This is a genomic window from Nautilia lithotrophica, assembly GCF_054656815.1.
The window spans coordinates 56359-113854 of record NZ_BAAHXN010000002.1 but is presented as its reverse complement, the minus strand read 5'-3'; the positions used below and the strand labels follow the sequence as shown (position 1 = coordinate 113854).

The window sequence follows — 57496 nt, the reverse complement described above, 5'->3', positions numbered from 1 at the left end:
GTATTTACGGGACTATCAGGAAGCGGCAAATCCACACTTGCATTCGATACTCTTTATGCAGAGGGTCAGAGAAGATATATTGAAAGCCTTTCAAGTTATGCAAGGCAGTTTTTGCAAAAAACAGGAAAACCGGAAGTGGATAAAATAGACGGGCTTACCCCGGCTATTGCAATTGATCAGAAAACCACCTCCAAAAACCCACGCTCAACAGTAGGAACGGTTACAGAAATATACGATTATTTAAGACTATTATATGCAAGAATCGGTATCCAGCACTGCCATCTGTGCGGCAAGCAGATAACCCAGATGACCCCCCAGGATATTATAAATGAAGTGCTAAAACTTCCCGAAGGCGCCAAAATAATCATTTACGCTCCTATTGTAAAAGAGAAAAAAGGCGAATTTCACGATCTGCTTGAGAAACTTCGAAAAGAAGGAATTATAAGAGCATACATAGACGGCGTTATTGTTAGACTTGATGAAGAGATTGAGCTTAAAAAAACAAAAAAACATACCATCAAAGCTATAATAGACAGGGTTATCGTAAAAGAAGAAAACAAATCCAGAATAGCTGAAGCTGTTGAAAAGGCTCTTAATAAAAGCTTTGGTGAGGTTGAAATAGAAATATTAAACGCAAAAGAATTAGGGCTTGATAGGGATTTTATCCATTACAGCGAACATCTTGCGTGTTTTGATTGTAAGATAAGTTTTGAAGAACTTGAACCTGTGAGTTTTTCGTTCAACTCACCAAAAGGCGCCTGTCCGAAATGTGACGGGCTTGGTGTTACTTATACGCTTGACATTGAAAAGGTTATAAAAGACAAGCCTCTGAATAAAGGCGCAATCCCGCTTATTTGGGGATTTAACAAAAAATATTATCAGGAATTTTTTAAAGCTCTGTGTCGTGAACTTGATATAGATATGAATAAAAGCTTTTTCGAACTTGACGACCTTCAAAAAAGAATAATTTTAAACGGAACCGCTTACGATATAGAATTCGAATACGGAAAACACAAAATTTCAAAAAGATGGCCGGGACTAAGACAAATAGCGCTTGATTTATATAAAGACGAAGATATGAGCGAAATTATGAGTGAGAGCATATGTCCTTCATGTAAAGGATTCAGACTCCGTCCGGAAAGCCTGGCGGTTAAAGTAGCGGGAAAAACGATAAGTGAAATTATCTCAATGCCTATAAGCGATGCGTATGAGTTTTTCAAAAACGAAGAAAACTTCTCACATCTAAACGAGCAAGAAAAAAGAATTGCCGAGCCTATTTTAAAAGAGATAAGGGAAAGACTCTTTTTCCTTGTGGACGTGGGACTCGGATACCTCACCCTTCATAGAGACGCAAGAACGATCAGCGGGGGTGAGAGCCAGAGAATAAGAATCGCAAGCCAAATCGGAAGCGGACTGACCGGCGTTATGTATGTATTAGACGAGCCGAGTATCGGACTGCATGAAAGAGATACGCTTAAACTCATAAACACACTTAAAAACTTAAAAAACAAAGGCAACACCGTAATAGTCGTAGAACACGACAGGGAAACCATCCTTAATGCGGATCATATCGTGGATATCGGTCCTGGAGCGGGGAAATTCGGAGGAGAGGTAATATTTAGCGGAAATGTGGATGAACTTCTAAAAAGCGACACCGAAACGGCAAAATACATTAAACGGGAAAAAGACATAAACTATAGAAAAGACAGACCTCAAAGCGAATGGATAGAAATTAAAAACGTAAATATTCACAATATTAAAAATTTAGACGTAAAAATTCCTTTGAGAAACCTCGTATGTGTTACGGGGGTAAGCGGAAGCGGGAAAAGCTCGCTTATTTTGCAGACACTTCTTCCCGTTGCAAGGGAAATACTAAATCACGCACACAAAATCCAAAAGGTAAAAGGCGTGGAAATTAAGGGGCTTAAACAGCTTGATAAAGTAATTTATCTCGACCAGAGCCCTATCGGAAGAACACCGAGAAGCAACCCCGCAACTTACACAGGTGTGTTTGATGATATAAGAAACCTCTTTGCCCAGACTCCCGAAGCGCAGCTTAGAGGCTATACGCCAGGGAGATTCAGCTTTAACGTAAAAGGCGGAAGATGTGAGGTGTGTAAGGGTGAAGGACAGATAAAAATAGAAATGCACTTCCTGCCGGATGTAATGGTAACATGCGAAGCGTGCGGCGGAAAAAGATATAACGAACAGACGCTTGAAATTAAATACAAAGGCAAATCAATTGCGGATGTGCTTGAAATGAGTGTGGATGAAGCGTATGATTTTTTTGAAAAAATACCTAAAATAAAACAGAAACTCAAAACCCTAAAAGACGTGGGGCTCGGATACATTACACTCGGACAAAACGCCACAACCCTAAGCGGAGGGGAAGCACAGAGAATTAAGCTATCTAAAGAGCTCAGCCGCCGCGATACAGGAAATACTCTTTATATTCTTGACGAACCTACAACGGGGCTTCATTTTGCGGATATCGACAGGCTCGTTCAGGTGCTTCAGCATCTTGTTGATCTTGGAAACAGCGTAATTGTAATCGAACACAACCTCGATTTTATTAAAAACGCGGATTATATTATCGATATGGGGCCTGAAGGCGGAAGCGGAGGCGGAAAAGTAATAGCAACAGGAAGTGTTGAGGAAGTAGCAAAAAAATACACAGATATAAGCTATACCGCAAAATTTTTGGCTCAGGAAATTAAAAACACTAAATAAAAATTTAAAAACCCTCAGACTCTCTTCCCTCTTACAACAGATCCTTGCAACATTTTAAACAGATAATTAAACAACATATTCATCAAGTTTTCCATATAAAGTGTTTGGTGCCTGACACTATAATGCAAGACTGATATAAACATCTTAAAATCTGCAAACTGATTATTCATCAGTTATAAAAAAGCAACGAAAAAATTATTTTTCGTCAAAACTTCCGTAATTTAAATATTTTTCAAATCTTTTTTGAAGAAGTTCTTCTTTTGAAAGTTCTTTTAATTCTTTTACTTTTTCCAAAAAGTAATTTTTAATGTTTTTGGCCGTGGTTTCATAATCTCTATGAGCCCCCTCTAACGGCTCGTCTATAATATCATCTATAAGACCCAATTCTTTAAGCTCTTCTGCCGAAATTTTAAGAGCTTTTGTGGCGGTTTCGGCTTTTGAATTATCACCCCATAAAATAGCGGCACAACCTTCCGGTGAAATGACGCTGAATACCGAATATTTTAACATTGCGAATTTATCCGCCACACCTATTGCAAGCGCACCGCCACTTCCGCCTTCACCGATTACAACAGAAACTGTTGGGGTTTTGATTCTGGAAAGTTCAAATAAGTTTCTGGCAATTGCTTCACTTTGACCTCTTTCTTCAGCCCCGATACCCGGAAATGCACCCGGTGTATCTACAAGAAAAAGAATAGGCAAATCAAACTTTTCAGCAAGTTTTGCTACCCTAAGAGCCTTTCTGTATCCTTCCGGATGAGGCATTCCGAAGTTTCTTGCAAGTTTTTCTTTTGTGTTTCTACCTTTTTCTTCACCAATTACAACACATTTAGTATTATCAATCATTCCTATATAACATACAATAGATGCGTCGTCTCTAAATTCTCTATCACCATGTATTTCGATTTTTTCATCCATAATTAAATCAATAAAATCTATTGCATGAGGTCTGTCCGGATGACGTGCTAAAAGAAGTTTCTGATAAGGTGTTAGGTTTTTAAATGTTTTTTCTATTTCTTTTTCAAGTTCTTTTTGTAAAGTAGAAGCGGCATGAGAGTCGCCTTTTATTTTAGCGACGTCAATCTGCTCTTTTAATTCTTCAATTCTTTTTTCAAAATCAAGTACTGCCAAAGTATGCCTTTATTTTACTTTTTTAAAGATTACAACTCCGTTTGTCCCACCAAAACCGAATGAGTTAGACATTGCTACATTTATTTCAGCTTCTCTTGCTTCATTCGGAATATAATCCAAATCACAATCTGGATCAGGTTCTTCATAGTTTATTGTTGGTGGCATTATATTTCTTTCCATCGCCATTAATGTAATAACGGCTTCAATAGTTCCGGCAGCACCGAGGCAATGCCCTGTAGCACCTTTTGTAGAACTAACAGGCGGGCAGTTTTCTTTGCTTCCGAAAAGTGTTTTAAGTGCCATTGTTTCATACATATCATTATATTTTGTAGATGTTCCGTGAGCATTAACATAATCTATTTTAGGTTCACCGGCCATTTCATAAGCCATCTTCATAGCTCTATATGCACCTTCGCCGCCTGGTGCTGGCGTTGTAATATGGTTTGCATCACCGCTTTCACCAATTCCTATTATTTCAGCGTAAATTTTGGCACCTCTTGCCACTGCGTCTTCATATTTTTCAAGTATTAAACACGCTCCGCCCTCACCCATTACAAATCCGTCTCTTTTCGCATCAAAAGGTCTTGAAGCGTGCGCAGGATCGTCATTTCTTGTTGAAAGTGCCTTCATAGCGGCAAATCCACCTACACCTATTTCACAAATCGCAGCCTCACCTGCAACGACCATCATTTTATCCGCAAGTCCAAGTTTAATAGTTTTAAAAGCTTCAGTAATGGCATGTGTTCCAGCCGCACAAGCAGTAACACTTGAAAGGTTAGGGCCTTTTAGTCCGTATTCGATAGAAACAAATCCACCAAGCATATTTACAAGTGCACTTGGAATAAAAAATGGAGATATTCTTCTAGGACCTCTTGTTTCACAAATAACAGAATTCTTTTGAATATTTGGCAGCCCGCCTATTCCACTTGCTGCTGAAATACCAAATCTGTTTCCGTCATAATCGCTAAGTCCGCTATCAGCCATTGCTTCTTTGGCAGCCGCAATTCCTAAATGAATAAATCTATCAGCTTTTTTTACTTCTTTAGGATCCATAACGTTTTTAGGATCAAAACCTTTAACTTCCCCCGCTATTTGAGAACCGAACCCTTCAGGATCAAAATGTGTTATTCTGTCAATTCCGGTCTTTCCGGCAATAATATTTTCAAATGCCTCTTCTTTATTGAGACCAACTGCATTTATCATACCTATTCCGGTTACAACAACTCTCATATATTTCCTTTTTTTGAGGTTAATATTAATAGATATTATAAAAATATCCGTTAATATTATCCCCGGAAGGGAAAAAAATTAAGATTTTGCTTTTTCGATGTAATCGATTACATCCTGAACAGTTTGGATTTTTTCAGCTTCACTATCAGGAATTTCGATTTCAAATTTTTCTTCAAGAGCCATAATCATTTCAACAACGTCAAGGCTGTCAGCTCCAAGATCTTCTACGAATTTAGCTTCCGGTTTAACTTCTTCAGGAGCAACGTTTAATTGCTCAACGATAACTTCTTTTACTTCATCAAATAATGCCATTATTTCTCCTTTTGTTTTTTATTTTTGCCATTTTAGCATAAAATTGTTTAATTCTCAATTTTTACATATACATTCCACCATTTACTTTTAAAGTCTCACCAGTAATGTAACTAGCAGCATCACTTAAAAGAAAAGCAACCGCGTTTGCAACTTCACTAGGTGCTGCGAATCTTTTTAGAGGAATTCTATTTAGCATCTCTTCTTTTACCTTTTCAGGCAAATCTTTTGTCATATCGGTATCAATAAATCCAGGCGTTACGCTGTTAAATCTAATTCCCCTAGCCGCACCTTCGAGTGCGAATGTTTTTGTCATTGCGATTACGCCGCCTTTGCTTGCCACATAGTTTGCCTGTCCCAAATTGCCAGCTTCCGCTACAACACTTGCTACATTTACAACGCTTCCAAATCTTTTTTTACTCATAACCTTAAGAGCTTCCCTGCAACCTACAAATGTAGAAGTAAGGTTTGCGTCAATTACTTTTTTGAAATCTTCAACACTCATTCTCATTGCAAGTTTGTCGTTTGTAATACCTGCGTTGTTTACAAGGTAACTAAGTTCCCCGTCGCTGTCGATTATAGTTTTTATAGCTTCTACAAAAGCTTTTTCATCGCTAACGTCAAAACCTATTACAGCCGCCTGACCTCCGGCTGCTTCAATCTCTTCTTTAACCCTATCTGCAGCTTCTGCACCGCTTCTGTAGTTTATCCATACTTTAAGTCCGTATCCAGCTAAAACTTTTGCGATTTCAGCACCTATTCCCCTGCTTGCACCCGTAACTAAAACATTCTTTCCACTGAATTTCATAAAATCTCCTTCATTAACATTTCGTTCACTTTTATTATGATAAAATTTTATCTAAAAAAGGCAAATAATGTTATATTACCTTTATGAACAATTTCATATAAACATATTCCATTATATTACTTTTAGAGCAATTTTGGCATTCTTTTTATCATTTTTCATTACAATAACAATTATGCCCAAATTTATAAAATGGGCCAAATCAAAAGCCACTCAACCGATTTTTGAACTTGCACCTGACAATCACAAAACAAAAAATTCTACCCCGACAATGGGTGGGCTTATTTTTATTTCAAGCGCAATTATTTCCATACTGATTACAACAGAATTAAATAAATACGTATTATTAACTCTTCTGTTACTTGTTTATTTTACATACCTCGGTTTTATAGATGACTTTGGAAAAATTAAAGGCTCTTCAAATCAGGCAGGACTTAGTGCCAAAAAAAAATTCGCTCTTCAATGGATAGGTGCACTGGTTATTTCTTATCTGCTTATTAAAATAGGATTTGACACAAAACTTTATGTGCCTTTTTACAAATACCCTGTTTTTGATATGGGTTATTTTGCAATTGTTTTCTGGGCGTTTATTATTGTTGCCATGAGCAATGCGGTAAATCTTACAGACGGACTTGACGGACTTGCCACGGTTCCGTCTATATTTTCCCTGTTTACACTAGGAATACTTTTATATATAGTCGGAAACTATAAATTTAGCTCATATCTTTTTTATCCTTTTGAGCTTGGTGTCGGTGAACTTACCATAATCGTATTTGCACTAATCGGTGCACTTTTAGGCTTTTTATGGTATAACGCGAATCCTGCAGAAGTGTTTATGGGTGATAGTGGAAGTCTGCCTCTTGGAGCGTTGCTTGGATTTTTGGCAATAGTCGCTAAGAGTGAGCTTCTTTTAATATTTATAGCGTTTGTATTTATAATGGAAACCGTATCTGTTATATTGCAGGTGGGAAGTTACAAGACAAGAGGCAAAAGAGTTTTCAAAATGGCACCTATACATCATCATTTCGAAATGCTGGGATGGAAAGAAAATAAAATTACGATAAGATTCTGGATAATGGCATTAATTACAAATTTAATAGCAATTTTATCCATAAAAATTAGATAAGGAAAAACATGTTTGAAGAAAATGAAAAATTAAAAGCCGAACTTAAAATATTTAAAATAAAAGCCGTTAAAGAAAAAGTGATACTTTTTGGCGTTATTCTTTTAATTTTGGCTGAACTCGTGGCACTGGGCGTTTTTTTAAAAAACACATTAAGTCCAAGCGTTCCCGTAACCAAACCTTACGTAGCCGTAATTAATATTAATAAAACAATTACTATAGATTACATAAATAAATTAATCAGCAAAATGGATAAATTAAAAAAAGACAAAAACTGCAAAGAGTTTTTACTTATATTTAATACGCCTGGTGGCAGTCCCAGTGCAAGTGACGAATTTAACTCTTATCTTAAATTTTTAAATAAAAGTAAAAAAGTAAACGTTTACGTAGAAAGTATGGCGGCCAGCGGAGGATACTACATTATAAGCGCAATCAAACCGATAGTGGCAAACAAAAACGCTGTAGTCGGAAGCATAGGCGTGATTATGCCTCATTTCGTAATAGGGAAACTTGCAAAAAAAATCGGCGTGGAAGAAGACGACATTGCGGTAGGAAAATATAAAAAGCCTGTTTCGTTATTTAAAAAAACCTCACCAGAGCAAAAAGAATATATTTTAAAAAACCTGTTACTTCCTACTTATGAAAATTTTTTGCAAACCGTAGCAAACGACAGAAATATATCAGTTGATAAATTAAAACAATATGCCGATGGTAAAATTTTTATCGCTACAAAAGTTAAAGGAATTCTTGTAGATAAAATATCATCTCTTATCGAATATAAAAACGAAATTAAAAAAAGACTAGGGGATATCGAATTTGTAAATATAAACCTTGATAAGAAAAAATTCCCATATTTAAACATTAAATTAGATTCAGACATTGGGGAAATGTTAAAAGGATATCTGCATCAATGAAATCTCTGTTTGGGTATGGAATTACGACAAAGGCAATAGCAAAAACCGGCGGGTGGCACATATTTGACGATAAATTTGAAAAAAGCTCATTTGACAGATACGGAAACAAACTTTTACCTTCAAACGAATTTAATCCCGACAAATCAAAACTTGAAATAACATCACCGGGAATTCCTCCAACCCATCCTCTAATAAAAAAAGCAAAAAACCTCATAAGTGAATTTGATTATTTTTACGAAAAGTCGCCCTTTCAAATATGGGTCACCGGAACAAACGGCAAAACCACAACTACACAAATGATATATAACTTATTAAAAGAACACAATGCAAATATAGGCGGAAACATAGGAATTCCTCTGGCAGATCTGAAAAAAGATGCAAACTTCTGGGTTATTGAAGCGAGCAGTTTTCAGCTTCATTATACCAAATACGCAAAACCCAATATTTTTATCATACTTCCTTTAAAAGAAGACCATACATCATGGCACGGCGATTTCGAAGAATACGTAAAAGCAAAAATCTCCCCTTTAAAAAGAATGACGGAAAGAGACGTGGTAATAATGCCAAAAAACCTTGATACCGATACCAAAGCATTTAAAATTTTATACGAAAACGAAAAAGATTTAATAAAATATTTTGATTTTAAAAACACTTATTTTGAAACTCCTTTTTTACTTGACGAACTTCTTGCAAAAGCGGTTTATAAAATCCTTTTTTTAAAAGAAAAAAATTTAGAAAACTTTAAAATAGATCCCCATAAACTTGAAGAGTTTAAAGATTCAAAAGGAAGGCTTTGGGTGGATGATTCAAAAGCCACCAATATCGATGCCACAATTAATGCTTTAAAAAGATATAAAAATCAAAAAATCTACCTTATTTTGGGCGGGGATGACAAAGGACAGGATTTTACATCTTTATTTGAATATATGAGGAGTTTGGATATTAAATTATTTATAATAGGTGCAAAAACGGATATTTTGAAAAAAATGGCTTTGAGTTACAATTTGGATTTTGAAATTTCTAAAACTTTAGAGCAAGCCATAAGAGCAATAAAAAAAATACACACTATCAATTCAGTTGCTTTATTAAGCCCGGCATGTGCCAGTTTTGATCAGTTCAAAGGTTATAAAGAAAGAGGGGAAATTTTTAAAAAACTTGTTTTATTATAATTTAAGCATATTTTAAGATTCGTTTAGTATAATTTCAGTCCTTGCCCAGGTAGCTCAGTCGGTAGAGCAAGGGACTGAAAATCCCTGTGTCGGCGGTTCGATTCCGTCCCTGGGCACCATTTAAACATTTTTTGTTTAGTGCCAGACACTAAATATTTATTTCCAATATATTAAAATATTTATACTTTAAATTTCTTCAACAATTTTATTTTTTAAAAATCAGACAAGGGGAAAACCTTATCTGAATACTGGAGTAAATACTGGAACTTTTGGTGTATTTTTTGGCTGCTGTTGAGTTTTTGCTGGTGTCATTTTAACATTCAATTTAATAAATTTAAATTGACTTGCTGGAATTTTATATTTATTTTTAGGCGTTTCTTTTCTTCCATTATAATTTAATGGTTTTCCATTTAAAAAGTTGATTAATATTCTTGGTTCATATGCTAATCTTGGATCTCTCCATCTATCAGCAGCTAAATCTTGTTTTGATACCAAGTTAAGAGTAATATCTTTTACACCTACTTCACTACAACCACATCTTTCATCATGTTTTCCTTTTCTATCAAGTTCGCATTTTATATATTCAAGCACACCTTTTCCGTTTCTTATTGTTACCTGTCCTCTTGAATTTTTATGTGTAACCCTATAATCAATTAAACCTTGAACCGGTTCTCCCCTAAATCCGATTCTGTCAAAACCGCTGGCAGGTTTTGGTTCTCTATACATTGGAGATTTGATAGGATTTATAGGATTAAATGCACACGTATTAAGAGGTCTTGATTCATCCATATATTTTTGAGGATGAGTTAAATCAAAAAGTGTTAAATCCAAACTTAAACCAAATCCTGATTCACCTTTTTTAGTTCTTACAACTAAAGGCATTCCTTTATACTGACTTCTTTTCCATTCAATTTTCGCAACTTTTAATATTGCTTTTAACCTGTTTCTATCAGCTTTAAATTTTAAAGCCGCAACAACTCTCATAGGATTACCACCTGTTTCCGTATCACCAGCTACAACTTCAAATCCTGAAGCACTAGCCGTTTTTAATGCTGTGCTTATTTTTCCGTCAAATCCACCCAAGTTATCCAATACAATCGGTGTATAACAATCCTGCACATATCTCTCAGGCATTACTTTATCTTCAATATTCAAAATATTTCTTCTATCTCTATAATAGATTGCAAGCTGTTCACATCTATTAGTAAAGTTTTCATTACATTGTTTTGCAGCTTTTAATAAATCATTGAATTCTTTAAGCCATGCATTTTTATATCTTTTAATTGCATTTACTCTGTATTGTTTTTTTCTATTAGTTGTTCCCAATGCAAAAAATTTCTGGGTTTTTGGATTAATAACAAAATCAGCATCCTTCATTGCAGCTTTTAAATCCCATAAAGTATTTACGAAATAAGTCATATAAGTTTCTTTCGTATCACCTTGTAATATGTCGTTAAACGGATAATCGGCAAGCATTGAATAAGGTGCAATTATGTATTTCACTCTTTTTTTATATTTTTCACTTGCTGCATTATAAAAACGTTTTGCAAATTTTTCAAATTCATCAACGGTTGATGGTAATTCAGCTGTAGTTCCTGTGCTATATGTGTGAACTTTAAAATTACTAACACCAAATGTGCTCATTGCCGCTTTTTTAATATCAACATTCGCATTTACATCATAACTTACGCTTTTAATTCCAAGACCTGTTTTTGATGCAAATTCCATTGATTGTTTTAATGTTTGATTTTGAACACTAGCTGTTCCGATAAATTCTCTACCTTCTTGTATTCCTATTACAAATCCATCCCCACATCTTTGCCTAAATTCCGATACTTTATTTTGTTTAAGAAGTTGTTTTGCTTGCGGTGTTAATTTTACATATTCTATTCTTACGAATTTAGGTGCATCATAAAAATATGAATAAGCATATAACGTTACACTATAACTGCTGCTTTCGGTTTTTTGAAGCAAACTTGTTTTATTATTCGCTTTATAAGTTGTAGCACCGCTTAATGCCTTTAATGATATATCGGCACTTATATTTGTATTTTTGGTAATTTCTGAAGTCGTTTTAGTCCACCCAAAATTCCAATCCTGCTGAGGGCCTATTCCACCTTCATATAAATCCATCTTCACTATTTCAACACATTTACCCGTATACATCTTTCTATGAGTGTCGTAACCCGTTCCGTAATCTACCGCTCCTTCAGTTGCATCAAGTGTCAAAAAATCTACAGCCATATCTGCATGTGCCATTCCAACCATGGATACCAGTGCAGCCAAAACCATTGATAATTTAAATTTCATAGCCGCTCCTTTTTATTAATCTTGTATTAATTATACATTATTTTATAATTATTTGCAAATTAATCAAATTTTAAATTATGATTGTGTTAAAATTTCACTAAAAAAGGCTTGTTTTGAGAAAAATAGTAGTGTTTTTTGGAAAAGGCGGAAGTAATTTTTTAAATATTCTCAATCATCAAACCAATTATAAAGTAATTATGGGAATAACAAATAAAGAAAATTCATCTGTATTAAAAGAAAAAAATCTGCCACCAATTCTTATCAGCAAAGACCATATAGAAATATTTGAAAAACTCAAAGAATTAAATCCCGATTTAATAGTTTTAGCAGGTTATATGAGAATTATTCCTAATTATATAATTAATGAATTTAAAGGAAGAATTATTAATTTACATCCAAGTATTTTACCGGAATTTAAAGGATTAAACGCAGATAAATTATCTTTTGAATCAAAAAAAGCATGCGGAATTACAATCCATTATGCAGATGTTGAACTTGACAGCGGTGATATTATTTTACAATATCATATAAATCCATATAAATACAATAACTTTGAAAATTATTATAAAGAATTAAAAAAAGCCGAACATAAATTCCTGCCGGCCGTGATAGAAATGCTTTGTGATTAAATTATTTTAACTTAATTATTGTCCCCATTCCGTAATAATCCATAACAGCCTCACCTTTTTCATTTGTAGCAGGTGTAATAGTAACGGTTATGTTTTTTACACCATCCGCTTCCATTTCCGCAGCTTGTTCTTGAAGCATAATAATAACCTGTTTTACAGCATCAGTCGGAAGGACATCTTTATATAATCTATTTTGCTCAACTCTTACACTTCCATATGCAATTGTAAAACTTTCATGCGGTTCTTGAATTTCACCAAAACTTAAAATCTGTTCATTTATTTCTCTAGCCATAGTCATCCTTTTTTTTGGTTTATTATATTAAAGCCTAAGATGAATGTAAAGCATTAAAGTGTCAAATAAGTGTTTTTAAATTTTTAAAAAACATTTCTAAAGATTCTCTTATATCTCGGCGGTTAAATGCCAGAGGTGAAGGATGGAAACACACCCCTATTTTATATCCGTTTATATCATAAACCCCACATTTATTTAAATTTCTCACTTCCTTAGCCCATGGAATATATGAAAATGCTTTAATAGCTGAATTACCAAGTAATAAAATTAGTTTTGGCTTTACGATTTCTATTTCATTTTCTAATAATTTTGCACCTATTTTTAACTCAGAGGCTTTGGGAGTTCTATTTTTATTGTTTTCATAAGTCCTGAAAGGAAAAGCGTTGGTAATTAAAAAATCACTTTTTCTGTTTAAACCGCTTTGTTTGATTAAATATGCAAGATTCTCTCCGGCTTTTCCGACAAATGGCTGCTTAAATTTAACTTCATTTGCACCCGGTGCTTCACCAATTATCATAATCGGATTGTCTTTTTTTTCTGCAATATAAGGGTCATATACATCTGTAAAGTCAATTTTTTCGTTTAAATGGGCTTTTATATATTTACTTCTACTTTTATAAAAATCCAATAATTTTTCTTTCCAGCTCATTGCATCTCCATCAAATTTTTATAATTATACCAAACATAAATAAAAGTGTCTGGCACTATCATATAAAATAAAGTCAACTTTATTGTTTTTATTTAAATAAGAACAAAAAAATTAAGCTTTAATGTTTAGATTCATCCCTTTCCCTGTTGATGAAGCTGCCATTTCCTCTATTTTTTTGGTATTTTCAAAAGTTTTTTCCAAGATACTGCCTAATACATTTTTAACAACATCTTGGGCTTTTTTTTGAACATCAACCTGAATAGCAGTATGAAGATTTGTATTATTTACCTGCACAATATTCCTTTATCGTTTTTATCGTTTTTTGTAAATCATCATTGATTATTGTAATATCGGCTAAATCTGAATATATTTTATCCCTTTTTTCAAAAAGTTCTTTTGCCTTTTTTATATCTTGAAAAAGAGGCCTTTTTTTAATCTCTTCATCAGTCATTCTTTTTAAAATATCTTCAAAAGAAACCTTTAAATATATTACTTTTCCCGCCTCTTTAATTTCGGGAATATAAACCGGAAACCCACCGCCGACAGAAACTATTGTATTTATTACATTTTTTTTAATCCATTCAAAACATTTTTTTTCCATTTTTCTAAAAGACTCTTCACCCTCTTTTTCAAATATTTCATTTATCGTTTTGTTTTCGAAACTTTCAATTAAAATGTCAGTATCCAAAAAATAGGTATTTAATTCTTTTGCAAGCATTCTTCCGATTGTGGATTTGCCGCTTCCCATAAATCCTGTGAGGATTATGTTACTGGATTTCAATTTTTATACCTTCGTTGGTTTTAGTAAGCTTATACATATATTTTGCATCGAAATAAATAACAACTCTGTAATAGCCGTTGTGATTTCCTACTATTACTTTTTTTATAAACGATTTTTTCAAAAATTTTTTAATCGTTAAAAAATCCGCATCTTTTTTGAAGTCTAAAACTATCCTAAAAGGTTTCACAAGAAAAAAATGCCTGAGTAATTTATCTTTTGTTTGAATAAAAATTTTTTTATTTTTTATATACATAGTAAACAGATTTAAAAAATTCAATTCTTCCATTGGAAAATTTTGCGGTTTATGGGAAATATAAATCGGTTTATGAAAATCTATATGTTTATTTATTTGCACTTCTTTTTGTTTAACATCACCGCTTACGCTTTGATAAACAAACACAATTTTTTTAAGAATTCTTGCATCACTCGGAAGCGTTACTTTTGTTTCTTTAAAATATTGAGGGTTAATAACAATTGTATTTTGTGGTTTTATTACAGGTTCAAAAGGATTGATTCTGGCAAATAAAAAAGTGCAAATAAATAAAAATAGTAATTTTTTCACTCTCCACCTTGTAATTCTTTTAATTCAAAATACTCTTTTTGAAGCTTTTCGTTTTTTTTCTTTAAATTTCCAACATGAGTTTGTAAAGATTTATATTCGTTTTGTAAATCCAAAAGTCTCATATACGATCTGCTTCCAAAAAGAAGATCATATATATAAAATGCAAATAAAAAAGCAGCTATTATTACAATAATAATTTTATAGTCTATTTTTCTTTGTTGATGTAAATCGTCAAAATCAATCATCAATTAACTCCGATGAAAAGGAAAGACCTCTCATCGATTAAAATAGATCTTTTCCGATGTATTCTGCACCGGCGATACTTCTTGCAATTTCAAGAAGCCTATTATATTTTGCGTTTCTTTCACCTCTTGCAGGTGCACCCGTTTTGATTTCCCCACAATTTAACGCAACCGCAAAATCTGCAATAAACGCATCTTCACTCTCACCGCTTCTGTGGCTCATTACGGTTTTGTAATTGTTTCTTTGAGCAAGTCTAACCGTCTGCATAGTCTCACTAACGGTTCCGATTTGGTTAGGTTTAATTAAAATTGCGTTCGCAACGCCAAGTTCGATACCTTTTTGAAGAATTTTTTTGTTTGTAACAAACAAATCGTCACCTACAAGCTGAATTTTATTACCAAGTTTATCAGTAAGAATTTTCCATCCTTCCCAGTCTTCTTCAGCAACACCATCTTCAATTGAAACAATCGGATACTTATCGCAAAGATAAGCATAATAATCAACTAATTCTTCTGCACTTAATGTTTTATTTTCACCGGCCAAAACATATTTTCCGTCTTTATAAAACTCACTGCTTGCTGCATCAAGCGCTATTGTAATTTGTTCACCAGGCTTATATCCGGCTTTTTCAATAGCTTTAATAATATACTCAATTGGCTCTTCGTTGTTTTTGAAATTTGGCGCAAATCCACCCTCATCACCAAGTGCAGTATTATGCCCGTCCTCTACAAGAAGTTTTTTTAATGTATGATATATTTCGCTGCTGGCTCTAAGAGCTTCTGCAAAATCCTCAAAACCTGTTGGCATAATCATATATTCCTGTAAGTCCACATCATTATCCGCATGTGCTCCGCCGTTTATAATGTTTAACATAGGGGTCGGAAGAACAAGTGCATTCGCACCACCCAAATATCTAAAAAGCGGCATATTAAGTGAATTTGCCGCAGCTCTTGCCACTGCCATAGAAACACCTAAAATAGCATTAGCCCCAAGTTTTGATTTATTATCAGTCCCGTCTAATTCCAACATTACATTATCAATTTCAGCCTGATCATAAGGACTCATTCCGATTAATTCGTTAGCAATTAACGTATTTACATTTTCGCATGCTTTAAGAACGCCTTTGCCAAGAAATCTATCACCTCCATCTCTAAGTTCAAGAGCTTCGTTTACACCTGTGCTAGCACCGCTTGGAACAATTGCACTTGCTCTGCTTCCATCACTTAAAGTTACAGTGGCTCTAACCGTAGGATTTCCCCTTGAATCCAAAACCTCATCAGCAAATATGTCTTCAATAAATACCATTTACTCTCCTTTTAAATTTAATTCGTCTTCATTTTTTTCTATTGCTTCAATCATATGTGAAAGTTCTACGCCTAAAGCGTCTTTGATTTTTTCTTCAATTTCCTGGGCAAGTTCCGGATGTGTTTTTAAATATTCTTTTGCGTTTTCTTTTCCTTGGCCAAGTCTTGTAGCGCCGTAACTAAACCACGCCCCACTTTTATCAATTATGTCAAGTTTTACACCATAATCCAAAAGCTCACCTTCTCTACTTATACCTTTTCCAAACATAATGTCAAATTCGGCAATTCTAAATGGAGGCGCTACTTTATTTTTAACGACTTTTACTTTTACTCTGTTTCCGACTTCTTTATCCGCCTGTTTAAGAGTCGCTATTCTTCTAACATCAAGTCTTACAGACGAATAGAATTTCAGTGCATTACCGCCTGTAGTCGTTTCCGGGCTTCCGTATCCCATCATTCCTATTTTCATTCTTATCTGGTTGATAAATACAACGGTAGTGTTCATTTTATGAATAGCGGCAGTCAGTTTTCTTAAAGCCTGAGACATAAGTCTAGCCTGAACACCAACCTGAGCATCCCCCATGTTTCCTTCAATTTCTGCTTTTGGTGTAAGTGCGGCTACTGAGTCTATAACTATAATATCAACAGCACCACTTCTTGCAAGCGTTTCAACTATTTCAAGAGCCTGCTCACCATAATCAGGTTGTGAAACTAAAAGGTTATCAACATCTACACCAATATGTTTTGCATAAATAACGTCAAGTGCGTGCTCCGCATCTATAAATGCGGCAATACCGCCCTGTTTTTGAGCCTGAGCTATAATTGAAAGAGCCAAAGTAGTTTTACCACTACTTTCCGGTCCATAAATTTCAGTAATTCTACCTTTTGGAATACCACCGATTCCAAGCGCCAGATCAAGCCCAAAACTTCCTGTAGGAATTGCTGCGATCGGTTCTATTTCCTTATCACTAAGCTTAACCAAAGAGCCTTTTCCGAACTGCTTGTCAATCTGTTTCATTGCAAGTTCGAGTGCTTTTTGCTTATTCGCATCCATATAAATCCTTTTTATAAATATTATGCAATTATATCAAATGTTGATATATTATTTTTTAATAAATTATTTAGATTTCGTCAATATTTTTGGGTTTACTAAAATAATACCCTTGAAGATAATCAACCCCCAATTCTTTAAGAATTTCAGCAATTTTTTCGTTTTCAACAAATTCCGCCACCACTGACAATTTAAATATTTTAGCCATATTTGTTAATGCTTTTACAAGTTTATAATTATTTATATTGTATTCAATATTTTTTATTAAACTACCATCGATTTTTAGTATCGAAACAGGAAGCTTAGTTATTAAATATGCTAAATTACTATGTCCGCTTCCAAAATCATCTATTGCAAATTCAATATCAATATTATGTAAAAATATTAAATAACCCATCAACTCTTCATTATGTAACTCTTCATCTTCCAAAATTTCAATTATTAATTTTTCCGCAACATTATATTCGTCAATTTTTTCAATCAAAAATTTTCTAAATTGTTCATTTGAAAGTTCAAACGCTGATAAATTTATTGAAAATTTATAATTTAATTTACTAAATTTTTGAAAACATTTTTCAATCATTATCTTTTGAAGATCGAAATATTGTCCTGTTTTTTTAGAAATTTCCAAAAAATAATATGGGGTATAAATTGTTCCATCATATTCTATTCTCATTAAACACTCATACTTTTCTGTTTTAAAAGTTTTACTATTCACTATTGGCTGCACAAAAGGAATTATTTTATCTTCTTTAATTGCTTTTTTTAAAATATTTTTCCATTTTATATTGTTTTCAAATTCCTTAACAATTGGCAAACTATCATTATAAATCACTATTTTTTTAGTTTTATCACTTTTTGCATATTTTAAAGCCATTTCCGCTTCTATTAAACTTTCACCCATTCCAGCACTCATTGTTATTTCTATTTCAGTTCCATCATCAACTACAAATTTATATGTTTCTATTTTTTTTATAGCTGTTTGCACTCTTTTTTCAAGTTTATTCAAATCTTTATCAACAAAAGCAAACTCATCCGCAGGCAATTTATACACCTTGCCGAAATTATTTAACATTTCACCAACTTTACATAAAACTTCATCACCTATTTCTAAGCCGTAAAAATCATTAATTTCTTTAAAGTAATCTATATTCAATATTGCAACATATTTATATTTTTTAAGATCGGAAATAAGTTTTTCCCTGTTCGGAAGCCCTGTTAGAGAATCAATTAAAAAGTTTTCTAAAAGTTCTTGCGTTTTTTTGTCAACTTCTTTTTGCAGATTACTATTTAATGTTTTTAATTTCTCGTTTTTCGTTTGAATTTTATTCTCATAATTATCTATTATGGATGATAGCAATTTATTTTCGTATTTTGTAAATAAAAAAACTACAATTAAAAATAATATTGAAATTATTATATAAAAAATAAAAATATTTTGTAATTCTTGTTTTATTTGTTTCTTTTTGTTCAAAATTAATGTATTTATTTCATTGATATAAACCTCACCAATTATCATCCAGTTAAATGGCTTATAATATTTTAAAAAAGAAACTTTCGCACTATATTTATTGTTTAATTTATTATTAAATTCAAAGCAGTTTAAAAATCCTTCTCTTTTTTTAATTATAGATTTAAAACATAATTTAATTTTTTGAAGACGATCTTTTGACTTTATCACCTCAGTTATATATTTACCTTCCAATTCCGGTTTTATAGGAACTGCAACAAATTTACCGATTTTATCTTTTATATTTAAAATTTCTATTATTGTTATATAACCATTATTAAATACGAACTTAACTTTATCTACCATTTCAATTACGGAATGTTTAATGTTTTTGTCAATTGATGCTTTTAAAACAGCAATAGTCATAAAATACTCTTTTGTATCTAATTCATTAACAAATGTTGTCCCTTTTATATACAAAACTCCTTTTGAAGTTTTCAAAATAAAAAAATTACCTCTTTTAATTAATTTATCTTTCAGTTCTTTAAAAAACAGATTCTTTTTTAATTTTTCGTATTTATTAAACTTTGCAAATATTTTATCACCTTTAATATCACCCATTACTATTATAAATTCAGGATGTTTTTTGGCAAATTGAGTTAATATATAATCAAAATTTTGAGGAGACTCTTTTTTTAAAATTGACACAAGAAAAGACAAACTTTCTTGAAGTTTGTTTAAATATTTTCTATTTTCTTTTATATTTATTTGGTTTATGTAATTAATCAAATTATCAACTTGGTTTTTTATAATGGTTTTTTTAGTGTTTATGAATTCTTTTTTAGTATATTCGATCTCTGAATTTAAAGAGGTTTGTATAATAAAATATACAACGGCGAAACTAATAATTGCAAAAAATATTATAATTGAAAATATAGATAGAAAATTAATTTTAATAATTTTATTTTTAAAAAGTTCCGCCCCTCTCACTTTTCATCCTTTTTAACAGATAATATCAATTATACTATTATTTATTGTTTAGTAAAAGTTTTTATAATCAAAAAACAGCATTATGATATAATTTTCAAAAAAAGGTGTAATATTTATGAAAAATCTAACAATTGCCCACTCACCAGATGCAGATGATATTTTTATGTATTATGCTATTAAATTTGGTTGGATAAGCAATAACAAATATAATTTTAAAAACATTGCGGAAGATATTGAAACACTAAATCAAAAAGCCCTAAAAAACATATATGATATAACTGCTATAAGTTTTGGTGTATATCCTTTCATAAAAAATGAATATGCCCTGCTAAAAACAGCTGTAAGTTTTGGGTATGGCTATGGTCCTAAAATTGTCAAATTAAATGGTAAAAAATTAAAGCCCAATTTTAAAGTAGCCCTAAGCGGTGAATATACAACAAATGCACTTATTTTTAAAATTGCTTACCCAAAAGCTAAAATTATTTACAAAAATTTCCTTGAAATTGAAAATGCCGTTTTAAACGGCGAAGTTGATGCCGGGGTATTAATACATGAAAGTATATTAACATTTGATGAAAGACTGGAAGTTGAAAAAGAACTTTGGGACATATGGCGTGAACTTGCCGGTGAAATTCCCCTACCTCTTGGAGGAATGGCTATAAGAAGGTCAATACCTCTGCTCGATGCAATAGAACTTGAGGATATTTTGACAAAAGCCGTTGATGTTGCAAACAGACACAAACATATTTTAGCCAATATGCTTCTTGAAAGGAATCTGGTAAGGGTAGATAGCAAAACACTTGACAAATACTTATCTCTTTACGCAAACGACAAATCCATATCCCTTGATGATGAACAGATAAATGCAATTAATAAACTGTATGAAATAGGCTATAAAGCCGGTTTGATTCCACAAATAAAAGACATAAGGGAATATATGATTCCAAAAGAGTATAAAAATCTTAGATTTAATGAAAAATGAAAAACGTTAAATATCAAGAGTGGCTTAAAAGAAACGAACTGGCACTAAAATGCAAGCCAAGAACGCAAAGGGCAAGTTATATTGATTTTTTTGAGGGTGAATTTAAAGGGGAAAAAGTTCCGGAATTCAAAAGAGGTGACATTTATTTTGCAAAACTGACCCAAAGCGCCAAAATAAGACCATTCCTAATTTATCAAAACGATTATTTGAATAAAGCATGTTTTGAGGGCTTGTATCACACTGTCGTGGTATTACCGCTTTCTGGACAGATATTGGGCGGTGATTACAGGATTTTGATTAAAAAAAGGGATTTAATGAGTAAAGACAGCGAAATAGTAGCCACCGCAATTGGTATAATATCAACAGGGAAAATCATTTTTTCAAAAGGGCTTGTTACAAAACTTACAGATGAAGAAATGAAACAAGTAGATGAAGCTGTTATGAAAGTATTAGGAGTAAACATTGCAATCTGAAATCATAGCTCTTGCGGTTCAGACACTTAAACTTGCGCTTTTATTGGCCTTACCTGCATTACTAGTGGGAATGATTATAGGTTTATTGATTTCGATTTTTCAGGCAACGACTCAAATAAATGAAATGACTTTAAGTTTCGTTCCGAAAATTCTGGCAATAGCCGTGGTTCTTATTTTTACGATGCCGTGGATGCTAAATGAAATGATTGACTTTACAACGTATGTGTTTAAACTTATTCCTACTTTTCTTAGGTAGAGGTAAAATTTGAATACAAAAAGTTATAAAATCATTGATTTTTCAAAATATTCAAGTATCAAAATAGGACCCAAAACAAAAGTAAAATTAATCAGCGATCAAAACTATAACAATGAAATTTTAATAGGTAAAGCTACAAACACCCTTATTTCTCCAAATGCTAACAATTTAGCCGTTTTAGACGACAGATACAAATATATAAAAATCAAAAACGGATATCTTTATGTCGGAGCAAAAACCAACAATCAAGTATTTTACAATTTTTGCAAAAAGCACAATATCGGAGGATTTGAATTCTTAAGCAAGCTTCCCGGAAGCATAGGCGGAAGCATAAAAATGAACGCCGGCGTTAAAAAGTATGAAATTTCAAACAATCTGTTGGCGCTAAAAACATTAAGCGGCATAAAAGAAAAAAAAGAATTTGAGTTTAATTACAGATATTCAGACATAAATGAGCCTGTTTTTGAAGCCGTTTTTGAAATTAAAGAAGGATTTGATTTAATTCTTGACGAAGAACTTAAAAAAATGCGCTCAAACCAGCCTAAAGAACCAAGCTTAGGGAGTGTTTTCAAAAACCCCAAAAACGATTATGCCGGAAGATTAATCGAAGCAGTCGGAATGAAAGGGATGCAAATAGGCGGTGTGAAAGTAAGCGAAATTCATGCCAATTTTTTCGTAAATACAGGAGACGGAACTTTTGAAGATATGGTTAATCTAATCAAAGAAGCCAAAAAAAGGGTTTTTGAACATTTTGGAATTAAACTTCAAGAAGAAATTAAAATAATCTACTGATTTTCGTATTTGGAATGTAAAAATGCAACTATAAGAAGCCCAAGCCCGATTGTCCCGGTAAGCACTTCACCAATATGCATAAAAATTTTTAAAAGCATAATAACCGCGAGCACCCCTATTGCGTAATGAGCCCCGTGCTCTAAGTATTTGTATTCACTTAAAACGCCTTTTTCAACCATCCATATCGTAAGGCTTCTTACAAACATTGCCCCGATTCCAAGCCCTATCATAATTATAAATATATTTCCGGTAATTGCAAAAGCACCTATCACACCATCAAAACTAAAACTTGCATCAAGTATTTCAAGATACAAAAATCCCATAAGCCCGTTTTTGGCACCTTCTACGGCAAATGCCTCGTTAATTCCATTAAGCAGGGAATATGTAAGCATTCCAAGAAGATATGCAATCCCTATTTCATACGATCTAGAATCATAAATTACAATAATTCCGATTATCGTGGCTACGATTAACGAAATATTATTTACCCGACCCAGTTTTTCGGCATATCTTTCTACAGGTTTTATCCATCTAACCTCTTTTTGCTCAAATAAAAAATCTGTAAATACAAGCCACAAAAACGCACCACCGAATGCATAAATCAGATTTTCACTTTTAAGTAAAACTTCATGATACTGCTCTGGATGGTTTATTGCTATGTTTAATGTCTCTATAATTCCAATATTTGCAGCAATTGCAACTATTAATATGGGGAAAATAAACCGCATTCCAAAAACGGCAATTACCATTCCCCATGTTAAAAATCTTCTCTCCCACACTTTATCCATATCTTTTAAAATTTTTGCATTAACAACAGCGTTATCAAAAGAAAGGCTAACTTCCAAAATAGCTAAAATCGCCGTCAGATAAACGGCACTCCAGCCATCAATAAAAAAAGAAAGCCCAAGTCCTATCGCTGCTATTATGAAAGAAACATAAAAATAACGCATTAATTTCCTTATATTTTAAACAAGTTTTCAAGTTTACTTGTGTCTTTTGATTTTTCTTCCGCGTCTTTAAGTTCGATTTTGTATTTTGTAAGCATTCCGGCAAGCGTAATGTTTATTCCGTTTTTACCTATTGCTTTTGCTTTCTGGTCAGGGTCAACTTCTACAACAGCAAGCGCTTTATCCTCATCTACATGAACATTTTTAACTATTGCCGGTGAAAGGGCACGGGCAATGAAAATTTCAGGTTTTGGAGAATACTCTATTACGTCAATGTTTTCCCCGTTTAATTCATTTGAAACGGCATTGATTCTAACCCCGTTTTTACCGATTATCGTTCCGATTGGTTCAACTTTAGGATTGAGCGAACTTACCGCCACTTTACTTCTAACACCAGGAATTCTCGCACTTGTGTGTATTTTAATAATTCCGTCCCTTACTTCCGGAACCGCAGATTCTATGAGTTTTTCCAAAAATTTAGGGTTCGTTCTGCTAAGCTCAATCGTAATACCCCTGTTTGTATCGAAATGCACATATTTTAAAAGGGCCTTTAAAACATCGCCTACTTCAAATCTTTCACCTTTTATTCTGTTTCTCATAGGCAATACGCCTTTAACGCCGTCAAGTTCCACCCACGTGTTTTCTTCCGAATCCACTTTTATAACTTCACCGCTTACTATAGTATTGAGTTTTGAGATAAGTTTTCTGTAAATTTCATTTTCAAGAAGTCTTGTAATCTCTCTTTCAAACTCCCTTTGAAGGGCCATTGCACCGCTTCTTCCGAGTTTACCAAGGTCGAGTTCAACTTTCAGCTTATCCCCTATTTGCGCATTAGGGTCAAACTCTCTTGCTTCGTCAAGATAAAAATACTTCTCAGGTTCTTCCAAAGCCACATCGTCGTTTCTAACCTCAAAAATCTGATAAATTTTAAGCTCTCCGTTTTCAATATCAACCTCAACGTCAATATCGCCTAAAACTTTTTTGGCGGTTTTAATGATAGAGCGTTTGAACGCCTCTTTTACTTCATCAAAATCAAGCCCTTTTTCATTAGCTACAAGTGATAATAAATCTAATACTTTTTCCACGTTTTTCCTTTTTTAGTTAGTAGTGGGCAGTGATAGTAGGCGGTTATAAAATAACATATTGAAAAACCACATACCACTCACTACATACTACCCACTTTTTTAGTTATAATTTTACAAAAATTTTTGCTAAAATAATAATAAAAGGATTACAATGACTTTAAAACTTATCAGCACTGATAATAACATCATAGAAAAAAGTTATGAAGAGTTTTTAAAAGAGATAAAGCCGAATTCATTCTTTTATTTTCACAAAGACACTTCATACAAAGATCTTAAAGATTTAATAGACAAACTTGAAAATGATGGATATTCCGTTTATTTCAGAGAAGTAAAATACGGCCTTGACGAAGGCGCGTATATGTATGAACTTCACATAATTTAAGGTCAAACTTGAAAAAACTCTACATAGAAACGTTCGGATGTCAGATGAACGTTAAAGACTCCGAACACATCATAGCAGAACTATCAGACGAATACAAAACTACCCAAAATCCGCAAGAGGCGGATTTAATCCTTCTTAACACCTGCTCGGTGAGGGAAAAACCGGTTGCTAAACTTTTTTCGGAACTCGGTGCTCTTAAAAAGAAAAACCCAGATGCAAAATTCGGTGTTTGCGGATGCACGGCTTCTCATATGGGTGAGGAAATTATAAAAAGAGCCCCTTATGTTAGTTTCGTTTTGGGTGCCAGGAATGTCAGCCGCATAAAAGAAGCCCTGAACACACCAAAAGCGGTAATTACGGATATAGATTATGATGACACCACATATATTTTTAAAAACACAAGAAAAAACCCTTATAAAGATTTCGTAAACATAATGGTCGGATGCGATAAAAAATGTTCATTCTGCATAGTTCCAAAAACAAGAGGGAAAGAACTCTCAATTCCGATGGATTTAATAATTAAACAAATCCAAAATTTAGCCCAAGAAGGCGTAAAAGAGATAACTCTTCTTGGACAAAACGTAAATAACTACGGAAAAAGATTCAGTGTAGAGCATCCTAAAGTAGATTTTACGGATCTTTTGAGGGAAGTAAGTAAAATTGAAGGAATAGAAAGAATAAGATTCACATCCCCTCATCCCCTGCATGCCGACGATAGGTTTTTAGACGAATTCGCAAACAATCCCAAAATCTGCAAACATATTCATTTTCCTCTTCAAAGCGGCAGCAGCAAAATACTTAAAGCTATGAGAAGAGGATATACAAAAGAGTGGTTTTTAAACAGGTGTGAAATAATAAGACAAATTCCTGATGTCAGCATTACTACTGACATTATTGTAGGATTCCCTGGTGAGAGTGAAAAAGATTTTGAAGAGACAATGGAAGTATTGGAAAAAGTAAGGTTTGAGCAGATTTTCAGTTTTGTTTATTCGCCAAGACCCCTAACCGAAGCTGCCCAAATGCCTAATCAGGTAGATAAACAAATTGCAAAAGAAAGACTTTTAAGACTGCAAAAAAGACACGGCGAAATACTTGATGAAATTGCAAAAAATCAAATAGGCAAAATTTATAAAGTTTTAATTGAAGAGCCCGGAATGGGCAAAAGTGATAACTTTTTTACGGTTAAAATACCTGAAAATGATAAATACTTGGGCGAAATTGTCGATGTTAAAATAACAGAGGCTAACAAACACACACTAAAAGGGGAGGTAATATAAAAAAGTTACTCTTTTTTCTTGGTATAATTATTATCGGATTTGTGCTATATTTTATGCTTAACGATTCATACCGCCTTTCATTGGAGGCGAGGTATTATTTTGAAAACGGAGAATACAACAAAGCATATGAAAAAGCTAAAGAAGCTTATATATTAGATCCGTATAATAGAATGGCTTTTACCGTTTATACTCAATCACAAATTGCAAAAGAGTGGGAAAATTTTTTAAATGACGCAAACAGATATTTTAAAGAAATAGAAAATATAGCAAATAAAGAAAACTTAACCGATAAAGAGCGGCAAAAAGTTAAAATAATGCTTGAAATTCTGTTGGACGAATACAGAAATTTAAAGCCGTCTCTTTTGATAAGTGACGAACTTAAATCAAAAGCAAAACAACAATACGAAAAGGCAAAAAAAATTTATGAAAAAGTTTTTGCAAAAAGAGATTAAAAAATTCCTTGGCTTTGTTAAAAAAACTAAATCCCCAAACACTTATAAAACATATGAAATAGTCCTAAATGAAGCAATTAACTTTATAGAAATAGAACACAACATTATAGACATCACCCCTTACAGACTTCATATAGCAAACCTCAACAAAAAAACAATAGCCAAAAAAGTTTCAGCCCTTAGAAGTTTTTTTGAATTTTTGGAAACTGAAGGTCATAAATTTAAAATTGTAGGAGATGAACACATAAAAGTTCCAAAAACCCTGCCTAAACCCGTAAGTATGGAACATATCAAAAAAGCCCTCCAGTCAGCCACAATGGATGAATATCTGGCTATTATAGTTATTTTTTCACTGGGACTTCGTATCAGTGAGGCGGCGGGAATAAAACTTAGTGACATTAAAGGCGAATGGATAGAGATAAGGGGGAAAGGCGCAAAAACAAGGATACTTCCTTTACATCCTAAATTAAAAGAATTTATTGACAAATACCTTGAAACACATCCAAAAAAAGATTTTCTTTTTGAAAAAGAAGGCATTCCTTTAGGTGCAGACAAAATAAGGTATTTAATTCAAAAAGCGTTCAAAAAGCATGGAATCCACGTAACTCCACACCAGTTGAGACACTCGTTTGCAACTTATATGCTCCAAAACGGGGCGAGGATAAACGATGTAAGTGAACTTCTAGGACATGAATTTATATCAACCACACAAATATATACAAAACTCAGTAATTCATTAAAACTTCAAAATTACCTGAAGGCACATCCGCTATGTTCTTGAAAAATTTAATATTTAAGCCAAACCTTATAGCGTTTTATAAAACTGAAGGAAAATATAAACTCTTAAACGAACAATATAAAAAAAATAAAATAATTTTCAGCGAAACAAAAGAGTTTGAGAATAAAAAAGATTTAAAACAATACATAGATGCAGTAATAGAAGACAACCCTCAAACTTATGTGTCTTCATTCATAGCTTCACAAAATCAGGGTATAGTTCCTTCTTGTGACAAACACAAATATAAAGAAGTCGGAATAGATATTGAAAACATAAAAATTGTCTGTATTAATAATAAATACTCATTTTACACAACATTATACGAACTTATGGAAATAAAAAAAGAGTATCCTTTTATTGATTTTCTATATTCCGTTTTTGCAATAATAGATCAAAACTCAACTCTCAGACACAACTCTTTATATATTTTATCCACAGAAGAATTTTCTTATATTCTCATATACCAAGATCACATTCCGGTTTTCGGTGATATTTTCGATACGAAAGAAGAACAGACAAACGAAGAAGAAGATATTGAAGATATAAGTGATATGGATATTGTGGAAGATTTTGATGAAACCCTCGATGAAGATATCGAAAACATTGAAGAACCGGAAATAGAAGAAAATGAAAACATCGAACATTTAAATATTGAATCCAAAATAATTGATCATGTAAAAACTGCTTTAAAAGAATATTATGAAAACGGCGGTGACTTTATTGAAAAAATTTTTATTTTTGATACCATAGGTATAGAAGAAAATATAACCGAAATGATTAATGATGAAATATTTATTGAAAGTTCTTTAAATAAAATTAACATTTTAAAAACATTAAATGAAATAAGCAGGAAAAATGTATAGTTTCACAACGCCAAAACCAAAGCCATTATTAAAAGAAGATACAAAACTATGGCTTGTCTTTATAACAATTTCAGTTGTTTTGTATATTTCTTTTGCTTTGTTTCTTGAAATTAAAACAATTCTTTACAACAAAGACATTGAATCTTTTAACAAAGAAATAATTGCGTTAAAACAAAAAATTGCAAAAATAGATTCTCAAAAGCAGTTTATTTACAAACAAAAAACTCTTTATGAAGATATAATGGTTAAAAACTCTCTTATGAAAGACAGCATTAAAAACCTGCTTGATTTAATTCCAGACCCAATTACATTAAGCAGTATTTCATTTGATAAAAATAAGCTTATAATTTATGGTGTAACACCAACACAGGATATATACAATATGCTTATGTTACCTCCTCTTGAATCCATATTTACAGAAACAAAAACTTATTTTTATCAAATGAGCAACGGATGGTATAAATTCAAATCAGAAAATTATCTGAAAGAAAAACAATGAAAAAACCAAAAATTTCTTTAAAAATACCTAAAGTAAAAATTTATGGAATCGATGTTATTAAAAATTTCCTTTTTTTTACATTTTTTATAATATTGACACTTGTTTTTATAGCTTTTATAATCTCACCTGCCATTAACTCTTTTAAAAAATCAAAAAAAGAGTATTATCAAACTAAATATACTTTAGAAATCACAACAAACCAATACAAAGAAAAACTAACAGAACTGAAAAAACTGCAAAATTCTAACAGAAAAATAATAAACGCTTTAAAAAGAGATTTTGATGAAAATAATTTTAAATTGTTTGCTTCAAAATATATGAGTGTATCATCGATAAAAGAGGTTAACTCAACCGAATATAAAAGAGATTTTATAAAAACAACATATATAATGACTTCAAAAATAAAATCACCTAAAAATTTCTACGATTTTATCGACGCTCTTAAAAACTACAAATCCGTATTAAGGGTTTATTTTCCTATAGATTTCATCAAAAACAAAGAAAACATCGATCTTACATTAAAACTCGAACATTATAAACTCAAACCCAAAAAAGCAGAATAAGCACTGCTGAACGCCCACTGAAAATTATATCCTCCAAGTTCACCCGTAACATCCAAAACCTCTCCTATAAAATAAAGTCCTTTTACTTTTCTGGATTCCATAAATTCGTTTATTTCTTCCGTATCTACACCTCCTTTGGTTACTTCCGCCCTTTCAAATCCGAATGTTCCGGCAGGTGCAAACTCATAATTTTCCAAAAGTTTAAGATTTTCAATCTCTTTTTTGCTTAAAAACATAACTTTTTTGTCCTTGACGGAAATATGATTTAAAAACTCTTTTATAAAAGCTTTCGGAAGCGGCAATTGAGAGATTATTTGCTTATGTCTGTTTTTTAAAAAATCTTCAACCTTCTTTCCGGCTAAAAAATCGATCTTTATCTTACCCCTCTCCCAGTATAAAGAAGCATTTAAAATAGCGGGTCCCGTAATCCCTCTGTGGGAAAACAGAATGTTTTGAACAAATGTTTTATCATTAACCGACACCGACGCTTTAAAAGATATGCCGCTTAGTTTTTTAAACCAAGCTTCGCTTGGCTGAACACTCAACCCTACCAATGCCGGTTTTAAAGGTTTGATTTTATGACCGAATTTTTCCGCTATTTCATACCCCTTCTCACTTGCCCCGAGCTTTTTAAAACTTTTACCGCCGAGCGCCACTACAACATTTTTGGCTTTAAACACACCCTTATCGGTAATTACATTGAAGCCTTCTTTCACGTCTATTATTTCCGTATTTAACAAAACATCGCATTTTGGCTTTAAAGCGTTTAATATATCTTCGGAACTTTTAAAAAAATACTGCCCCTTTTTTAGCTCATAAACTTTCAATCCTTTGTTTTTGATCCATTTTAAGAGCATTTTATTATCTGCCTTTTGAAGGGCTTTTTTTACAAACTCGCTTTTTGGGTAGTAATTTTCAAAACCAACTCTTTTATTGGTGATATTACATTTACCGCCGCCGCTAATTTTGATTTTTTCACCGGTTTTTGAATTATGTTCTACTATTAAAACTTTTTTACCCCTTAAAAAATCCGCTAAAAAAAGACCACCGGCTCCGCCGCCCAGAATTATTACATCATACAATTAAGACCTTTTTGATAGAATTATATCATTGAAAGGATTAAGAATGAAAAAAAGAATTTATTATGATTCTACAGACGCCGGGGGAATTGTATATCATACTGAATATATAAAATTCTGTGAACAGGCAAGAAGCGAAATATTTTTTAAACACAACATATTTTTTGAAAATGAAGGATATGTTGTAACGGATTTAAAAGCAAAATATATCTCATCCGCAAAGCTTGGAGATATTATCGAAATAAAAACCAAAATCTTAAACTACACAAAAATTAGGGTTAACATATATCAGGAAATTTTTAAAGACGAAAAAAAGATATTTGAACTGGAAGTAAACGTAGCGTTCATTAAAAATGGAAAAATAACAAAAATCCCTCAAAAACACATAAAGATTTTCAATGAATACACGTAAAATAGGCAGTATAGCAGAAAAAAAAGCTTGCGAATATCTTAAAAATAAAGGTTATAAAATTATTGAAAGAAATTTTTATACAAAATTTGGGGAAATTGACATTATCGCATTTAAAGACGATGTTTTTCATTTTATTGAAGTCAAAAGTGGTAAAACATTTGAACCCATTTTTAATATAACGCCTTCAAAATTAAAAAGAATAATTCGTTCAGCAGAAGTTTACATAAAACAAAATAGAATCGATTCCGCCTTCTGTATCGATGCTATCATCGTCAAAGACGGAATCGATCATTTCGTCAATATCTCTTTTTAGAAAATCTAAAAAGGAGAAAGGATGAAAAAGGGGGGGGATTAGAATTATAAATCATAAACATTAAATTATTGTTAAATTTGTCAGATTTATGTAATATTTTGTATAAAAATGTAAAAATTATGTCAGACAAGTAGGCCTTGGTTCATAAAAATAAAAGCCCTGTGAGTAATCAATACCCAATTTTTTTACCATTTCGTATATTTTTTCATCTGCTACAAATTCCGCTACGGTTTTAATATTAATCTCTTTTGCAAAATCATTTATCACTTTTACTATTTTATATGCATCAGGATTTGTTGGCAGCTGTTTTATTAATGAGCCGTCTATTTTTATAAAATCAACATTTAAATTTATTAAATGTTCAAAATTCGAATAACCGCTTCCAAAATCATCAATTGCAATACTAGCACCATAATATTTTACTCTTTCTAAAAATTTACTAATCTCATTATAATCATCAACTGCTTCACTTTCAAGTATTTCAAATGTAGTTCTTTTAGCTAGGGATTTGTTTTTTAAGTATAAATGATACATTTCTTTTATAATACTTGAATCTAAAATATCTTCAATTGATATATTTATATTAAAGTCTATTTCTTTTTTAATGACTCTATTGTATGTTTTCTTTAAAATGATTTTTGTTATTTCACCATAAAGTTTATTGTCTTTTGCAATCTGAAGATAAGGAAAAATCGATTCTACTACTCCATTTGGATGAATTAGTCTTGCCAATACTTCATATTTTATAATTTTTGTAGTATATGTATTAACAATTGGCTGAAAATACGGCTCTATTCTATTTTCCTGTATAGCATGATATAAAATCTTGCTTTTTTCAATATTTTGTTTAATTTCATCTCTTACGTTCATATTTTCTTCATATAACATTATTTTTTTTCTGAAAGATTTTTTTATGTGTTTTAATGCAATATCCGCATTTTCTAGTAAAGGTTCCTTTGTGCTTATTCCGATACTTACGGATATATTAAGCTTAATATTGTCAATTTCTAATTCATTTTTTTCAAAATATTCAACTATTTTTCTCGCTAATATTTGTATGTTTGGATAATTGTCCAATTCATATAAAATTCCAAAATCATCAGCTCCAAGTCTATATAGATTAGCATTAAGCTTATCAGGAATAATAGATAATAAAATTTTTGCAACATTTTTTAATACTTTATCACCTGTTTTAGATCCGTAATAATCATTAATATGTTTAAACCTATCAATATTTATTAAAAATAATACGGGTTTTTTAAATAATTTAACATCATCATCAAATTTATTTCTGTTATAAAGTCCAGTAAGTTTATCTGTAATATAAGAAAGTCTTAATTCATTATTAACTCTTTGAAGTGAAATATACTCTTTTTCAAGTCTATTAAGTAAGAAAAATATTATTATTTCAACAATTATAATAAATCCTATTAATGCATAAGACACCCATTTAATAATGACTAATTTACTATTCATAATATTAAAATAATTTAAATATATTTCATCGAGTAATTTTAAGGTTTTCGTATCTGTAATGTTTTTTAATGTAAAAATAAATTTTGGAAAAAAGTTTTTATAAATCCTTAAATGAGCTAAAAAAACCTCATTAAATTTTTTTAATTCACTATCTTGCGGATGATAATTCTTAAAAAAGTCAATATCCAAATTTTTTATAAAATCTTCATCAAAACTATTTTTAGCCAAAAAAATATTAGAAACAACTTCTATGATTTTTTGCGAATATTTAATATTGCTTTCAAAATATTTGGCATTTATTCCTTGCTTTATTTTATAAATATTTAATTTTGGCAAATCATTTAAAAGAGAAGCCAAATACATTGTTGAATTTTTAAGAGCAGAATTTAATGTTTGAAATTCATAAATAAGATCAACTTTATTATCAATAAGTTTTTTATAATCTAGAAGTTCTTTATATACGTATTGATAATTGATTCTAAAATATTTATTTTGTAGTAAAGTATCTATACTTCTATTTAATCTATCAATAGATTCTATTACCAAATCATTATTTTTATACATATATAAACTTGTTACTAACACATTATAGTTAAGTATAAGTTCGTTGTTTTTTATATTATTAAATGATTTTTGTATTTTATTATTTCTAATATAATACGATCTCGTATAATCATTAAATTCAAAAATAAATACAATTAACACAACACCTATAATAAATATCCATGCGGATTTCATTTTTAAAACACTTTTTGTATTCATTTTCCTCTCATTATTTCAGGAGTTTTTCCGGTTAATGTTTTCAAAAAAGCCACTATTGCTTTTACATCTTTTTTATCAATTTTAAATCCGAGGTTATTATAAGCCATTTTTTCTACCGCTTCTTCAAGCGTTTTGGCACTGCCATCATGAAAATATGGTGCAGTTAATGCTATATTTCTTAATGTAGGCACTTTATATATACATTTATCAAATTTGGCATGTGAAATTTCATATCTATCACCTATGCACTCTTTAATTGGGAAAATTGTTCCCATTTTTTGAAAAGAGTTTCCACCTATATTTATACCATTATGACATGTAACACATCCATATTTTTTAAATAAAATATATCCTTTTTCTTCTAAAGGTGTAAGCTTTGTTTTTCCTTTTAAATATAAATCAAATTTACTATCTGGAGTAATTAAAGCTTTTTCAAACTCAGCTATTGCATCTACGACCATGTCATATGTTATTTTATCCGTATGGTAAACTTTTTTGAAAAGTTTTTTATAAAAAGGATTTTTATTTAATCTTTCTTCAACAATTTTTTCGTTCATGTCCATTTCAACGCTATTATGAACCGGTCCACTAATCTGTTCTTTTAAATCTTTTGCCCTTCCGTTCCAAAATTGCCTAAAATTAAACACTGCATTTAATACTGTAGGGGATTGTATTCTTCCTTTCTTCCCATAAACCCCTATAGAAACTTTTCTTCTATCTGCCCAACCCTGAGTAGGGTTATGACAACTTGCACAGCTTATGGTTTTGTCCTTTGAAAGAATTGGATCAAAAAAAAGAAGTTTTCCAAGTTCTGCTTTTTGTTTATTATATTCGATTTTTTCGGGAATAGGTTCTATTAATTTTTCACCATACAAAAAAACAAAACTTAAAATCATAAATAATTTTATTAAATTCATTTTCCCCTATCCCTTTAATAAGTTTTACATTCCACCCGTTTTAATTTTTCTTCAAAATCAACTTTTGGAAAAGGCAAATCTGCATATGATGCAATTGTTCCTTTCCTTATATTGTCATATGGATGTGTATATATTTTCATACCCAATTTATAAAATGCACATCTTACCGGCGTCGCAACGCTATATGTGGTTATTATACCATTTTCATTTAAAATATTTGATATATCAGTAAAATACTCAAACGTCCAAAGTTCCTGATTTACTTTAGGTGAAAATGCATCTTGGTATATTATATGTATATTGGAAAGCTTTTTAATATACTCCCTTGCATCCCCAGGATGGATTTCTATTTCTACATCATTGGATTTATAATATAAATTTTTACTAATGTCATTGATCACGTTCAATAAATTTTTATATTTATCCGGATAATTAAAATTTTTTAATGATCTTACAAGCTCCAAATCAAGTTCTGGTGAAAAAATTTTAAGTTTTACGTTTTTAGGTTTATGCAGTATTGCAGTTAAAGTATTGTATCCAAGCCCAAAACATATATCTAAAATCCTTATTTCACCGCCGTAATAACCAAACTTTTCTGCAGCAGTGTATCCAGGATGAACATGTTTATATAAACTTTCCGTATATGCTCCCTCGCTTGAATGGTAGCATTCGTTGTATTTTTCACTTTTTAACGTAAAAGTTCCATCTTTTGTTTCAACAAAATTCATCAGACCATTCATCTATTTTCCTCATCTCTTTTTTCTCAGTCGTTTTCCACAACTTCCACAAACGCATTAAAAAGTGTTATTACATCCCTGTCCGCTTTTCTTAAATGTTTAGAAATATCATAAGCTACAACCCATAAAAGTTTAATTGCAATTGTAGGCTTTTCGTCCATCATATTTATAAAATCGTTATGAGTAATTTGAAGTATTTCACAATCTGTTTTTGCCTTTATAGTTGAAGTTACCAAACCTCTATCAATAAGATTCACTTCACCAAAAAACTCATCTCCTCCTGCTTTTATATCCGTAATAATATAATCATCCTTATAAATCGTTTCTTTAATAACAGATACTTCCCCACTAGTTAATAAAAAAGCGCTATCGGAATATTCACCCTCTTTTACAATAAACTCATCTTTTTTTATAAATCTTTCTTCAAAATATGGCAGTATTTCTTCTATTTCTTTATCATTGAGAGCTTTAAATATTGAATGTTTCATAAAATCTCCTCAATTATTAATTGCACGCTTCTGCCGTAATAACTATTTTCATTAATACTAAACTTAAAATATAAACTATTCCTAAACTCTCCATCAAACCTGAAAATAACCGCAGGCAAAATAATATCGTCTTGTGAGAGGATTAATTTATAATGATTGTCTTTTAAATTTTGCACATGTTCAATTTTCGCATTAGCTAAAAATTTAGGCTTAGGGTTACCTTCCCCGTATGGTTCAAATGCTTCCAAAATATCTAAAAGTTCTACATCAATTTCTCTAAAAGGAAGCTCTCCCAATACATAATCTTCAATAAAAAAGTCTTTTTTTGAATAAGATAATATTTTTTCATTTAGGGCTATTTTAAGTTTCTCAAAATTTTCGGATTTCAAAGATAATCCGCAAGCCATCTTATGACCACCAAACCCATCAAGCAAATCCTTGCATTCGTTTATAAGAGAAAATATATCTATATTGCCAAGACTTCTTCCGCTGCCTTTAAGAACATCCCCGTTTTCGCAAAAAACAATTGCTGGTTTTTTATATTTATGCACCAACCTGCTGGCAATTATTCCTACAACACCCTCGTGAAAATCACCTTTTACCAAAATAAAATCATCATTAATTTCCTCAATGGATTCAACCGCTTCTTTTTCCGTCTCTTTTCTTAAATTATTAAGTCCATCAAGCTGCATTAAAAGCTCAAACGCCTCTTCCTCGGTTTTGCTTATTAAAAATTCATAAGCCGTAATTGCATGCGCCATTCTTCCAGCCGCATTTAACCTTGGTGCAATTTGAAAGGCGATATCTTCACTTTTAAAATCTTTGTTAAAAAATCTTTTAAGAGCTTTTGCAAAAGGTTTCGTTGCATAATTCAATCTCTTAAGCCCCATATTTACAAGGGTTCTGTTCATATGTGTAAGAGGCATTACATCGGCTATAATTGCTATTGAGAGTATGTCACAAAATTCCCTCAGATCAATTTTAAACTTCATTTCTTTTTTAATTGCGGCACACAAATACCATGCAACCTCCGCTCCGCAAATTTCTTTAAAAGGAAAATCGGGGGATGTTTTAGGATTAACCACTGCTAAAGCTTCCGGCAGCTTGAACCTTTTTTCATTTTCCATTTTACATTCTTGCTTGGAACTTGAAACTTGGAACTTAGAACTCATTAAAGGCGTATGGTGATCGGTAATAATTAAATCAATTCCTCTTTCCTTGCATTTTTGGGCAGCTTCAAAACTTGTAATTCCGTTATCAACGGTAATTATTAAATCGGCTTCAATTCTTTCAAGTAAATTTAAACTAAGTCCGTATCCGTCTTTGAACCTGTCAGGAATTATTATTTCAATATCGTATCCTATCTTTTCAAAAAAAAGTTTCATAATTGCCGAACTGCTAACCCCGTCAACGTCATAATCACCCACAACAACTATTTTTTCATTATTTTTAATTGCTTTTACAATTCTTTTTGAAGCTGTTTCAATATCGTTTAAAAGTAAAAAATGAGGAAGATTTGAAGAGCTGAGCTCTTCTATTCTGTTTGAGAGAATTTCTTGTATTTTAGCTTTTGTAAGCATTAATTAGCAGCTTTTTTGGCATTTATACGCGTTTTCCACAAAAGACATTATTACTTTGTTAGGCGATTTTAACTTATTTGTAAATTCAGGATGGAACTGAACAGCCACAAACCACGGATGGTCTTTGATTTCCACGGCTTCCACAAGACCCTCTACACTTTTACCGCTGACAATCATACCTTTTTCTTTAAGTGCTTCTTCATAAGCTCCATTTACTTCATATCTGTGTCTGTGTCTTTCTATTACGCTTTTTGCTTTATATGCATCATAAAGTTTTGTTCCCTCTTTTATAAAACACTCATATCCTCCAAGTCTCATTGTCCCACCAAGAGGTGATTTATGAGTCCTTAGCTGTTTTTGTCCACTTGCGTCTATAAATTCGTCAATTAAATAGACTACAGGTTCTGGTGTATCCGGGTCAAATTCCTGAGAGTTTGCGTATTCTAATCCTAATACATTTCTCGCAAATTCAATTACGGCCAGCTGCATTCCAAGACATATTCCAAGGTATGGAATTTTATTTTCCCTTGCATATTTAATAGCTTTAAGTTTACCTTCAACACCTCTTTCACCAAATCCGCCTGCAACTAAAATACCGCTTACCTCATTAAACACTTCATTTAGTTTTTCATCTTCCAGTTTTTCCAAATCTTCGCTGTCAACCCACTCAATGTCCACTTTCATATCAAGATGCGCACCGCTGTGAATCAAAGCTTCGATTAATGATTTATATGATTCTTTAAGCTGCAGATATTTTCCTACAAACGCTATTTTTACGTTTTTTTGAGGTGAAATAATTTTTTTAACTATAAAATTCCACTCGGTCATATCAGGATGAAGCTCACCCAAATCAAGTTGTTTTGCAATCGGTTTTAAAATATCCTGATTTAAAAAGTTTAAAGGCACCTGATAAACGGTCGGAGCATCAACCGCCTCAATTACCGCGTCTCTTTCAATGTCACAGCTGTCAGCCAATTTTTCTTTTAACGATTTCGGAAGCGGCTTTTCCGTTCTACATACAAGCATATGAGGAGTTATACCTATACGCCTTAGTTCCTGAACGCTGTGTTGTGTAGGTTTTGTTTTAAGCTCGCCGGCAGCTTTAATATAAGGAATAAGAGTCACATGAACAAACATCGCGTTTGTTTTTCCGACTTCATGTTTAAGCTGTCTTACCGCTTCTAAAAACGGAAGACCTTCAATATCACCTACGGTTCCTCCAAGTTCAACTACTACAATATCTACATCTTTTGCGACATCTTTTATTCTTCTTTTAATTTCATCCGTAATATGAGGAATAATTTGAACGGTTTTACCTAAATAATCCCCTCTTCTTTCTTTTTCTATTACGCTTAAATATATCTGTCCTGTTGTAAAATTATTTTTTTTGCTTAAATTTTTATTTAAAAATCTTTCATAATTTCCAATATCAAGGTCGGTTTCGGCCCCGTCTTCGGTTACGAACACCTCACCATGCTCAAATGGTGACATTGTCCCAGGATCAACGTTAATATAGGGGTCAATTTTTACCATTGAAACTTTAAATCCGCTGTGCTGCAAAAGCGTCGCAATAGAGGCTGAAGTAATACCTTTACCAAGAGAGCTTAAAACTCCTCCAGTTACAAAAATATATTTGCTCATATGGCACCTTTTTAATTGAAATTATAACATTTTAAAACTTTTAAACCGACTAATTTTTTATTAAAATGTAATTTTCCGTTTAAAAAGGAATTATCATTTTTAAAATTTTTGTTTTTTACAATTTTATGCTAAAATTCCATTTACAAAAAAAACGAAAGGTGGTGAGAGCAGTGCCAGGAATCGTAGTTCATCAAGGCGAAGATTTCGAATCTGCTTACAGAAAGTTCAAAAGACAGGTTGATAGAAACCTGATCGTAGTAGAACTTAGAAAAAGAAGATTCTACGAGCCGCCGAGCGAAAGACGCAAAAAAGAAAAAATCGCGACTCGTAAAAAAATCCTTAGAAAACTTTGGATGCTTAGAAGATACGAAAGCAGATTATAATTTCTGCTTTCTTTTTATCTACTAAGCAAAGTGTCTGTCACTATTATAATCAATTTTTATTTTTTACTTTATCCTATATTAATTGAAACCTTCTTATTCCGGTTTTTTACCATTAACACTTTTTAAAATCCACTCTCGGAATGATTTTTATATCTTTATAATTCGTAAACATTTTTTTATTATACATTTCAACGGCAGCCCTTGCAATCATTGCCGCATTGTCAGAAGTATATTTCATTTCAGGATAAATAAGTTTAAAATTAAATTGTTTAGAGAGTTTTTCAAACTCTTCCCTTAAAGAGAGATTAGCGCTTGCCCCGCCTACGATTGCAAAATTTTCAGGTTTGTATTTTTTAATGGCCCTTTTACACATAAAGGTTAAATGCTCTATGGCTTTTGCCTGAAAGGACGCTGCAATGTCTTCTGGCTTGTATTTTCCGCTTTCAATCGCAAGCCTTACGGCGTTTTTTATTCCGGAATAACTAAATGCGATATCCGGTGAATTTCTAAGCGGTAAAGGAAGATTTACTATTTTTTCACCTTTTGCAGCAAGTTTTTCCACCACCGGACCGCCTGGATACCCAAGCCCGAGCATTTTGGCCACTTTGTCAAAACTTTCCCCGAAACTATCATCCATTGTTGTGGCTATTTCGCAGATTCGTTCAATCCCGTTGAAATTCAAAATTTTAGTGTGTCCGCCGCTTACGAGTAAAACCATCAAAGGCTTTATTTCTTCTTTTTCTATAAACAATGAATAAATATGTCCAACCAGATGATTAACGGCAATTAAAGGAATATTTAAAGAAATACTAAGAGCTTTTGCCATCATAACGCCTTCTTGCAGGGTTACTGAAAGCCCAGGCGCATTGGTTACGGCAACAGCTTTTAATTTTGGGAAAAATTCTTTTGTTTGTTCAAGAATTTGAGGCAGTGCTTTGGCATGAAGCCTGCTCGCAAGTTCGGGCACCACCCCTCCGTAAACGGAATGTTCAAGCTCTTGAGATATTTTTTTATGGAAAAGTAATTTTTTACTCTCAATTTCCATAACAGCAATGGAAGTGTCGTCACAACTGCTTTCAATCGCTAAAATCATATATGTCCTTTTCTTACTTCATCTTATTTACTCTTACTTCTTCTTACTTTCTTCTTACTTTTTCTCACTCACTCTTACTTTCTTCCACTTTCCAACTTTTCTTTAACCGAATTTTAACATTTTTGTAATAAACTATGTATAATTTAATATTAGTATGCCAACAAAGGAGTTAACAATGAAAATCTTATTAATCGAGGATGATGAAAAAATCTCAAAACTTATCCAAAACGGATTTAGAAAAGTTGGATATAGACTTGACATAGCTACAGATGGTGAAGAAGGGCTTTATATGGCTCAAAACAACAATTACGATGTTTTAATTGTTGATTGGATGCTTCCGAAAATGAGTGGTATCGAACTTTTAAAAGAACTCAAAAAAGAAAAAAATGTCCCAGCATTGATGCTTACCGCAAAAAGAGACATTGAAGATAAAGTGGAAGGATTGAGTGTAGCGGATGACTATTTAACCAAACCTTTTGAATTTGAAGAACTGATCGCAAGAGTAAAAGCTCTTTATAGAAGAAGCCATAATTTAAATGACAATGTCATAAGAGTAGCTGATTTGGAATTAAATCCTGATACGAAAGAAGTAAGAAGAGCAGGCAAACTTATAGAACTTACAGCAAAACAATTTGAGCTTTTAAAATATTTAATGATAAATAAAAACAAAATCGTAAATACGGATATGATTCATTCGAATCTATGGGAAATGGATGATGAAATAAATTCAAACGTTATTAACGTATATATTTCGCATTTAAGAAAAAAAATAGACAAAGATTTCGATAAAAAACTTATTAAAACATATAGAGGAATGGGATTTAAACTGAGTGATGAATAACCTTAGAAACACCCTTTTTATTCAGTTTGCGATAGTAGTTTTTTTTATTATTGCAATTTTTGAAGGAGCTTTGCTTTTCTTTTTAATAAGCTCTTTCAATATGCATTTAAAAGACAAATTGGTAATAATTGCAACAGAAATTTCAAATGAAAAACTAAACAAAAACACCCTTTTAAAACTTCAGCACAAATATAAAGTTTATCCGCTTTTTATTCGTATTATTGATAGAAAAAATCCGTTTATTACACAAAAAAACAAAAAATCATTAGAAGGATTCATAACTAAAAAAATAGATTTGCCTACAGGCAAAGAAACGCTACTTGTTTACAATTACGTAAAAAACGGGAAAATTATTCAGGTATCAACCATAATATCCGGAAACGACGACAAAATCCAAATCGTCAAAACAATTTCCCTTGCCGTATCGCTTTTTATCTATTTAATCGTCCTGTTGATTGGTTATAAATTTATCGATAAAGTTGCGAAAAATATTGAAGAATCGTTTAGAAGACTTAAAATATTCAATTCAAACGTTTCTCACGAACTTAAAACTCCTCTTACAATTATGAAAGGTGAAATAGAAGTAGCTTTAATGAATAACGAATGCAACGAAGAACTTTTAAAATCCCTTTTAAATGAAATCAATTATATTAACGAAATTACAGATAAACTGCTGTTTTTAACCAAAAAAGACTCTTTAAACACTCAAAACTTTGAAGAAATAGACTTAGAAGATATCATACTTGAGCTTTTTGAAAAATATTCCAGAAAAATATCAATAAATCTGGATATTGAGGATGAAGAGTATTATATCAGGGGCGATAAAACACTTTTAATGATTGCGATATCAAATCTTATAGAAAATTCTATTAAATACGGCGCTACAAAACTTGATATTGCTCTTAAAAAAGAGAAAAATAAAATCGTTTTAATTATAAAAGACAACGGCATAGGAATTCCAAAAGAAAAACTGCCTTACATTTTTGATGAATTTTACAGGGTTGACGAGAGCAGAAACAAAAAAGTAAAAGGTTTCGGTCTTGGACTTTCAATAGTTAAATCTATAATAACTCTTCATAAAGGTAAAATCAAATTAATAAGTGATGGAAAAAGCGGGGTGGAAGCCGTTATAGAATTTTTTTACCAAAAATAAACAATTACACTAACCCAAACGGCTCCGCTAAATATCAAAGAAAGCATAACGGCGGCGGCCGCCGCGTCTTTTGCATACTTGGCAAGCTCGTGATATTCGCTTGTAACCATATCTACCACTCTTTCAATTGCCGAATTTAACAATTCTACAACCAGTGGCACTACCATTGATGTTATTAATACAATCTTAGCCCATAACGGATATGGAAGCATAAATGCAACTATTGAAAGTAAAACGAAAAAAAACACCTCTATTTTAAAAGACTTCTCTTTTTGAAACACTTCCTTAAATCCTGCTCTTGCATATGCAAAATTTTTAAAAAAGCTGTATTTGGGTTTCATTTTTTAATCCTGCATTTGTAAAATATGTCCATATTAGGATTATACACTTTTGTTTTCACACCCACAAGCCCCAAAAGGGTGCTAAAAAGATTGTCCTGCGTATATGGTTTATTTGCGAGTTTTTTAACACAGCTTATATTAATATCAAAATTTTTACCAAACCACGCAACGCTTGCGGGGTGTTTTTGAACGTCAGGCGCTATAAAATAAGGAAGTCCGTGCAGATATATACCATTTTCTCCTAAACTTTCACCATGGTCGGCCATATAAAACATTGCGACTTTATAATTTTTTTCATTTTTTTTCAGAAAATCAATAACTTCACTTAAAAATTTATCTGTATACGCAATTGTATTATCATACGCATTTACAACTTCTTCTCTTTTACACTCTTGAAGCTGATTACTTTTGCATACGGGTTTATATTTTTCAAACTCTTTAGGATAGCGTTTGTAATATGCGGGTCCGTGAGATCCTTTTTGATGCAAAACAATAAAAATAGGTTTTGAGTTATTATGTTCGTCAATCCATTTTTGAAGATTATATAATAGCACCTCATCATAACATTCAAAATCGTTACAATAAGGCTTAATATGCGCATGAGTAAAATCTTCATAATTTTTTATTCTACTTGCAACACCTTTCGAATCGGAATTATTCTCTCTCCATAAAACATTTGCACCAGATCTGTCAATTACATCTATTACCGAATCGGTATTTTTAGCTTTTTTATCGGAATAGTTACTTTTATTATAAGGTGAAAACATACAAGGCACGCTTACGGCCGTTTCAGTCCCGCAAGAATGAACATCAGGAAAATTAATCAAATCTTTTATTTTTTCAAGATTTTGATTTGTATCCCTTTTATACCCGTTAAGTGAAAAATGATCATACCTTGCGGCTTCACCCAATACAAATATCACAAGGACCGGTTTATCACTTTTTTCCACTCTGGCATCAAGCCCAATATGTTTAAACTTCATAGGTTTTGTAAAATATTTTTTATTTACGTATTTGCCTAAAGAATAGATATAAAAAGTGGGATTTGTATACATTCTCAGAGTTTTATGCATTCTAAAAAAACTAACCCAGTATTTTGAAAACATCATATATAGTAGCGGCACAAGTAAAATATTAAAAATTAAAAGTTTAAGTCTAGAAAAAAGTTCTTTTTTTAAAGGATTTTTAACCAATTCAACCTTATAAACAAAAAAAGAAGGTAAAATACCTAAAAAAAACAGATACAAAAACAACTTCAAACTTAAAAGGTCATATACTTCTTTTGTATCGGTTTCAAAAATATTTTGAATCATATTATCACTTATAATCGTCCCGTATACCGACATATAATAAGCTGCGGCAGATGAAGTCAAAAACAGCACAATAAGTAAAGGTTTAATAATAAAGCGATTTGAAATCAATAAAAGAAGCGTCGAAATAACAATAAATAAAAGCACACCCAGCCCAAACATAAAAAAAATATTATTAAACGCTTCATATGATTTTTTAAAAAAAACAAAATTATAAAAAAGCACAAAAAAAAGAGAGCTTATTATAACAAGCTGGGTTTGTGTAAGTTTTACATTGAAATTAAGTTTCATTCAAAACCTTTAATTTTTTCAAAATTTGTTCATCTTTAGGATATTTATTTAATAATTTGACTAATATTTCTTTTGCTTTGTTTTTATCTTTTTTCATATATGAATTTGCTAAATAAACGTTTCCAAGATAATTTTTAGGTGAAAGTTTAACAATTTTTTCGGCAATTAAACGTAATTTTTCATAATCTTTTTTAAAATTATAAATTCTTGCCATTATTAATAAAGCTTCTTTACTTTTTGGATTATAATTTAAAGCTTTTTTAGCAGTTTGTAAACTTTCATCAATTTTATTTTCAAGTGCATATTTGTTTGCTAAATTTATAAGTTTTTTGTATTCGCGTTTTTTATTGTATTCGATAACTTCCGGTTGTTTAATTTCATATGCGTTTATATATGAAATAGTCAAAATCGTATAGATTAAAATATACCTGATTTTCATTTTTTTCCTTTTTTAAGATTATAAGTAAGTGTCGTTAAAAATAAGTTAACTTTTTTTTGTATAATTACAAAGAAATAAGGTTGTAGAGGCGATATAAGAATAAATTATATCTCCTCTGCAACCTCCTAAGAGGAGGTGGAATATGTTTATTTTTACAGACAAACTCCAACAAATAGAAAAAATACATATTAATGAAGAAAAACAGATTATTTTTTCCACCGTTAATAATAAAGACATTATCAATTGGCTTAAAAAGCATAATTTTCCGGAAAGCTTTATTGAAGACATTCAAAGTGAAGATCAGTCAATTACATACGAAGAAGCTGAAGAATTTAAATTTTTGGTTTTAAAATACATTAAATTCGACGAAGAAGAAAACCTCTTATATGACGATTCAAATGTAGTATTTATTATTACCGAAAATAAGCTTTTTATTTTGGCGGAAGAAAGAGATATTATAGTCGAACTTGCCAAAAAATTCGCAAAAAGACGCCATAAATATAAAAACTTCGAATATCTTCTATATCAGATTGCGGATATTCTTATTGATAATACTATTTTGATAATCGATGTAATTGATGAAGCTTTGGAAAATTTGGAAGATTCTATCTTTCACGAAGACATAGAAGAAGACGAACTTCAAAAAGATATCTACTACGCCAGACGAACACTTAACAGAATCACAAAAGTTTCTATTCATGAAAAAGATGTATTGAACAGAATGTATCACAGATTTAGCAATGATATTCAGGAACAATTAAAATACGAATTTATTGACCTTAATGAACATTTAAAATACTTAATCAACGAATCTAAAACATTACTTGACAGAACAGGTTATTTGCTAAACCTTCATATGGGTATATTATCTACAAAGATGAACAAAGCTATGCAACGCCTAGCAGCAATTTCACTTATATTCTTACCTCTTACGTTCGTGGTTGGAAATTATGGAATGAATTTTGAATATATGCCAGAACTTCACTGGAAATACGGATATTTAATGACATGGATTATAAATCTGGGGATTGCCGGAAGTATATATTGGTGGCTTAAAAAGAAAAAGTGGATTTAACTTTTACCAAATTTTATTATCTCTTTTACTATATCGGGAAAATCCAATACTTTACATGCACCGCCTCTTTCTTTTGCGGCTTTAGGCATACCATAAACGGCTGCGGTTTTTTCTGATTCTGCAAGAGTGTATGCACCCGCATTTTTTAAAGCAACCAGCCCATCGGCACCATCATCCCCGATACCTGTTAAAACAACCGCCAATATATTTTTGGGATTCATAACTTCAAGAGCTGAAAAAAACATCTCATCTACACTTGGCACAAAAAACCTATTTTTTGAGTTTGGTGCGTGTTTACAATAAATAACACCATCTTTATTTCTAAAATGTAAATGCCAACCGCCTTTTGCTATTATAAAAAAACCTTTTATTACCGGTTGTGTATTATCTGATTCTACCACATGAAGCTTTGATAACCCATTTAATCTTGAAGCAAATTTAGCCGTAAAATTCGCAGGCATATGCTGAACTACACAAACCGGATATGGATAATCTTCTGGTAAAGATTTGGCAATAGTTTCTATTAATCCGGGACCACCTGTTGAAGAACCTATAAGAACATACTTTTCTGCATTTTTGATAATTGTTTTTTTCGGTTTTTCTATTCTTTTTATACCTAATTTTTTTTCTATTAAATCTAAAAGTTCTTTTTTAAAATTTTCAGAAATAAATTCTGGTTTTTTCAAACAAAATTCGCATTTATCATCTGATATTAATATAACTTTATTTAAAAACTTCCTATACTCTTCTCCAAATTCTTTATCAAAAATTATTAAATCATAATTTTTGAAATCAACATTTTTATTTTTATTAGTATCAACTTTAAACTTTTCTTCCAAAAACTTCTTTAATGTTAGCCTAAAGACTGCTGATGGACTAACTATCAGAACTTTTTTTGTAAACAAAGCTCTCTCCAATTTTTATACTTTTAAATAAAGTAATATCATTGGGAACTCTTTCGGCATGCCCTAAAAACAGATATCCTTCATCTTTTAAAATCGAATAGAATGTAGCCAAAACCTCTCTTTTTGATTTTTCATCAAAATATATAAGCATATTTCTGCTAAATATCACATCAAACATTCCAAGCTTTTTCATCTGATATTTATCCATAATATTTACAATTTTAAAATTAACCGCTTTTTTTAAAATGTCTTTAATTTTATATACATTGCCGGTTTTTATAAAATACTTGTCAATTAACTCCTGTGGAAGTTTATGAACGCTTCTTGAAGAATAAATTCCTTCTTTTGCTTTGTTTATCGCATCCGAATCTATATCTATACCCAAAAGCATAAAGTCTCTTTTTTTAATCATTTCCCCTTCTTCCAAAAGCATAATCGCTATGGAATATAACTCTTCCCCACTTGAGACAGGTGCACATAAAATATTAATTATCTCATTTTTTGCTCTTTTTTTATCAAGTTCTGGTAAAACATAATTTATTAAAGTATCAAACTGATATTTCTCTCTAAAAAAATATGTTTCATTAACCATAAAAACATTTATTAACTCCTGTTTTAATGCAGAACTTTTTTTTAAAACTAAATCTTTAAAAAACTCTTCAAAATCATCATAAGATTTTTCTTGCAATAATTTTGCAACTTTTCTTTTATAAATACTCTGCATTTTAGAATCTTCTACATAAATTCCAATTTCGTTATTCAAATAATTTCTTAATTTTTTTAATTGATGTTCACTTATTTGCAATCTTTTCCTTTAATTTTTCAATATATTTTTCATCATATATTTCAAAAAACTCTATTGCTTTTTTTAATACTTTTATATCCTTTTCATTTAATAATTTCTTTTTCAGATACTTTTCTAAATTTGGAAATTTTTTAAAAATTTCTATTGCTTCTTCTTTTAATCCGCTTTCAAATATTATTTTCGCAAATTCCTCATTATTACAACTCTTAACATAATCAATAACTATTTTTTTTAATATATTGTCGGCTTTTTTTAAAATTTGAATAATCAATTCAAGATCTTCTTCTCTTTTTAAACACGGCAAATTAAAAAAAAGATACGCTAATATACTCTTTTTAGTATTTAATTGATTTATTATATTTTTCAATAAAAAATAATATTCTTTATGATTTATCATATAATCAATAGCTTCAAATGTATCTTTGTTATCTCTAAAATTTTCTATAAATTCCCTTGCCTCATCAAATTCTTTAAATCTAAATATTTTTTCCTCTTCAAAACTTTTAAACATTATAAATCCTTAGGCCAATCAATATTAATAAGAGGAATCATTTCATCATTGTTTATAACCATCCCTCCAATAATATTATCACTTTTATTAGTAATTAAAATATGATCGCTTTTAACATAAATAATATCATCAATACCATCTACTAATATTGCTTTTAAATGTTTTTCGTTTTTTATTATTATTATTTTTGAGTCTTCCGAAATTTTAGATTCTTTTTTCAAAATATTTTCAAAACTTAATATATATGTAGCACCTTCTCTGGTAGTAACGATACCTTTTACATGAGGATTATCGTTTGCAAAATTTAAACTGACTTCGTTATATTCGTTTATATCTACAACATTACTCATTCTTATTGCAAATTTTTCTCCACAAATATTCAAAAGTAATATTTCAATTTTTTCATCAAATTTTCTGATTTTATCTTTTTTAATTATTGATCCGTATTTATTAATTAATTTTTTTAGATAGTTTGATGAAAAAACTTTAACTTCTTTTGATTTAAAAAGGAAATATTTATTAAACATTCCATCATTTGATAAAGTAATATCGTTTTTGTCAATTAAATAAATATCAATTATATTACCGATTGCAAAAGCGATAACTTTTTCATCTTCTAATATTAAAATATTTTTTTTATCACATTTTTTATATATTTTTTCTTGGTCAGTTAAATTTATAACCATTTCATTTATTATTAAAATGTCTTTTTCATAATCTTCTATTTTTTTTACAAGAGATGTTTCAACTGCTAATATTTCGTCATTACACTCAAATAATAAAAAACTCTCTTTATCGATATTCTTTTTTTCTTCTTTCTTTTCAATATTTTTATTTAAAAATGTAGGAATTTTAAAATCATCTAAAAAGTCCAAATTTAAGTTACCTATTAGTTTCCCGTTTTCTTCAAAAACCTCGATTAAAAAATTTTCTTTTTTTTCAAGTTCGTCAATTTTAATAATTTCATCTATTAATACCGCATATTCCTTTTCTTTAAAAACTATTGCAACAGCAATATCTTCTTTTTTACCATCATCAATATTCCATGCTTTCTTTAAAGATATCAAAGGATAAACATTATTGTTATATCTAACTATTCCTTCAACAAAATCTGGCAAAAAATCCAGATGCATTAAATTTTCAACTTCAAAAAAATGTTTTACCTTACTCATTTCAATTGCAAAAAATTTATCGGCAACCCTAAATTCAAGAGCGGCGACTTTCATAGCTCACTCTTTACCAAATTTAAAGAAAGATTTTTTAATTTTTGTATTATTGCACTCATCTCTTTTGAAATATTTAAAATAATATTAGCCGCTTCTTTTGATTCACTTGCATTGTTTTTAGATATTTCTGCAGCTTCTACCGTTTGTTTGGCTGCCAATTGAATCTGTTCTAAAGCGATATTCATTTCATCTATGGATTGTTTAAGTTTCTCGGTTTTTTCCATTACATTATCAAGCGTTTTTAAGCTATTATCAAATTCGTTTGTCGTTTCTTTTAGTTTATTACTTTCATTTTCCAAAATTAGGACAATATTATTTATTTCTACCAAAATTTTATCGTTTTCTTCATTAACCTCATCTATTATATCAATAACTTTATCAAGGTTTTCTTCCGAAGAATCCGCAAGGTTTCTAATGTCATGGCTAACTTCACTAAATCCTTCGCCACCTTCGCCAATTCTAACAGCCTCTACGGCACCATTTATTGAAAGTGCTCCTATTTGAACGATTGATAGTTCTATTTTTCTTATTGCATTATTAAGTTTTCTTATTTTAGATTTTATTTCGTTTATTTTTTCTTTTTGTATATTACTTAAATGTATATTTTCGGCAGATTCGTCTTTTTGTTTAATCAAACTTTCCGATATTTTTGAAAATTTATTTTTTATATTATTAAAACCTTCATATATTTCATTCATACTATTCATTGAATTTTGAATAAATTTCACACAATTATCCGCAATATGTTGAGCTTTAGAGGCATCGTTTTTTGCTATTTCGGCTGCTTCTTCTATTTGGGTTAATGCTTCTACGACTTCTCTCATAGAATCCTCAAGTTGAGCAACGCTATAACTTAGTTCTTCACTTGCCGTAGCAAGTTCATTTTCAAAATTCTCTTTTTTTAATATTTCTCTTAATATTTCAGCAGCTTTTTGAGATTCATTAAAGGCATTTACCTGTGAAGCGATTGTGTTGGTTACTTCGCTTACCGCACTCGCACTCTCTTCTGCCGCAGCCGCAATTGTTTCACTAGCCTGATGTAAATCTTCGATTTCTTCAACCGTCAATTTAATATCATTTATCATTTTTTCTGAAAGTTTTACGATATTTTCTATTATTTCACCAATACTTCTCATCTCATTAGCTAGTTTTAATGATTCTTCTGCAAATTTTTCAATTTCGTCTTTTATTTTTTCCATATCATTATTTGCATTATGAATTTTTTCTTGAATATCATTTACAAGAGCACTTATTTTTTCTGCGTAAATATTGGATTTTTTTGCCATTGCCCTAATTTCACTTGCCATAACGGTAAAACTTCTACCGCTCTGTCCAGCCCTTGCTGCTTCTATTGCCGCATTTAAAGCAAGAAGCCCCGTTTTTTTGGAAAGTTTTGTAATAAGCTCTACCGCATCATTAATCTGTTTACTCGCATCAAGTAAATTTTGTGCTTTCTCAGAAATATCTCCGGCTTTTTTTGATGTATTTTTTAAACTATCACTTGCTTCTTCAAAAGAATCTATTGAATTATTAAGCATTTCTTTAAAATTTAAAATTATTTCTACAGTTTCCTTCACTTCCGATTCGAGGTATTTTGAATTTTGTTTTATTTCTGTTATAGCACTAAGAGTTTCTTCACTTGCACCTGCACTCTCTTCCGCGGCTGCGGCAATCTGCTCCATTGTGCCTTTGAGTTCTTCAATTGCGGCAAGGCCTTCAGCGGTTTTTGCATGTAATTTTTCAGAAAGCGTGGTTAGGTCATTTTCTATAATCTCTATATTTTGATAACTTTCGTTATTAGAAGTAACTTCTGTTTCATTATTTACAACATGATCTTCATTTATTGATACAAACCCCATAACAGCTCCTTTTAAATATTTAAGAAGCTGAATTTGTAATTTTAATTAAAAAATTCGAAAATACCTTAATAAAAACTACTTACAAAAACAACTTCTTAAAAAAATATTAACATATAAATGTTTTTTTACACTAAAAAATAATATTTTTTAATAAAATTTATTACTAAAATAAACAAAATTTATTTTTAGCCAATTTTTTCTTCTTGTATTCTTAATTTTGCAAACGTTTTTGATACGGGGACAAATTCGTTTTTAATTATATCAATCACTTCTTTTTTAGCTATAAGTAATACCTCATCACCTTTTTTAATAGAATTGATTACTGAATTGTGAAGCCAGTTTCCATTTCGGAAAATATATAAAATTTCGGCACCTTTGTATTTTTTAAACATTTCACCTTCGTTTAGTTTCACTTCTTTTGTAAATGTTCCAAAAAATACATATTTGTTTTCACCTATTTCTACCGCCTCACCCTCTTCAAGCAATGCTATAATGTCATCTCTTTGAATCACCGCTTTTTTTAAATTCAGTATTTTTGAATGACATATAAGTATATCCCTTACCCTCTCCATCTGATAAGAAATGGAATACTCTTTGTTTAAAAGCTGTGCTTCATATAGCGAAATATATTTTGGTTTTATTATTTTCACCAAAATATTATGAACTATATAAGCACTCAATACACCAAGAGTAGTAGGTGCCAATAAAGAATATCCCCCTGTCATTTCCACAACCATTACGATAGTCGCAAGAGGCGTTCTTGCCGCGGCCCCGAAAACTGCCGCCATCGCAATCACAACAAACGCACCTATAGGTGCATGTAAAGACGAGCCTAAAAACGCTCCAAGCATTGCACCTATAAAAAGTGAAGGCGCAAAAACACCGCCGCTTCCACCGCTTCCCACGGTAAAAGAAAAAGCAAAAATTTTAGCTATCATTAATACTATGACAAACAAACCAATCATATTACCATTTATACTCTCTTGTATAAATCCATAACCACCACCTAAAACTTCCGGAAAATAGATGGCGATTATTCCCACAAACAACGCACCAATTGCGGGTTTAAAATGAGGCTTAACTTGTAAATTCCTAAAAATATCCCTTATCCCATAAAAAATATTCGGTAAAAGAAGAGCTATCATCCCACTCATTATGCCCAAAAAAACAATCTCAAGATATGTTTTTACATCCGTAATATTTATATCTGGCACGTGAAAAATAGGTTCCCACCCAAACAAAAATCCCGTAATCATATATGCTATTAAAGGCCCGAAAAGCAGATATATAAGTTCTCTTGTCTCAAATTCGTTATCGGCATACAGCACTTCAATTGCAAATATAGATGTCCCAAGCGGTGCTTTAAACACCGCGCTAAGCCCGCTTGCCATTCCTATTAAAACATATATTTGTCTTCTTTTCCATCCAACTTTTCTAAAATCAGCATACCATGACCCGACACCTGCGCTAAAAAGTGCCGTTGGCCCCTCTCTTCCTGCACTTCCCCCAGTTCCTATTGTTATTGCTGAAGCTAAAATTTTAATTGGAACGACTATCCATCTTATATATCCACCCTGCCTGTGAAACGCTCTAATAACAGTATCGGTCCCATGTCCTTCGGCTTCCGGGGCAAATGTATATACCAAAAAGCCACTAATAAGCCCGCCTGTTACTATCACAGCTAAAAGCATTATCGTATTAAATTCACCACTATGTTGATAACTCGATAGAAGTTTTAATGTATCCTGAGGAAGGTAACCTACCAAATAATCAAGTGAAAATTTACTTATAAAATGAAGTAATACAATAAAAATCTGAGCACATACAGACCCTATTATTCCAATAATAAATGTATCAATTATTAGTGCATAATCTTTTTTTATTGTTTAACCTTTGTGTAGATTTTTTATATTATAAAATTAAATATAAAAAAAGTAAATAAATATTAACTTATTTATTAGTTTTTTAAATTAAATTTAAATTAGTGACAGACACTTTTATTTTTTATAAATAAAAAAAGAAGGGATTAAACCCCAGCTTCTTCTCTTCTTTGTAGATATTCCCAATAAGCATCCACGTTTTTTTGCCATTCTTCAATAATCCATTTATTTTCAGGTTTAAATAGGTGACTAAATCTTCCTTGTCTTCCTAAATATTCTTCAATAGGAATTTTGTTTTTAGGTCTGTATGTAATTGTTAATTTATGTCCATCTTCAATTTCATATAGAGGGAATGCACAAGTTTCAACTGCTAAATCTGCAATTTCAACTGTTTCTTCAGGTTTAAATTTCCACTCAGTTGTGCAAGGACTTAAAGCATTTATAAATGTTGGACCTACAGTTGATAAAGCTTTAGCAGCTTTTTGAGCTAAATCTTTCCAATGTTTTGTTCCAGGAATTGCGGTAGCTACATAAGGACATCCATGAGCAGCCATAATCATAGTTAAATCTTTTTTCTTCTGTTTTTCACCATAACTTACTCTACCTCTTGGTGTAGTTGAAGTATGTGCACCTATTGGTGTAGCAGAACTTCTCTGTCCCCCTGTATTTGCATAGTTTTCATTGTCAAGACAAACATAAAGAAAATCATGCCCTCTTTCAACTGCACCTGAAAGTGATTGGAAACCGATATCATAAGTTCCACCATCACCACCAAATGCAACAAATTTTACTTTTCTGTCATCATTATAAAGTTTTTCTTTTCTACTAAGTGCGCTATACATTGCTTCTGCACCTGCAATTGCAGCAGCTGCGTTTTCAAATCCAATATGAATCCACGAAACATCCCATGATGTATATGGATAAATAGAAGTACAAACTTCAAGACATCCTGTTGCCGTTGAAATCACCAAATCATCATCAGTAGCATTAACTACTTCTCTAACAATCATACTATGAGCACATCCCGGACATAATCTATGACCACCTTGAAATCTATCAGGAGTACATGCAAATTCTTTTAATGTTCCAATATTTTTCATAAAAACTCCTTAATTAAATGATAACTTAGGACCTCTAAGGTTTATGAAACCTTGTAAGTCAGTTACTCTTTTTCCAGCTTTTGCATTTTCATTTGTTTCATTAATAACTTCTAATATATGTTCAACAGTTGTATCTCTTCCACCAAGTCCATAAATATAATTCGTCATAATTGCACTCTGTCCATTTGCAGCAAGTGCACCAGCTACTTCATTATAAAGAGCACCTGTTGTTCCCATAGGTGCACTTCTATCAAGTGCTGCAATAGCTTTAACATTTGCAAGTTTTTTAGCTACTTCATTATAAGGGAAAGGTCTGAAAACTCTTGGCATAACAAGTCCTACTTTGATTCCATTTTCTCTTGCTTTATCAACAGCAAGCATTGCAGTTTCAAATGCACTTCCCATTATAACCAACGCAATATCAGCATCTTCGATTTTATAACTTTCTACAAGATTATATTTTCTTCCGCTTACTTTTTCAAATTCACCGAACACTTCTTCAATAACAGGGAAACTTTCCATCAATGCCTTATGTTGAGCCGCTTTATGCTCAAAATGCCACTCCTCTTCAGTTTGTGCACCATATGTTACAGGGTTTTTAGTATCAAGCATTGGATTTAGTGCTTTATAACTTCCTACAAATTTTTGAGCTACTTCATCTTGGAGAGGTTCTACTACTTGTGCAGTATGTGATACTAAAAATCCATCTTGGTTAGTTGTAACAGGTAACCTTACTCTACTATCCTCACCTATTTTAAATGCACATAATGTTAAATCATATGCTTCTTGAGGATTATTAGCTATTAAATGAATCCATCCCGCATCTCTGCCTAAATATAAATCACTATGATCTCCGTGAATATTAAGTGGTGACGCCAAAGCTCTGTTAACCACGGTCATAACAATAGGAAGCCTCATACCACTTGCTTGATATAAAACCTCAACCATTAAAGCATAACCCTGAGAAGAAGTCGCAGTTGCAACTCTACCACCAGCTGCAGCTGCACCAACACATGCTGACATAGCTGAATGTTCAGATTCAACCATTACAAATTCACCATCAACATATCCATCAGCCAAAAACTGAGAATAATTTTGAACAATAGGTGTAGATGGTGTAATAGGATAAGCAGCAACGACATCAACTTCTGCCTGTCTTAAGGCATGAGCTGCCGCCATATTTCCGTCCCAAACTTCCTTTGATTTTAGTTCATATTTTTGTGCCATTATTAATCCTTTATTTGTCTTTTTTCGGCCATTGTTTTAAAGCCTCTTCATTATCTACATGTTCAGGGAACATTAAAAGTGATTTAATCGGTGTAGGACAAACTTCAACACAAACACCGCATCCTTTACATAAATTATAATTAATACCTTTTATTTTCGCCTGTTTTTTACCTCTTTTATTTACTACTTCTTCAACTTCGAAACAGCTATCCGGACAAAATACCCAACAAAAATCACAATCTATACATAAATCTCTATTAAATACAGGCTTTTCAACTCTCCAATCAGCCACTTTATAGTTATATGAATGGAATTTACTTCTTATTTTTTTTTCTGGATCTTCAAATGAAGGTAAAACCGCACCAAATTGAATCTGATCCCATGTTGTTAACATTTCTTTAGGTGTTGCCATAATATCTCCTTAATTTACTTCTTCGTATGCTCTTTTAATTGCTCTTAGGTTTCCGTCAATAATTTTTTGAGGGAATTTTGAAAGAATATCTTCAATAGAAACCAAGAAATCCTCAAATGGTAAAATTTGTGAAACTTTAATAAAAGCACCAAGCATTGGCGTGTTTGGAATAGCTCTTCCGATTTCTTCTTGAGAAATTTTAATTGCATCAATAACATATAACTTTTTACCATCAAGATGTTTTGCAATTTTTACAAGTTCATCTTTTGGTAAATGAGATGTAACTATGAATATAGTATTATCAGTAGTATTATCAACAATTTCTTCCTGATAAACTAAAGAAGGGTCGATTACTAAAACATAATCTGGTGCCATCCATTTTGAATGATCTAAAATAGGTTGATCATCAATTTTATCATAAGCTGTCATAGGCGCACCTCTTTTCTCTGCACCATAAACCGAATAAGCTTGAACAAATTTACCAGTTCTTGCCATAACGTCTGCAAGTGCTTTAGCACCTGTTACTGCCCCTTGTCCTGCGCGAGAGTGCCATCTAATTTGTAACATATTTATCCTTTTTTTGTCATATTTTATCGAAATTTTACTTAAAGTAATATTAATATAGCATAAATTTCGTCCGAAATTATTTCAAATTATTTTATTCGTAACTTTTTCTTATAAATGTTACTTTTAGTAATAAAAAGATGTATAATAATGATTTGGATGCAAAAACATTAAAGGTTGCATATGAATATATTAATCGGTGGAGCCGGAAAAGTCGGCTACAATGTCGCAAAAGCTTTATCAAATAAACACAATGTCGTAATAATAGATAAAAACGAAAAAGCCCTTGAAATGTTAAAAGAAACACTGGATGTTTTAACAATATGTGCGGATCTTAGAGATTCAAGGGCATATATGGGGCTTGAAGAAAAATTTGATTTTTTTATTGCAGTTACAAATAACGACGAAATAAATTTAATTTCAACTATAGTCACAGAAAATATCCTTGATATAGAAAACACTATTGTAAGATTAACAAACACATCTTATATTTCTACGAATTTTCAAAAACTAAATATAAATAGGCTTATTTTTCCTTATAAATTATCAGCTACAGCAGTAGCAAAATTAATAGAATTTCCAAAAGCAAATAATATAAAAGAGTTTCCATTTAACGATTTCATACTTGTATCACTAAACGTAAAAACTCCTGTAATTGACAAAGTTTCAGCTATTAACAGCGACAACATAATTGTCATAGGTGCACAAAGAGGTGAAGAATTTATTTTTCTTAGTGAAGACGATTATGTTGAAGAAGAAGATTTGTTATATATTTTTGGAGAAAAAGAAAAACTAAAGGATATAATTAACAAACTAGACACCATTTCACCCGAATATATTCAAAATGTATTAATTTACGGAGCAAATCCACTAGGTATTGAAATAGCTAAAATACTCGTATCTTTCAATTTAAATGTAAAAATTCTCGAAAAAGATGAAGAGCAAGCCACCAAAGCAGCGGAACTTTTAGGTGAAGACGCAATGGTAATAAACTCATCATATGAAGATGAAGAAATGATTATAAACGAAGGCCTTCATTATTCTGATATCGCTATAGCAGCTTCTCTGAAAGACGAAAGCAATATTATTAAATCCTTACAAGCCAAAAAATTAGGAATAAAAAAGATAATTACAATAAATAATAACCTAAATTATTACTCTTTAATGCATTCACTCAAACTTTCTACTATAAGAGGTCCAAAAATTGCTGCATATTATGAAATATTGGAAGAAATAGATTCAAGACTTTTAATATATGAGAGATTTTTCTTGGGTGCCAAAGGTAAAATATTTATAAAACAGGTTTTTCAATCCAAAAAAGTCACACCACCAAAAGAAAACTCAAAAACTATTATTGTTAGAAACGATCAAATCATAGAGTTAAAAGAAAAAATGGAACTTTTACCAAATGATATAGTATTAGAATTTAACTTTTCAGGAAACAGAAAATGGATAGAAACACTATAAAAAATCTATTTAAATTTTTATCTATAGTTGGCTTAATGACAGAGTTTTTCTTTTTAATACCAATCATAACAGGTGTTATATACAATGAAAATGTTAATTCATTTATTATTTATTCAGCTGTAACTTCTACAACATTTTTTTTGATTCTAATTTGGCTTAAAAATCACGAAATGAAAATGAAAATAAAA

The 57496-nt window shown here is 31.3% G+C and carries 61 protein-coding genes and 1 tRNA gene (2 of these 62 running past the window's edge); 25 read left to right on the top strand and 37 right to left on the bottom strand.

All coding sequences use genetic code 11. The features are described from left to right. Window positions 1-2730: the 3' portion of an excinuclease ABC subunit UvrA gene (gene uvrA, locus ACYQ19_RS05120; protein ID WP_459978355.1), read on the top strand. 81 nt of this gene lie to the left of the window's left edge; the window shows 2730 of its 2811 coding nt (coding positions 82-2811); the start codon falls outside the window, past its left edge; it ends in the stop codon at window positions 2728-2730. A gap of 195 nt (window positions 2731-2925) precedes the next feature. Here uvrA and accA read toward each other — a convergent pair whose 3' ends face one another. The 4 genes from accA to fabG all read right to left on the bottom strand — a co-directional run bounded on the left by accA (window position 2926) and on the right by fabG (window position 6208). After that, the gene (accA, locus tag ACYQ19_RS05115; protein ID WP_459978354.1) at window positions 2926-3861 is read right to left on the bottom strand and encodes an acetyl-CoA carboxylase carboxyl transferase subunit alpha; all 936 of its coding nucleotides are present in this window, start codon (window positions 3859-3861) and stop codon (window positions 2926-2928) included. A gap of 9 nt (window positions 3862-3870) precedes the next feature. Continuing rightward, a complete protein-coding gene (locus ACYQ19_RS05110; protein ID WP_459978353.1) occupies window positions 3871-5091 on the bottom strand; it encodes a beta-ketoacyl-ACP synthase II in 1221 nt (406 codons plus the stop codon). Window positions 5092-5169: 78 nt separating this feature from the next. Further along, the gene (acpP, locus tag ACYQ19_RS05105) at window positions 5170-5403 is read right to left on the bottom strand and encodes an acyl carrier protein (protein ID WP_459978352.1); all 234 of its coding nucleotides are present in this window, start codon (window positions 5401-5403) and stop codon (window positions 5170-5172) included. Between the two features lie 61 nt (window positions 5404-5464). Beyond that, window positions 5465-6208: a 3-oxoacyl-ACP reductase FabG gene (gene fabG, locus ACYQ19_RS05100; protein WP_459978351.1), complete on the bottom strand. Its 744-nt coding sequence runs from the start codon at window positions 6206-6208 to the stop codon at window positions 5465-5467. 67 nt (window positions 6209-6275) lie between these two features. On the opposite strand from fabG, the gene mraY reads away from it, so the two are divergent. From mraY to ACYQ19_RS05080, 4 genes are all read left to right on the top strand, one after another. Continuing rightward, complete coding sequence (gene mraY / locus ACYQ19_RS05095) at window positions 6276-7331, top strand: phospho-N-acetylmuramoyl-pentapeptide-transferase (protein ID WP_459978350.1); 1056 nt, start codon at window positions 6276-6278, stop codon at window positions 7329-7331. Window positions 7332-7339: 8 nt separating this feature from the next. Beyond that, window positions 7340-8242, top strand: coding sequence for a signal peptide peptidase SppA (gene sppA / locus ACYQ19_RS05090; RefSeq protein ID WP_459978349.1), 903 nt, complete (start codon window positions 7340-7342; stop codon window positions 8240-8242). Further along, window positions 8239-9411 (top strand): UDP-N-acetylmuramoyl-L-alanine--D-glutamate ligase, encoded by a 1173-nt coding sequence (gene murD / locus ACYQ19_RS05085; protein WP_459978348.1) that lies wholly within the window; start codon window positions 8239-8241, stop codon window positions 9409-9411. The genes sppA and murD overlap by 4 nt, the downstream gene beginning before the upstream one ends. 43 nt (window positions 9412-9454) lie before the next feature. Beyond that, window positions 9455-9530, top strand: a tRNA-Phe gene (locus tag ACYQ19_RS05080). 118 nt (window positions 9531-9648) lie between these two features. Here ACYQ19_RS05080 and ACYQ19_RS05075 read toward each other — a convergent pair. Beyond that, complete coding sequence (locus ACYQ19_RS05075; protein WP_459978347.1) at window positions 9649-11721, bottom strand: hypothetical protein; 2073 nt, start codon at window positions 11719-11721, stop codon at window positions 9649-9651. A 113-nt stretch (window positions 11722-11834) separates the two neighbouring features. Here ACYQ19_RS05075 and ACYQ19_RS05070 point away from each other — a divergent pair, with 113 nt between their 5' ends. Beyond that, window positions 11835-12350 (top strand): formyltransferase family protein, encoded by a 516-nt coding sequence (locus ACYQ19_RS05070; protein ID WP_459978346.1) that lies wholly within the window; start codon window positions 11835-11837, stop codon window positions 12348-12350. A gap of 1 nt (window position 12351) precedes the next feature. Here the strand turns inward: ACYQ19_RS05070 and ACYQ19_RS05065 are convergent, their stop codons facing one another. The 9 genes from ACYQ19_RS05065 to ACYQ19_RS05025 form a co-directional block, all read right to left on the bottom strand. Beyond that, complete coding sequence (locus ACYQ19_RS05065; protein WP_459978345.1) at window positions 12352-12642, bottom strand: hypothetical protein; 291 nt, start codon at window positions 12640-12642, stop codon at window positions 12352-12354. Between the two features lie 61 nt (window positions 12643-12703). Continuing rightward, window positions 12704-13291: a uracil-DNA glycosylase gene (locus ACYQ19_RS05060; RefSeq protein ID WP_459978344.1), complete on the bottom strand. Its 588-nt coding sequence runs from the start codon at window positions 13289-13291 to the stop codon at window positions 12704-12706. Between the two features lie 111 nt (window positions 13292-13402). Further along, the gene (locus ACYQ19_RS05055) at window positions 13403-13585 is read right to left on the bottom strand and encodes a shikimate kinase (RefSeq protein ID WP_459978343.1); all 183 of its coding nucleotides are present in this window, start codon (window positions 13583-13585) and stop codon (window positions 13403-13405) included. Further along, a complete protein-coding gene (locus ACYQ19_RS05050; protein ID WP_459978342.1) occupies window positions 13572-14072 on the bottom strand; it encodes a shikimate kinase in 501 nt (166 codons plus the stop codon). Before ACYQ19_RS05050 ends, ACYQ19_RS05055 begins: the two co-directional genes overlap by 14 nt. Continuing rightward, the gene (locus ACYQ19_RS05045; RefSeq protein WP_459978341.1) at window positions 14059-14634 is read right to left on the bottom strand and encodes an AMIN domain-containing protein; all 576 of its coding nucleotides are present in this window, start codon (window positions 14632-14634) and stop codon (window positions 14059-14061) included. The genes ACYQ19_RS05050 and ACYQ19_RS05045 overlap by 14 nt, the downstream gene beginning before the upstream one ends. After that, entirely contained in the window at window positions 14631-14879 is a 249-nt protein-coding gene (locus ACYQ19_RS05040) for a septum formation initiator family protein (protein WP_459978340.1), read from the bottom strand. The genes ACYQ19_RS05045 and ACYQ19_RS05040 overlap by 4 nt, the downstream gene beginning before the upstream one ends. 37 nt (window positions 14880-14916) lie before the next feature. Continuing rightward, window positions 14917-16182, bottom strand: a complete 1266-nt coding sequence (eno, locus tag ACYQ19_RS05035) for a phosphopyruvate hydratase (protein ID WP_459978339.1) — start codon at window positions 16180-16182, stop codon at window positions 14917-14919. Further along, a complete protein-coding gene (gene recA, locus ACYQ19_RS05030) occupies window positions 16183-17235 on the bottom strand; it encodes a recombinase RecA (RefSeq protein WP_459978338.1) in 1053 nt (350 codons plus the stop codon). Between the two features lie 67 nt (window positions 17236-17302). Then, entirely contained in the window at window positions 17303-19672 is a 2370-nt protein-coding gene (locus ACYQ19_RS05025; RefSeq protein ID WP_459978337.1) for an EAL domain-containing protein, read from the bottom strand. Window positions 19673-19787: 115 nt separating this feature from the next. Here ACYQ19_RS05025 and ACYQ19_RS05020 point away from each other — a divergent pair, with 115 nt between their 5' ends. From ACYQ19_RS05020 to ACYQ19_RS05005, 4 genes are read left to right on the top strand one after another with little or no spacing between them, the layout of a single operon-like run. Further along, window positions 19788-20654: a menaquinone biosynthesis family protein gene (locus tag ACYQ19_RS05020; RefSeq protein ID WP_459978336.1), complete on the top strand. Its 867-nt coding sequence runs from the start codon at window positions 19788-19790 to the stop codon at window positions 20652-20654. After that, on the top strand, window positions 20651-21127 hold the full coding sequence (locus ACYQ19_RS05015; RefSeq protein ID WP_459978335.1) for a type II toxin-antitoxin system PemK/MazF family toxin: 477 nt from the start codon (window positions 20651-20653) through the stop codon (window positions 21125-21127). Before ACYQ19_RS05020 ends, ACYQ19_RS05015 begins: the two co-directional genes overlap by 4 nt. Continuing rightward, window positions 21117-21383, top strand: a complete 267-nt coding sequence (gene fliQ, locus ACYQ19_RS05010; protein WP_459978334.1) for a flagellar biosynthesis protein FliQ — start codon at window positions 21117-21119, stop codon at window positions 21381-21383. The genes ACYQ19_RS05015 and fliQ overlap by 11 nt, the downstream gene beginning before the upstream one ends. A gap of 9 nt (window positions 21384-21392) precedes the next feature. Continuing rightward, window positions 21393-22175 carry a UDP-N-acetylmuramate dehydrogenase gene (locus tag ACYQ19_RS05005; RefSeq protein WP_459978333.1) on the top strand — a complete coding sequence of 261 codons (783 nt, stop codon included), beginning with the start codon at window positions 21393-21395 and terminating at the stop codon, window positions 22173-22175. Here the strand turns inward: ACYQ19_RS05005 and ACYQ19_RS05000 are convergent. Next, window positions 22169-23125, bottom strand: a complete 957-nt coding sequence (locus ACYQ19_RS05000) for a DUF475 domain-containing protein (RefSeq protein ID WP_459978332.1) — start codon at window positions 23123-23125, stop codon at window positions 22169-22171. The two genes, ACYQ19_RS05005 and ACYQ19_RS05000, sit on opposite strands and share 7 nt — an antisense overlap. 8 nt (window positions 23126-23133) lie before the next feature. Beyond that, on the bottom strand, window positions 23134-24207 hold the full coding sequence (gene nusA / locus ACYQ19_RS04995) for a transcription termination factor NusA (protein WP_459978331.1): 1074 nt from the start codon (window positions 24205-24207) through the stop codon (window positions 23134-23136). A 151-nt stretch (window positions 24208-24358) separates the two neighbouring features. Here nusA and ACYQ19_RS04990 point away from each other — a divergent pair, with 151 nt between their 5' ends. Genes ACYQ19_RS04990 through ACYQ19_RS04960 form a run of 7 tightly spaced genes read left to right on the top strand, consistent with a single transcriptional unit; the run spans window position 24359 to window position 29021 of the window. Next, on the top strand, window positions 24359-24589 hold the full coding sequence (locus ACYQ19_RS04990; protein ID WP_459978330.1) for an HP0268 family nuclease: 231 nt from the start codon (window positions 24359-24361) through the stop codon (window positions 24587-24589). Window positions 24590-24597: 8 nt separating this feature from the next. Further along, a complete protein-coding gene (gene miaB / locus ACYQ19_RS04985) occupies window positions 24598-25866 on the top strand; it encodes a tRNA (N6-isopentenyl adenosine(37)-C2)-methylthiotransferase MiaB (protein ID WP_459978329.1) in 1269 nt (422 codons plus the stop codon). 53 nt (window positions 25867-25919) lie between these two features. Beyond that, window positions 25920-26318: a hypothetical protein gene (locus ACYQ19_RS04980; protein ID WP_459978328.1), complete on the top strand. Its 399-nt coding sequence runs from the start codon at window positions 25920-25922 to the stop codon at window positions 26316-26318. Further along, window positions 26290-27099 carry a tyrosine-type recombinase/integrase gene (locus ACYQ19_RS04975; protein WP_459978327.1) on the top strand — a complete coding sequence of 270 codons (810 nt, stop codon included), beginning with the start codon at window positions 26290-26292 and terminating at the stop codon, window positions 27097-27099. Before ACYQ19_RS04980 ends, ACYQ19_RS04975 begins: the two co-directional genes overlap by 29 nt. Then, window positions 27090-27959, top strand: a complete 870-nt coding sequence (locus ACYQ19_RS04970) for a hypothetical protein (RefSeq protein WP_459978326.1) — start codon at window positions 27090-27092, stop codon at window positions 27957-27959. The genes ACYQ19_RS04975 and ACYQ19_RS04970 overlap by 10 nt, the downstream gene beginning before the upstream one ends. Then, the gene (locus ACYQ19_RS04965) at window positions 27952-28458 is read left to right on the top strand and encodes a hypothetical protein (RefSeq protein WP_459978325.1); all 507 of its coding nucleotides are present in this window, start codon (window positions 27952-27954) and stop codon (window positions 28456-28458) included. Before ACYQ19_RS04970 ends, ACYQ19_RS04965 begins: the two co-directional genes overlap by 8 nt. Further along, a complete protein-coding gene (locus ACYQ19_RS04960; protein ID WP_459978324.1) occupies window positions 28455-29021 on the top strand; it encodes a hypothetical protein in 567 nt (188 codons plus the stop codon). Before ACYQ19_RS04965 ends, ACYQ19_RS04960 begins: the two co-directional genes overlap by 4 nt. Here ACYQ19_RS04960 and ACYQ19_RS04955 read toward each other — a convergent pair. Next, window positions 28991-30103, bottom strand: coding sequence for a BaiN/RdsA family NAD(P)/FAD-dependent oxidoreductase (locus ACYQ19_RS04955; protein ID WP_459978323.1), 1113 nt, complete (start codon window positions 30101-30103; stop codon window positions 28991-28993). The genes ACYQ19_RS04960 and ACYQ19_RS04955 overlap by 31 nt on opposite strands. Before the next feature lie 43 nt (window positions 30104-30146). Between ACYQ19_RS04955 and ACYQ19_RS04950 the strand changes: the two genes are divergently transcribed. Continuing rightward, the gene (locus ACYQ19_RS04950) at window positions 30147-30512 is read left to right on the top strand and encodes an acyl-CoA thioesterase (RefSeq protein WP_459978322.1); all 366 of its coding nucleotides are present in this window, start codon (window positions 30147-30149) and stop codon (window positions 30510-30512) included. Then, window positions 30499-30825, top strand: coding sequence for a YraN family protein (locus ACYQ19_RS04945; protein WP_459978321.1), 327 nt, complete (start codon window positions 30499-30501; stop codon window positions 30823-30825). The genes ACYQ19_RS04950 and ACYQ19_RS04945 overlap by 14 nt, the downstream gene beginning before the upstream one ends. Before the next feature lie 117 nt (window positions 30826-30942). Here ACYQ19_RS04945 and ACYQ19_RS04940 read toward each other — a convergent pair whose 3' ends face one another. Genes ACYQ19_RS04940 through pyrG form a run of 6 tightly spaced genes read right to left on the bottom strand, consistent with a single transcriptional unit; the run spans window position 30943 to window position 38426 of the window. Further along, window positions 30943-33063: an EAL domain-containing protein gene (locus ACYQ19_RS04940; protein ID WP_459978320.1), complete on the bottom strand. Its 2121-nt coding sequence runs from the start codon at window positions 33061-33063 to the stop codon at window positions 30943-30945. Next, window positions 33060-33980 (bottom strand): cytochrome-c peroxidase, encoded by a 921-nt coding sequence (locus tag ACYQ19_RS04935; protein ID WP_459978319.1) that lies wholly within the window; start codon window positions 33978-33980, stop codon window positions 33060-33062. Before ACYQ19_RS04935 ends, ACYQ19_RS04940 begins: the two co-directional genes overlap by 4 nt. Window positions 33981-33994: 14 nt before the next feature. Further along, entirely contained in the window at window positions 33995-34720 is a 726-nt protein-coding gene (locus ACYQ19_RS04930) for a tRNA (5-methylaminomethyl-2-thiouridine)(34)-methyltransferase MnmD (protein ID WP_459978318.1), read from the bottom strand. A gap of 23 nt (window positions 34721-34743) precedes the next feature. After that, window positions 34744-35205, bottom strand: a complete 462-nt coding sequence (locus tag ACYQ19_RS04925; RefSeq protein ID WP_459978317.1) for a Crp/Fnr family transcriptional regulator — start codon at window positions 35203-35205, stop codon at window positions 34744-34746. Then, window positions 35202-36785, bottom strand: coding sequence for a single-stranded-DNA-specific exonuclease RecJ (gene recJ, locus ACYQ19_RS04920; protein WP_459978316.1), 1584 nt, complete (start codon window positions 36783-36785; stop codon window positions 35202-35204). The genes ACYQ19_RS04925 and recJ overlap by 4 nt, the downstream gene beginning before the upstream one ends. Window positions 36786-36788: 3 nt before the next feature. Beyond that, window positions 36789-38426 (bottom strand): glutamine hydrolyzing CTP synthase, encoded by a 1638-nt coding sequence (gene pyrG, locus ACYQ19_RS04915; RefSeq protein ID WP_459978315.1) that lies wholly within the window; start codon window positions 38424-38426, stop codon window positions 36789-36791. Between the two features lie 170 nt (window positions 38427-38596). Between pyrG and rpsU the strand changes: the two genes are divergently transcribed. Then, on the top strand, window positions 38597-38809 hold the full coding sequence (gene rpsU, locus ACYQ19_RS04910) for a 30S ribosomal protein S21 (RefSeq protein WP_012663671.1): 213 nt from the start codon (window positions 38597-38599) through the stop codon (window positions 38807-38809). A gap of 112 nt (window positions 38810-38921) precedes the next feature. Here rpsU and tsaD read toward each other — a convergent pair whose 3' ends face one another. Further along, on the bottom strand, window positions 38922-39902 hold the full coding sequence (gene tsaD, locus ACYQ19_RS04905) for a tRNA (adenosine(37)-N6)-threonylcarbamoyltransferase complex transferase subunit TsaD (protein WP_459978314.1): 981 nt from the start codon (window positions 39900-39902) through the stop codon (window positions 38922-38924). A gap of 175 nt (window positions 39903-40077) precedes the next feature. Between tsaD and ACYQ19_RS04900 the strand changes: the two genes are divergently transcribed. After that, window positions 40078-40743, top strand: a complete 666-nt coding sequence (locus ACYQ19_RS04900; protein ID WP_459978313.1) for a response regulator transcription factor — start codon at window positions 40078-40080, stop codon at window positions 40741-40743. After that, window positions 40736-41896, top strand: coding sequence for a sensor histidine kinase (locus tag ACYQ19_RS04895; protein ID WP_459978312.1), 1161 nt, complete (start codon window positions 40736-40738; stop codon window positions 41894-41896). The genes ACYQ19_RS04900 and ACYQ19_RS04895 overlap by 8 nt, the downstream gene beginning before the upstream one ends. Here the strand turns inward: ACYQ19_RS04895 and ACYQ19_RS04890 are convergent. From ACYQ19_RS04890 to ACYQ19_RS04880, 3 genes are read right to left on the bottom strand one after another with little or no spacing between them, the layout of a single operon-like run. Then, window positions 41884-42237 carry a diacylglycerol kinase gene (locus ACYQ19_RS04890; RefSeq protein WP_459978311.1) on the bottom strand — a complete coding sequence of 118 codons (354 nt, stop codon included), beginning with the start codon at window positions 42235-42237 and terminating at the stop codon, window positions 41884-41886. The genes ACYQ19_RS04895 and ACYQ19_RS04890 overlap by 13 nt on opposite strands. Further along, complete coding sequence (locus tag ACYQ19_RS04885; RefSeq protein ID WP_459978310.1) at window positions 42234-43838, bottom strand: phosphoethanolamine transferase; 1605 nt, start codon at window positions 43836-43838, stop codon at window positions 42234-42236. The genes ACYQ19_RS04890 and ACYQ19_RS04885 overlap by 4 nt, the downstream gene beginning before the upstream one ends. Further along, a complete protein-coding gene (locus ACYQ19_RS04880) occupies window positions 43828-44277 on the bottom strand; it encodes a tetratricopeptide repeat protein (protein ID WP_459978309.1) in 450 nt (149 codons plus the stop codon). The genes ACYQ19_RS04885 and ACYQ19_RS04880 overlap by 11 nt, the downstream gene beginning before the upstream one ends. A 142-nt stretch (window positions 44278-44419) precedes the next feature. Between ACYQ19_RS04880 and ACYQ19_RS04875 the strand changes: the two genes are divergently transcribed. Then, window positions 44420-45352, top strand: a complete 933-nt coding sequence (locus ACYQ19_RS04875; protein WP_459978308.1) for a magnesium transporter CorA family protein — start codon at window positions 44420-44422, stop codon at window positions 45350-45352. Here the strand turns inward: ACYQ19_RS04875 and ACYQ19_RS04870 are convergent. The 10 genes from ACYQ19_RS04870 to ACYQ19_RS04825 all read right to left on the bottom strand — a co-directional run bounded on the left by ACYQ19_RS04870 (window position 45349) and on the right by ACYQ19_RS04825 (window position 55844). Beyond that, complete coding sequence (locus ACYQ19_RS04870; RefSeq protein WP_459978307.1) at window positions 45349-46191, bottom strand: CheB methylesterase domain-containing protein; 843 nt, start codon at window positions 46189-46191, stop codon at window positions 45349-45351. The genes ACYQ19_RS04875 and ACYQ19_RS04870 overlap by 4 nt on opposite strands. A gap of 37 nt (window positions 46192-46228) precedes the next feature. Continuing rightward, on the bottom strand, window positions 46229-47062 hold the full coding sequence (locus tag ACYQ19_RS04865; protein ID WP_459978306.1) for a CheR family methyltransferase: 834 nt from the start codon (window positions 47060-47062) through the stop codon (window positions 46229-46231). Then, the gene (locus tag ACYQ19_RS04860) at window positions 47049-47573 is read right to left on the bottom strand and encodes a hypothetical protein (RefSeq protein ID WP_459978305.1); all 525 of its coding nucleotides are present in this window, start codon (window positions 47571-47573) and stop codon (window positions 47049-47051) included. The genes ACYQ19_RS04865 and ACYQ19_RS04860 overlap by 14 nt, the downstream gene beginning before the upstream one ends. Continuing rightward, window positions 47573-48799, bottom strand: a complete 1227-nt coding sequence (locus ACYQ19_RS04855) for a chemotaxis protein CheW (RefSeq protein ID WP_459978304.1) — start codon at window positions 48797-48799, stop codon at window positions 47573-47575. Before ACYQ19_RS04855 ends, ACYQ19_RS04860 begins: the two co-directional genes overlap by 1 nt. After that, a complete protein-coding gene (locus tag ACYQ19_RS04850) occupies window positions 48796-50658 on the bottom strand; it encodes a methyl-accepting chemotaxis protein (RefSeq protein WP_459978303.1) in 1863 nt (620 codons plus the stop codon). Before ACYQ19_RS04850 ends, ACYQ19_RS04855 begins: the two co-directional genes overlap by 4 nt. Window positions 50659-50843: 185 nt before the next feature. Then, window positions 50844-52424, bottom strand: a complete 1581-nt coding sequence (locus ACYQ19_RS04845; protein ID WP_459978302.1) for a chloride channel protein — start codon at window positions 52422-52424, stop codon at window positions 50844-50846. Window positions 52425-52684: 260 nt separating this feature from the next. Beyond that, entirely contained in the window at window positions 52685-53638 is a 954-nt protein-coding gene (locus ACYQ19_RS04840) for a thiamine pyrophosphate-dependent enzyme (protein ID WP_459978301.1), read from the bottom strand. Between the two features lie 9 nt (window positions 53639-53647). After that, window positions 53648-54865, bottom strand: a complete 1218-nt coding sequence (locus ACYQ19_RS04835) for a 2-oxoacid:ferredoxin oxidoreductase subunit alpha (protein ID WP_459978300.1) — start codon at window positions 54863-54865, stop codon at window positions 53648-53650. A gap of 10 nt (window positions 54866-54875) precedes the next feature. Beyond that, window positions 54876-55277, bottom strand: a complete 402-nt coding sequence (locus ACYQ19_RS04830; protein WP_459978299.1) for a 4Fe-4S dicluster-binding protein — start codon at window positions 55275-55277, stop codon at window positions 54876-54878. A gap of 9 nt (window positions 55278-55286) precedes the next feature. After that, a complete protein-coding gene (locus ACYQ19_RS04825; RefSeq protein WP_459978298.1) occupies window positions 55287-55844 on the bottom strand; it encodes a pyruvate flavodoxin oxidoreductase subunit gamma in 558 nt (185 codons plus the stop codon). Window positions 55845-56024: 180 nt separating this feature from the next. On the opposite strand from ACYQ19_RS04825, the gene ACYQ19_RS04820 reads away from it, so the two are divergent. Next, the gene (locus ACYQ19_RS04820; protein WP_459978297.1) at window positions 56025-57308 is read left to right on the top strand and encodes an NAD-binding protein; all 1284 of its coding nucleotides are present in this window, start codon (window positions 56025-56027) and stop codon (window positions 57306-57308) included. After that, window positions 57290-57496, top strand: partial view of a TrkH family potassium uptake protein gene (locus ACYQ19_RS04815; protein WP_459978296.1) — the beginning only. Its footprint extends 1248 nt past the window's final position; 207 of the gene's 1455 nt are visible here — the first part of the coding sequence; the start codon lies at window positions 57290-57292; its stop codon lies beyond the right edge, outside the window. The genes ACYQ19_RS04820 and ACYQ19_RS04815 overlap by 19 nt, the downstream gene beginning before the upstream one ends.

What these genes read in the sequence shown, in the direction of transcription:
- ACYQ19_RS05110 (WP_459978353.1), bottom strand. Translation starts at nt 5,091, where the DNA reads ATGAGAGTTGTTGTAACCGGAATAGGTATGATAAATGCAGTTGGTCTC.
- acpP (WP_459978352.1), bottom strand. Translation starts at nt 5,403, where the DNA reads ATGGCATTATTTGATGAAGTAAAAGAAGTTATCGTTGAGCAATTAAAC.
- fabG (WP_459978351.1), bottom strand. Translation starts at nt 6,208, where the DNA reads ATGAAATTCAGTGGAAAGAATGTTTTAGTTACGGGTGCAAGCAGGGGA.
- mraY (WP_459978350.1), top strand. Translation starts at nt 6,276, where the DNA reads ATGTTATATTACCTTTATGAACAATTTCATATAAACATATTCCATTAT.
- sppA (WP_459978349.1), top strand. Translation starts at nt 7,340, where the DNA reads ATGTTTGAAGAAAATGAAAAATTAAAAGCCGAACTTAAAATATTTAAA.
- murD (WP_459978348.1), top strand. Translation starts at nt 8,239, where the DNA reads ATGAAATCTCTGTTTGGGTATGGAATTACGACAAAGGCAATAGCAAAA.
- ACYQ19_RS05075 (WP_459978347.1), bottom strand. Translation starts at nt 11,721, where the DNA reads ATGAAATTTAAATTATCAATGGTTTTGGCTGCACTGGTATCCATGGTT.
- ACYQ19_RS05065 (WP_459978345.1), bottom strand. Translation starts at nt 12,642, where the DNA reads ATGGCTAGAGAAATAAATGAACAGATTTTAAGTTTTGGTGAAATTCAA.
- ACYQ19_RS05060 (WP_459978344.1), bottom strand. Translation starts at nt 13,291, where the DNA reads ATGAGCTGGAAAGAAAAATTATTGGATTTTTATAAAAGTAGAAGTAAA.
- ACYQ19_RS05040 (WP_459978340.1), bottom strand. Translation starts at nt 14,879, where the DNA reads ATGATTGATTTTGACGATTTACATCAACAAAGAAAAATAGACTATAAA.
- eno (WP_459978339.1), bottom strand. Translation starts at nt 16,182, where the DNA reads ATGGTATTTATTGAAGACATATTTGCTGATGAGGTTTTGGATTCAAGG.
- recA (WP_459978338.1), bottom strand. Translation starts at nt 17,235, where the DNA reads ATGGATGCGAATAAGCAAAAAGCACTCGAACTTGCAATGAAACAGATT.
- ACYQ19_RS05020 (WP_459978336.1), top strand. Translation starts at nt 19,788, where the DNA reads ATGAAAAATCTAACAATTGCCCACTCACCAGATGCAGATGATATTTTT.
- ACYQ19_RS05015 (WP_459978335.1), top strand. Translation starts at nt 20,651, where the DNA reads ATGAAAAACGTTAAATATCAAGAGTGGCTTAAAAGAAACGAACTGGCA.
- ACYQ19_RS05000 (WP_459978332.1), bottom strand. Translation starts at nt 23,125, where the DNA reads ATGCGTTATTTTTATGTTTCTTTCATAATAGCAGCGATAGGACTTGGG.
- ACYQ19_RS04990 (WP_459978330.1), top strand. Translation starts at nt 24,359, where the DNA reads ATGACTTTAAAACTTATCAGCACTGATAATAACATCATAGAAAAAAGT.
- ACYQ19_RS04980 (WP_459978328.1), top strand. Translation starts at nt 25,920, where the DNA reads ATGCTTAACGATTCATACCGCCTTTCATTGGAGGCGAGGTATTATTTT.
- ACYQ19_RS04975 (WP_459978327.1), top strand. Translation starts at nt 26,290, where the DNA reads ATGAAAAAGTTTTTGCAAAAAGAGATTAAAAAATTCCTTGGCTTTGTT.
- ACYQ19_RS04970 (WP_459978326.1), top strand. Translation starts at nt 27,090, where the DNA reads ATGTTCTTGAAAAATTTAATATTTAAGCCAAACCTTATAGCGTTTTAT.
- ACYQ19_RS04965 (WP_459978325.1), top strand. Translation starts at nt 27,952, where the DNA reads ATGTATAGTTTCACAACGCCAAAACCAAAGCCATTATTAAAAGAAGAT.
- ACYQ19_RS04960 (WP_459978324.1), top strand. Translation starts at nt 28,455, where the DNA reads ATGAAAAAACCAAAAATTTCTTTAAAAATACCTAAAGTAAAAATTTAT.
- ACYQ19_RS04950 (WP_459978322.1), top strand. Translation starts at nt 30,147, where the DNA reads ATGAAAAAAAGAATTTATTATGATTCTACAGACGCCGGGGGAATTGTA.
- ACYQ19_RS04945 (WP_459978321.1), top strand. Translation starts at nt 30,499, where the DNA reads ATGAATACACGTAAAATAGGCAGTATAGCAGAAAAAAAAGCTTGCGAA.
- ACYQ19_RS04940 (WP_459978320.1), bottom strand. Translation starts at nt 33,063, where the DNA reads ATGAATACAAAAAGTGTTTTAAAAATGAAATCCGCATGGATATTTATT.
- ACYQ19_RS04935 (WP_459978319.1), bottom strand. Translation starts at nt 33,980, where the DNA reads ATGAATTTAATAAAATTATTTATGATTTTAAGTTTTGTTTTTTTGTAT.
- ACYQ19_RS04930 (WP_459978318.1), bottom strand. Translation starts at nt 34,720, where the DNA reads ATGAATGGTCTGATGAATTTTGTTGAAACAAAAGATGGAACTTTTACG.
- ACYQ19_RS04925 (WP_459978317.1), bottom strand. Translation starts at nt 35,205, where the DNA reads ATGAAACATTCAATATTTAAAGCTCTCAATGATAAAGAAATAGAAGAA.
- recJ (WP_459978316.1), bottom strand. Translation starts at nt 36,785, where the DNA reads ATGCTTACAAAAGCTAAAATACAAGAAATTCTCTCAAACAGAATAGAA.
- pyrG (WP_459978315.1), bottom strand. Translation starts at nt 38,426, where the DNA reads ATGAGCAAATATATTTTTGTAACTGGAGGAGTTTTAAGCTCTCTTGGT.
- tsaD (WP_459978314.1), bottom strand. Translation starts at nt 39,902, where the DNA reads ATGATTTTAGCGATTGAAAGCAGTTGTGACGACACTTCCATTGCTGTT.
- ACYQ19_RS04900 (WP_459978313.1), top strand. Translation starts at nt 40,078, where the DNA reads ATGAAAATCTTATTAATCGAGGATGATGAAAAAATCTCAAAACTTATC.
- ACYQ19_RS04895 (WP_459978312.1), top strand. Translation starts at nt 40,736, where the DNA reads ATGAATAACCTTAGAAACACCCTTTTTATTCAGTTTGCGATAGTAGTT.
- ACYQ19_RS04890 (WP_459978311.1), bottom strand. Translation starts at nt 42,237, where the DNA reads ATGAAACCCAAATACAGCTTTTTTAAAAATTTTGCATATGCAAGAGCA.
- ACYQ19_RS04885 (WP_459978310.1), bottom strand. Translation starts at nt 43,838, where the DNA reads ATGAAACTTAATTTCAATGTAAAACTTACACAAACCCAGCTTGTTATA.
- ACYQ19_RS04880 (WP_459978309.1), bottom strand. Translation starts at nt 44,277, where the DNA reads ATGAAAATCAGGTATATTTTAATCTATACGATTTTGACTATTTCATAT.
- ACYQ19_RS04875 (WP_459978308.1), top strand. Translation starts at nt 44,420, where the DNA reads ATGTTTATTTTTACAGACAAACTCCAACAAATAGAAAAAATACATATT.
- ACYQ19_RS04860 (WP_459978305.1), bottom strand. Translation starts at nt 47,573, where the DNA reads ATGTTTAAAAGTTTTGAAGAGGAAAAAATATTTAGATTTAAAGAATTT.
- ACYQ19_RS04855 (WP_459978304.1), bottom strand. Translation starts at nt 48,799, where the DNA reads ATGAAAGTCGCCGCTCTTGAATTTAGGGTTGCCGATAAATTTTTTGCA.
- ACYQ19_RS04850 (WP_459978303.1), bottom strand. Translation starts at nt 50,658, where the DNA reads ATGGGGTTTGTATCAATAAATGAAGATCATGTTGTAAATAATGAAACA.
- ACYQ19_RS04840 (WP_459978301.1), bottom strand. Translation starts at nt 53,638, where the DNA reads ATGAAAAATATTGGAACATTAAAAGAATTTGCATGTACTCCTGATAGA.
- ACYQ19_RS04835 (WP_459978300.1), bottom strand. Translation starts at nt 54,865, where the DNA reads ATGGCACAAAAATATGAACTAAAATCAAAGGAAGTTTGGGACGGAAAT.
- ACYQ19_RS04830 (WP_459978299.1), bottom strand. Translation starts at nt 55,277, where the DNA reads ATGGCAACACCTAAAGAAATGTTAACAACATGGGATCAGATTCAATTT.
- ACYQ19_RS04825 (WP_459978298.1), bottom strand. Translation starts at nt 55,844, where the DNA reads ATGTTACAAATTAGATGGCACTCTCGCGCAGGACAAGGGGCAGTAACA.
- ACYQ19_RS04820 (WP_459978297.1), top strand. Translation starts at nt 56,025, where the DNA reads ATGAATATATTAATCGGTGGAGCCGGAAAAGTCGGCTACAATGTCGCA.